Below are 55,294 nucleotides of genomic sequence, written 5' to 3'. Positions count from 1 at the left end.
CACGGCAAGATTTCCGCCTGGAGTCTCATCAAGCCCTATTGGGTTGGCGACGAATGGAAGACAGCGTGGGGGCTGCTCGTCACGATCATCGTGATCAACCTGACGATCGTCTGGATCAACGTGCGGATCAACGCGTGGAACACCACGTTCTACGATGCGCTGCAATCAAAGGACGTGCACGACTTCCCCCGCTTGCTGGGCACATTCACGGCGCTGGCGTTCGGCTACGTGATCCTCACCGTCTACGGCCTCTATCTGCGTCAGATGCTTGGTTTTCGCTGGCGCCAGTGGCTGACGTCGCGCTATCTGCACGACTGGCTCGGCAAGCGCAATTTCTACCGCATCGAGCGCGACCGCCTCGCGGACAACCCGGACCAGCGGATCGCCGACGACTTGCAAGCGCTCGCGTCGACGACGCTGTCGCTGTCGCTCGGCCTGCTGTCGACGGTGGTCACGCTGATCACGTTCATCACGGTGCTGAAGACGATCGCGGGCGCGGCCACGTTCTCGTTCAACGGTCACGTGATCACGATCCCGAACTACATGGTGTGGGCGGCGCTGATCTACGCAATCGCCGGCTCTTACGTGATACACCGGTTCGGCTACCCACTCGTGTCGATCAACTACCAGCAGCAACGCGTCGAGGCGGATTTCCGCTTCGGCCTGATCCGCATCCGCGAGAACACCGAGCAGATCGCGTTCTACAACGGCGAGCCGACCGAAACCGAGCATGCGCAAAACCTCTTTCAGCGGATTCGCGACAACTGGTGGCGCGTGATGCAGTACACGAAGCGTCTGACGTTCGTGTCGAGTGTCTATGGGCAGATCGCGCTGATCTTTCCGATCGCGGTCGCGGCGCCCCGCTATTTCGCCGGCGCATTCTCGTTCGGCGTGGTGATGCGCATCATCGACGCATTCGGCAACGTCAGCGATTCGTTCTCGTGGTTCATCGGCAATTACGGCACGCTCGTCGAATGGCGGGCAACCGTCAACCGTCTGAGCGAGTTCAAGCGGGTGATGGATGCGTCGCATCTGAAGGAATCGCTGTCCCCCGCCACCGAGCACGGCGGCATCAATCTGCATTATGTCGACGCGAACGCGTTGACGACAGCGCACCTCAAGCTCGCGCTGCCGGACGGCACGCCGCTCGCGTCGATCGGCAGCGTGACGATCGAGCCCGGCTCGCGCTGGCTCGTGCGCGGGCCGTCCGGCTCCGGCAAAAGCACGCTGATGCGCGCACTCGCGGGCCTCTGGCCATTCGGCGACGGCGCGATCGACGCGCCCGTCGGCGCGCGGATGATGTTCGTGCCGCAGCAGAGCTATCTGCCGATCGGCACGCTGAAGGCGGCGCTCGCCTACCCGTCGGCCGCCGATGCGTTCAGCGACGACGCGTGCCGCGACGCGCTCGCCACATGCGGCCTCGCCGGCTACGCGGCGCGCCTCGAAGAAACCGGCCACTGGACGCGCATGTTGTCGCCGGGCGAGCAGCAGCGTCTCGCGGGCGCGCGGGTGCTGTTGCACCAGCCGGACTATCTGTTCCTCGACGAAGCCACGAGCGCGCTCGACGACGACAACGAAGAACGCCTATACCGGCTTTTCAACGAACGGCTGCCAAACACGGCAATCGTCAGCATCGCGCATCGCAAGTCGCTCGCGGTATTTCATCGGCAAACGCTCGATATACGCCGCGACGATACGCGCGCGGCAGCTTGAAAAACCGTCGCGGCGCGACGCATCATCGATGCGTTGCCGCGGCGACGCGATGTGTCGGCGTGACGAAGCAGCGCAGCCGGCCGCCATCGTCAGCGCGCGGAGCCGGAGCCGAGCGGCCCGCCGGCCCGCTGCGCGCCGTGCGCATGCGCGTTGACACCGCGTCCGGCCGCGGATTCGTCGGCGGGCATCCCGCCTCGGGGCAATGGCCCATGCTCGCCCCACACGTCGTTGGGCAACACGTGTTCGAGCGCGGGAATCGTCTTGCGCGTGAAAACCGGCTCGGCCACGCCCGCCGCACGCTGCCGCTGATAATCGCGCCACGCGGCAAGCGCGTGCTTGCCGAGCGCGAGAATCGCGAGCAGGTTGATCAGCGCCATGATGCCCATGCTGGTATCGGCCATCGCCCACACCAGCGGCAGCTCGCCGACGCTGCCGAACATCACCATTGCGAGCACCGCGACGCGAAACACCACCAGTACGCCGCGCCGCTGCGCGACGAATTCGACGTTACCTTCCGCATACGCGTAATTGCCGATCACCGACGAGAACGCGAGAAAAAAGATCGCCACCGCCATATAAATGCCGCCCCAATCGCCGACGTGGCTCGAGATCGCACGCTGCGTGAGCGCCGCGCCTTCCATCGACGAACCCGGCACATACTGCCCGGACAGCAGGATCACGAACGCGGTCGCGCTGCAAATCACGATCGTATCGACGAATACGCCGAGCATCTGGATCAGCCCCTGCGTAACCGGATGCCGCGTGCTCGCGGTTGCCGCCGCATTCGGCGCGCTGCCCATCCCCGCTTCGTTCGAAAACAGGCCGCGCTTCACCCCGATCGCGACCGCCTGGCTCACCGCATAGCCCGCGAGGCCGCCCGTCGCCTGCTCGAAACCGAATGCGCTTTTCACGATCAGCGCGATCATCTGCGGCACGAGCGCAACGTGCGTGGCGACCGCATAGACGGCGAGCGCAAGGTAGCCGATCGCCATGACGGGCACGATCACCTGCGCGACGTGCGCAATCCGGCGGATGCCGCCGAAGATGATCGGCGCCGTCAGCGCAACGAGACCGAGACCGACCGCCGCGCGGCTGAAGCCGAACGACGTATGGAACGCGTCGGCGATCGCGTTCGCCTGCACCGCGTTGAACACGAAGCCAAAAGCAAGCACCAGCGACAGCGAAAACAGCACGCCCAGGCCGCGCGAGCGCAGCCCAATCTGGATGTAGTACGCCGGGCCGCCGCGATAGGTGCCGTCATGGTGAGACACCTTGAAGATTTGCGCGAGCGTGGCTTCGACGAACGCCGACGACATCCCGATCAGCGCAGTCACCCACATCCAGAAAATCGCGCCGGGGCCGCCGAGCGTTATCGCCACCGCCACGCCCGCGATATTGCCGGTGCCCACACGGCTCGCCAGCCCGGTGGCAAACGCCTGAAACGACGAAATGCTGCCCGGCTCGCCCTTACTGCCGACCACGCGCATGCTGAGCAGCAGCGCGCGTAACTGAATCATCCTGAAGCGCAGCGTGAACCACGCGCCTGCGCCGAGCAGCAACGCGATCAGCACGTAGCTCCAGAGAATGCCGTTGATCCCGTTGATCAACGTGCCCGCCATACCGTCCATCGTCGGCCTCCTTGTTGGGGTCAAACCATTGCTTACCCGACCGGAAGCCGGCCGAAGCGCGTCATGATATGACAAGTCGGCCTGGATATTACGAAATAGAAATATTTGAATGGAAAACGAAAGAAATCGCCGTGACGCGCGCCGGCGGACAATGCGCGCGGCCGCCATCTGCCGGCGCACGCCACGGCGGGCGCAAAAAAACCGGGCGTCCCCGCAAGGACGCCCGGCTCTCACGCGAACACGATGCCGCCGCCTCGATCAACGCGGCAGTTCCGAATGCCCCATCAAATATGCGTCGACCGACCGCGCGCACTGACGGCCTTCGCGGATTGCCCACACCACGAGCGACTGACCCCGGCGCATATCGCCCGCGGCAAACACCTTGTCGACCGACGTGTAATACGCGCGATCGCCTTCGGTGCCCGCACGCGCGTTGCCGCGCGCATCCTTCGCGACGCCAAACGCGTCCAGCACGGGCGCGGCCGGTTGCGTGAAGCCCATCGCGAGCAGCACCAAATCGGCCTTGATCTCGAATTCGGAGCCCGGCACTTCCTGCATCTTGCCGTCCTTCCATTCGACGCGCGCCGCGATCAGCTTCTCGACCTTGCCGTTCTTGCCTTCGAAACGCTTCGTCGCGACCGCCCAATCGCGTTCGCAGCCCTCCTTGTGCGACGACGACGTGCGCAGCTTGACCGGCCAATACGGCCACACGAGCGGCTTGTTCTCCAGCTCGGGCGGCTGCGGCAGCAACTCGAACTGCGTGACGCGCTTCGCGCCGTGCCGGTTCGACGTGCCGACGCAGTCGGAACCCGTATCGCCGCCGCCGATCACGACGACGTGCTTGCCCTTCGCGGTGAGCTGGTCGACAACCTTGTCGCCCGCGTTGACCTTGTTCTGTTGCGGCAGGAACTCCATCGCGAAATGGATACCCGCAAGCTCGCGCCCCGGCGCCGGCAGATCGCGCGGCGTCTCCGAGCCACCCGCGATCACGACCGCGTCGAACTCGTCCTTCAGCGTATCGGGCGACACGGTTTGCTGCGCCGCGTTGCCAATCGTCTCGGGCAACGGCTCGCGGCCGATGAACACGCCGGTACGGAACGTCACGCCTTCTGCTTCCATCTGGCGCATCCGGCGGTCGATCAGCCACTTTTCGAGCTTGAAGTCGGGGATGCCGTAGCGCAACAGGCCGCCGATCCGGTCGTTCTTCTCGAACACCGTCACGTCGTGGCCCGCGCGCGCGAGTTGCTGCGCGGCCGCCAAGCCCGCGGGACCGGAGCCGACGATCGCAACCTTCTTGCCCGTCTTGTGCGTGGCGGGCTGCGGCTGAACCCAGCCCTGTGCCCATGCCTTGTCGATGATCGCGTGTTCGATCGACTTGATGCCGACCGGATCGTTGTTGATGCCGAGCGTGCACGCCGCCTCGCACGGCGCGGGGCAGATGCGGCCCGTGAACTCGGGAAAGTTGTTCGTCGAGTGCAGCACATCGATCGCGTGCCGCCAGTCCTGCCGGTAAACGAGATCGTTGAAGTCCGGAATGATGTTGTTGACCGGACAGCCGTTATTGCAGAACGGAATCCCGCAATCCATGCAGCGCGCGCCCTGGATCTTCGCATCGTCATCGGCGAGCGCGGCGACGAATTCCTTGTAATGCTTGACGCGCGTGAGCGGCGCTTCATACGCCTCGTGACGGCGTTCGTACTCCAGAAAACCGGTGATCTTGCCCATGGGGTTCTCTTCTGAATCGATTGTGATCGGTAACGGCGACCGCACCCGCCGCTCAGGCAGGCCCGTTCGCCAAGTCGTCGAGCCGCCCGGCGCCCGGCCGGGCCGCACCGGGCCGCGTCAGGCGGCGAGCACCTCGCCCGCCTTCTTCTTTGCGCCGATTTCGCCGAGCGCGCGCTTGTATTCGTGCGGGAACACTTTCACGAATTGGCGGCGCGCGGCGTCCCAGTTCTCCAGCATCGATTTCGCGCGCGGCGAACCGGTGAACTGGAAGTGACGCTCGACCAACCCCTTGAGCAACGCTTCGTCCGCCACGCCCGCATGCCAGAGCGCGGGATCGACGGTGCGCTCCTGCTCGGCCTGCGGCAGCACCGGATCGAGCGCGACCATCGCCTTGTTGCATTTGGTCGCGAACGTGCCGTCCGGGTCGTACACATACGCGACGCCGCCCGACATGCCGGCCGCGAAGTTGCGCCCCGTCTCGCCGAGCACGACGACCGTGCCGCCCGTCATGTATTCGCAGCCGTGATCGCCCGTACCCTCGACCACCGCCGTCGCGCCCGAGTTGCGCACGCAGAAGCGCTCGCCCGCGACGCCGCGAAAGAACGCCTCGCCTTCGAGCGCGCCGTACATCACCGTATTGCCGCAGATGATGTTTTCCTCGGACTTGCCGCGAAAATCGTTGGTCGGGCGGATGATGATCCGGCCGCCCGACAACCCCTTGCCGACGTAGTCGTTGCCGTCGCCGACAAGATCGAGCGTCACGCCCCGGGCGAGGAACGCACCGAAGCTCTGGCCGGCCGTGCCCTTCAGCTGGATATGCACCGCGTCGTCGGCAAGGCCGTCGTGGCCGTGCCGCTTCGCGATCACGCCCGAGAGCATCGCGCCGACCGTGCGGTTCACGTTGCGCACCGGCTGGATGAACGACACGTGCTCGCCCTTCTCGATCGCGGCCTTCGCCTTTTCGATCAGCGTGTGATCGAGCGCGCGCTCGAGGCCGTGATCCTGCGTGTCGACGTGGCGGCGCGCAACGCCTTCACAGCCTTCGGGCTGGTGGAACACGCGCGAGAAGTCGAGCCCCTTCGCCTTCCAGTGCTCGACGCCCTTGCGCATGTCGAGCAGATCCGCGCGGCCGATCAGATCGTCGAACTTCGCGATGCCGAGTTGCGCCATCAGCTCGCGCGCTTCCTCGGCGACGAAGAAGAAATAGTTGACGACGTGCTCGGGCTGGCCCGAGAACTTCGCGCGCAACACCGGATCTTGCGTTGCGACGCCGACCGGGCACGTGTTCAGGTGGCACTTGCGCATCATGATGCAGCCCTCGACGACGAGCGGCGCCGTCGCGAAGCCGAACTCGTCCGCGCCGAGCAGCGCGCCGATCACGATATCGCGGCCGGTCTTCATCTGGCCGTCGGCCTGCACGCGGATGCGCCCGCGCAGCCGGTTCAGCACGAGCGTCTGCTGCGTCTCGGCGAGGCCGAGTTCCCACGGCGTGCCCGCGTGCTTGACCGACGACAGCGGCGACGCGCCCGTGCCGCCGTCATGGCCGGCGATCACCACATGATCGGCCTTCGCCTTCGCGACGCCCGCCGCGACCGTGCCCACGCCGACCTCCGACACGAGCTTCACCGAAATGCTCGCCGCCGGGTTGACGTTCTTCAGGTCGTGGATCAGTTGCGCGAGATCCTCGATCGAATAGATGTCGTGGTGCGGCGGCGGCGAGATGAGGCCCACGCCCGGCACCGAGTAACGCAGCTTGCCGATGTACTCGGACACCTTGTGGCCCGGCAACTGGCCGCCCTCGCCCGGCTTCGCGCCCTGCGCCATCTTGATCTGGATCTGGTCCGCCGACGCGAGATACTCGGCCGTCACGCCGAAGCGGCCCGACGCGACCTGCTTGATCTTCGAGCGCAGCGAATCGCCTTCCTTGAGCGCGATGTCGCGCACGATCTCGTCGCCGATCACCGATTTCAGCGTGTCGCCGGCCTTGATCGGAATGCCGCGCAGCTCGTTGCGGTAACGGTTTTCGTCCTCGCCGCCCTCGCCGGTGTTCGACTTGCCGCCGATCCGGTTCATCGCGATCGCAAGCGTCGTGTGCGCTTCGGTGCTGATCGAGCCGAGCGACATCGCGCCCGTCGCGAAGCGCTTGACGATCTCCTTGGCCGGTTCGACCTCGTCGATCGGGATCGCCTTCGCCGGATCGACCTTGAATTCGAACAGACCGCGCAGCGTCATGTGGCGCTTGGTCTGATCGTTGATCAGATTCGCGTATTCCTTATATGTTTGATACGAATTGCTGCGCGTCGAGTGTTGGAGCTTGGCGATCGTGTCGGGCGTCCACATGTGGTCTTCGCCGCGCACGCGGAACGCATATTCGCCGCCCGCGTCGAGCATGTCGGCCAGCAGCGGGTTTTCGCCGAACGCGTCGCGATGCAGGCGGATCGCCTCCTCGGCCACTTCGAACAAGCCAATGCCGCCGACCTTCGACGCCGTGCCCTTGAAGTACTTCTCGACCAGATCGCTCGACAGGCCGAGCGCCTCGAAAATCTGCGCGCCGGTGTACGACATGTACGTGGAGATGCCCATCTTCGACATCACCTTCTGCAGCCCCTTGCCGATCGCCTTCGTGAAGTTGTAGATCGCCTTGTCCGGCGACAGGTCGCCCGGCAGCCCGTCGGCCATCTGCGCGAGCGTCTCCATCGCGAGATACGGATGCACGGCTTCCGCGCCATAGCCCGCGAGCAGCGCGAAATGGTGCGTCTCGCGCGCGGAGCCTGTCTCGACCACCAGCCCGGTGCTCGTGCGCAGCCCCTGCCGGACGAGATGCGTGTGGATCGCCGAGGTCGCGAGCAGCGCGGGAATCGCGACGTGCTCGGCGTCCAGCTTGCGATCGGACACGATCAGGATGTTGTAGCCCGACTTCACCGCGTCGACGGCCTCCGCGCACAGCGACGCGAGCCGCGCCTCGATCCCTTCCTTGCCCCACGCGACCGGATAGCAGATGTTCAGCTCGTAGGCGCTGAACTTTCCGCCCGTGTACCGCTCGATCGAGCGGATCTTCGCGATGTCCTTGAAGTCGAGCACCGGCTGCGACACTTCGAGACGCATCGGCGGGTTGATGTTGTTCGTGTCGAGCAGATTCGGCTTCGGCCCGATGAACGACACGAGCGACATCACCATGTTCTCGCGGATCGGATCGATCGGCGGGTTCGTCACCTGCGCGAACAGCTGCTTGAAATAGTGATAGAGCGTCTTGTTCTTGTTCGACATCACCGCGAGCGGCGAATCGTTGCCCATCGAGCCGACCGCCTCCTCGCCCTGCTGCGCCATCGGCGCCATCAGGAACTTGACGTCCTCCTGCGTGTAGCCGAACGCCTGCTGGCGATCGAGCAGCGCCGCCGCCGCGCCGCGCTCGGCCGCGACGTCGTCGTCCTGCGGCTCGATCTCGTCGAGCTTGATGCGCACCGCATCGATCCAGCTCTTGTACGGCTTGGCGTTCGCGAGGTTGTCTTTCAGTTCCTTGTCGTCGATGATCCGGCCGTGCTCCATGTCGATCAGGAACATCTTGCCCGGCTGCAAGCGCCACTTCTTGACGATCTTCGATTCGGGAATCGGCAGCACGCCCGCTTCCGACGCCATGATCACGAAATCGTCGTCGGTAATGATGTAGCGCGCCGGGCGCAGCCCGTTGCGATCGAGCGTCGCGCCGATCTGGCGGCCGTCGGTGAACGCGATCGCGGCCGGGCCGTCCCACGGCTCCATCATCGCCGCGTGGTATTCGTAAAACGCGCGGCGGTTGTCGTCCATCAGCGTGTGCTGCTCCCACGCTTCCGGAATCATCATCATCACCGCATGCGCAAGCGGATAACCCGCCATCACGAGCAGTTCGAGGCAGTTGTCAAACGACGCGGTGTCCGACTGGCCCGGATAGATCAGCGGCCAGAGCTTCGGCAGATCGTCGCCGAGCACGTGGCTCGCGATCGCGCCGGTGCGCGCGTTCAGCCAATTCACGTTGCCCTTGACCGTGTTGATCTCGCCGTTATGCGCGATCAGCCGGTACGGGTGAGCGAGTTCCCACGCGGGGAACGTGTTCGTCGAGAAACGCTGGTGCACGAGCGCGAGCGCCGACACGACGCGCTCGTCCTGCAAATCGCGGTAGTAGACGCCGACCTGGTCGGCGAGCAGCAGCCCCTTATAGACGATCGTGCGCGCCGACATCGACGGCACGAAGTATTCCTTGCCGTGCTTGAGCTTGAGCGCCTGGATTCGGTGGCTCGCGGTCTTGCGGATCACGTAGAGCTTGCGCTCGAGCGCGTCCGTGACCATCACGTCCTTGCCGCGGCCGATGAAGATCTGGCGGATCACGGGCTCGGTCGCTTTCACCGCGGGCGAGATCGGCATCGAATGATCGACCGGCACGTCGCGCCAGCCGAGCACCACCTGGCCTTCCGCCTTCACCGTGCGCTCGAGCTCCTGCTCGCACGCGAGCCGCGACGCGTTCTCCTTCGGCAGAAAGATCATCCCGACACCGTATTCGCCGGTGGGCGGCAGCGTCACGCCCTGCCGCGCCATCTCCGCGCGATAAAACGCATCCGGAATCTGGATCAGGATGCCCGCGCCGTCGCCCATCAGCGGATCGGCGCCGACCGCGCCGCGGTGATCGAGATTCTCGAGAATCTTGAGCCCCTGCTCGATGATTTCGTGGCTCTTCTTGCCCTTGATATGCGCGACAAAGCCGACGCCGCACGCGTCGTGCTCGTTTTGCGGATCGTAGAGACCTTGCGCGGCAGAAAGCGCGCTCGTCGGCTCTTGATGGTCGTTCATGGGGACACCGTTCGAAAGGGGCCTCGCGGCCGTTTAACCGTTTTGCTTGATCGCCCGTCGTCCCCCTTCGTGTGGATCGCGACGTGGCCGGCCGGGGCAGGAGCGGGTGTGTCCGGGACCGCCGGAATTCGGAATATACGCGACGAATCAATGGAATAGCAAATAAATTCCGATTATTTGACCCCAATTATCATCTTGGTGCGCGATCATTCTTTTTTATTGGGGATGCATCAAGATGGGGCAAAAATTTGAGCGGCATTCTCGCCTGCCGCTCATCGACCACCCGCCGGCTACGGTTACTGGACGGGCGGCGTATTCTCCCGCACCTTGCGAGGCCGTCCGCGCGGCAGCGGCGACACGCGCCGGTTCGCGGTGCGCGCCGCCCATTCGCGATAGGTCTCGCCGCCAAGCACCCAGCCCTTGAGGGTCGCCTGCTGGAGCTGATCGGCCTGCCGCTCGTCGAGCGGCTGCTCGCACAACTCTTTGTACGCGCGCTGACGCTCGAACGGCGTGTTGCCGAGCGCCCAGTAGAGCGGATGGTCGGTGATCAGGCTGTCGACGGTCAGCCCGATGTGATGCCGGTAGCTGGACCAGCGGTACGCGTCGGCGCTCGTCACGAGCTGCGCGCGTACCGGGCTCAGCTCGACAACGCGGCTCGCCAGCAGAAAATAGCGCTCGCCCTCGATCACCGTCGCGCGATAGCGCCCTTCCCAGAGCGTGCCGCGCCGCGAATAGCGCCGGTTGAAGTGTGCGACGTAGCGCCGGCCGACCGCCTGCATCGCCTTCGGCAGGCTGGACTCGTCGCTGGGCGTGACGAGCAGCTGGACCTGACGCGGCAACAGCACATAGGCATGCACCGCCAGGTGATGATCGCGCGCCGCCGCCTTCAGACAATCGATAAATAGTTCGTAATCCTGGTCGTCGACGAACGCCGGTTGCTGATCGAGGCCGCGCAATATCACGTGCTGCGGCTGATCGGGAACGTAAAGTCGTGCTAGCCGTGCCATGCTGAATGTCCGTTTGATCGCGTTAGGAAATACCCGAAGGCTCACATTGGTGCATCCGCGTAAACGCCCGCCGCGGCGCGGGAATGCGCACGATCGTGCGAATTTTAGGGAGAAACTTCTAACTTACAACTCTGTTCTGTTTGAAACGTCGTAGTCATAATGAGGTCGCCTTTTAATCGGAGGGGACTACAGATGAAACAAAAAATGGCCATTACGGGAGCAGTTGCGCTGGTTTTTGCAGCCGCGGCCACCACCGCGCATGCGCAATCGGCCGGCAGCTTTTACGTCACAACAGGCTGGATCCATCTTGCCCCTCAAGACAGCAGCGATCCACTCAAGGTCATGAGCGTCGGCGGCACGCCTGTCAACCTGACTGAACCCAACACCGGCGCCGGCGTCGACAACGCGGACACACTCGGCCTGGCCACCGGCTACTTCTGGACCGATCACATCGTCACTGAATTTGTCGCCGGGATTCCGCCAAGGTTCAATTTGAGCGGCAAAGGCCTGTCCGAACAGTTTGGTGTGCTCGGCCATGTATACCAATGGAGCCCTGCGCTCCTTCTCAAGTATTACTTCAATGACGCGAACGCGAAGTTCCGTCCGTATGTCGGCGTCGGCGCCACGTATGTATGGTTCACCGGCGCGAAGATCACCAACAGCGCGTTCGAGCGGGGGGTGCTCGGCGGCCCGACCAGCGTGACGACCACCAACCAGTGGGCACCCGTCCTCAACGTCGGCTTCTCCTACAACTTCACCAAGCATTGGTTCGGCGGACTGTCGCTGTCGTACATCCCGGTTAGCGTGAAGGCGACCCTGACGACCCAACGCCCGACGCAGATCGGCACGCTCACGCAAACGTCGCAAGCAAAGATCAAACTGAATCCGATCGTCACCTACCTGCAACTCGGCTACCGCTTCTAAGCGTAGTCGAATATTTGGGGAATGGTTAATTCCGCTGCAATTTGTAGCGGAATTTTTCCACCGTGACCGGGGGCTATCTCCTCTCGCTCCGGTGGTTCGCTACCGGAGCATTTTGTTCGCCTCGCGCGGGTCAATCGCCTATTTCATTCATCAGCCTACGAAGCTGGCCAGACCGGCAAGACCAGGGCGGATCAGCTCGATTCGGTCCGTGCAGATGAGATCCACGCCCCATTCGGCCAGTTCGCGCGCCCGCTCAAGATCATTGACCGTATACGCGAGCAGGCGCAGCCCCGCCGCTTTCACGTCACGCACGATCTCCCGCGTCAATTGCACGTGATGCGCGTGCAATGACACGCAAGCCAATCGGCGCGTCTCGGCGCGCCAATCGGCAGGAATCGCGTCGTACAACATGCCGCGCGGCAGATCGGGAGCCGCGGCGCGCGCCGCATCGAGCGCATCGGCCGAAAACGACGACAGCAGCGGCGGCACAGCCGCGCCGCGCCAGTACTCAGCCGCTTCGCGCGCGACAACGCGTCCCGTCTCGACGTCGCGCCCCGCGCAAGGCTTGATCTCGATGTTCACGGCCAGGCTCAGCTCGACGCAGCGCGCGGCCGCCTCGGCGAGCGTCGGCATCCGCTCGCCCGTGAAACGGGCATCGAACCACGCTCCCGCGTCGAGCGCGGCCAGCGCGGCGTAGCGCAGGTCCGCCGCCCGCCCCGTGCCGTTCGACGTGCGGTCGACCGTGTCGTCGTGCAGCAGGAACGCCACGCCGTCGGCGCAGAGCTTGGCATCGAATTCGACCATCGTATGGCCATGGCGCGCGCCCGTGTCGAGCGCGGCCAACGTATTCTCCGGCGCAAGCGCGCCGCCGCCGCGATGCGCGAGCACGCGCGGATAAGGCCAGGATTGCAGGATCGTCATCGGACAGGCCCCGTTGGAAATGCTCAGCCGGCCCGCTTGCCGGTTGCCGGATCGAAGAAATGCAGATGCTGCGCAGGCAGCGCGACGGGCAGCGTCTCACCGCGCGCCGCCCGCGCCGTATGCGGCAAGCGTACCGCAACGTCGTGCGCACCCCAGCGGCCGTGCGCCAAATTGTCGGCGCCGAGCAGCTCGCAAGAATCGACGCTCAGCGCCGCGTGCGCGACGCCTTCCGACACCGCCATATGCTCGGGCCGCACGCCGAGGATCCATTCGCGCCCCGGCGCGATCGCCAAACCGGCGCCCGCTGTGCCTGTGCCTGTGCCTGTGCCTGTGCCTGTGCCTGTGCCGGCTGCCGCCGGGCCGCCGGCCACGATCGGCAGGCTCGGGCCGCCGCCCGCGACGTCGAACCTCGTGCCGTCCTCCGACAGCCGCCCGCTCAACAGATTCATCGCCGGCGAGCCGATGAAACTCGCGACGAATGTGGTCGCCGGCTTGTCGTAGACCTCGATGGGCGCGCCGATTTGCTCCGCATGGCCGCGATTCATCACGATCACGCGCTGCGCGAGCGTCATCGCCTCGATCTGATCGTGCGTCACGTAGACGCTCGTCGTCGCGAGCCGTGCGTGCAGCCGCTGGATTTCAAGACGCATCTGCACGCGCAGCTTCGCGTCGAGATTCGACAGCGGCTCGTCGAACAGAAACACCGCCGGCTCGCGAACCATCGCCCGCCCCATCGCGACGCGCTGCCGCTGCCCGCCCGACAGCTCGCGCGGGCGCCTCGTCAGCAGCGGCTCAAGTTCGAGGATCCGCGCGGCGGCCAACACGCGCGCGTCGATCTGCGCGCGCGCGACGCCGCGTATCTTCAGCCCGTAGCCCATGTTCTGCGCAACCGTCATGTGCGGATATAGCGCGTAATTCTGAAACACCATCGCGATATCGCGATCCTTCGGCTCGAGCGCGTTCACCACGCGGCCGCCGATCGCGATTTCGCCGTCCGACACCGTCTCCAGTCCCGCGATCATCCGCAGCAGCGTCGATTTCCCGCAGCCGGACGGCCCGACGAGCACGACGAATTCACCGTCGCAGATCTCCACGTCGATGCCGTGCAGCACGTACTGCGCGCCGTCGTAAGTTTTCCTGACGCCCTTCAAGCTCAGCGCGGCCATGCGTTCCCACCCTCCAGGTTGCGTGTCACTTTTCCGAATCGACGAGCCCGCGCACGAACCAGCGCTGCATCGCGAGCACGACGGCGAGCGGCGGCAGCATCGCCACGAGCGTCGCGGCCATCACGAGATGCCATTCGGTAGCGGCGTCGCCGCTCGCAATCATCGATTTGATGCCGACGACGGCCGTCGCGAGCGACGCGTCGGTCGTGATCAGGATCGGCCATAGATACCGATTCCAACCGTAGATGAACGTGATCACGAAAAGCGCCGCGATGCTCGTTCTCGACAACGGCAGCACGACGTCCCAGAAAAACCGCAGCGGTCCCGCGCCGTCGATCCGGGCGGCATCGACAAGCTCGTCGGGCAGCGTCAGGAAGAACTGGCGGAACAGGAACGTCGCGGTTGCCGACGCGATCAGCGGCAGCGTGAGCCCCGCGTAGCTGTTCGTCAAATGCAGCGTCGACACGACCTGCACGGTCGGAAAGATGCGCACCTCGACAGGCAGCATCAGTGTGGCGAAGATCAGCCAGAACGCCGCATTGCGCAACGGGAAGCGGAAATAGACGATCGCGTAGGCGGACAGGATCGACACCGCGATCTTGCCCGCCGCGATCGCGAGCGCCATCGCCACGCTGTTGGCGAGCGCGACGCCGAACGGCGTCGTCATCGCGCCGCTGCCGTGGTGCCAAACAACCGCGACGTTCTCGACGAGATGCGTGCTCGGCACCAGCGACAGCGGCACTGTGAACACCTCGCGCGCGCTCATCGTCGCGGCGCAAAAGCCGACGTACACGGGAAACACGATCACCGCGACGCCCGCGAGCAGCACCGCATGGCATAACAGGTCGAAGCCCTTGCGATTCTCGATCATGCGTATTGCACCCTGCGCTCGACAAAACGGAACTGGACCACCGTCAGCACGACGACGATCGCCATCAGCACGACCGACTGCGCGCCCGAGCTGCCGATATCGAGCCCCTGAAACCCTTCCGCGTAGATCTTGTAGATCAGCGTCTTCGTGCTTTGCGCGGGACCGCCCGCGGTGGCGGCATCGATCACCGGGAACGTGTCGAAGAACGCGTAGACGAGATTGACGACGAGCAGAAAGAAGCTCGTCGGCGACAACAGCGGCAGCGCGATATCGAAGAAACGCCGCACCGGGCCCGCGCCGTCGATCGCCGCCGCCTCGATCAGCGAACGCGGAATCGCTTGCAGGCCCGCATAGAAGAACAGAAAGTTGTAGCTCAACTGCTTCCACACCGACGCAATCACGACGAGCAGCATCGCCTGGCCGCCGTTCAACGCATGATTCCAGACGATGCCGCCCCGCGCGAGCGCGTAGGTGAGCACGCCAATGCTCGGATTGAACAGGAACGCCCACAATACGGCGGCGATCGTCGGCGCGACGGCATATGGCCAGATCAGCAGCGTGCGATACGCGCGCGCGCCGCGCACCACCCGGTCGACGCACGCGGCGAGCACGAGCGCCACGGCAAGCCCGGCCACGGTCACGCAGGCGCTGAACATGAGCGTCGTCTTGAACGACTCGACATAGAGCGGATCGGCAAAGAGGCGCGCAAAATTGCCCAAGCCGACGAATTCGCTCGACGTGCCGAACGCATCCTGCATTTGCGTCGATTGCCAGAGCGCAACGCCTGCCGGCCAGACGAAAAAGATCGCGGTGATCGCGAGCTGCGGCGCGACAAGCAGATACGGCAGCACGCTCGCGCCGAAACGAGAACGGGAAGTCATCGGATCGATATCGAATGCAGAGGAGAAGAAAACGGCCGCGCGCCGGCGGTTCTGCCGTCGCTGCCGCTGCGCGCACGGAGCGCGGCAGTGGCCGTGAACGCGGGGGGTGTCATCGCGGCTGCAACGGGGGCGGGCTTAGCGGCCGTCATCATCGCAGCAGCGGCGAAGCGCACCGCCCGCACGCGCCGGCGGCAGCACGGTTCGCGCGCCGCACATCACCGCGGCTGGCCACTCAGCTAGCCGATTTCTCGAAGCGGCGCAGCAGTTCGTCGCCGCGCGCCACGGCCGAATCGAGCGCGGCTTTCGGCGTCTTTTTCTGCGCCCACACCTGCTCAAGCTCTTCGTCGACGATCGTGCGGATCTGCGGCATGTTGCCAAGCCGCAATCCCTTCGTATACGGCAACGGCGGCTTGTTCATCATCTGCTTGATCGCGGTGTCCGAGCCCGGATGCTTCGCGTAGAAGCCCTGCTCGCGCGTGAGATCGTAGGCGGCCGCCGTCACCGGCAGATAGCCCGTATCCTGGTGCCACTTCGCCGCGACGGCCGGCGAGCGCAGGTACGACAGGAATTTCGCAACGCCCTTGTACGTGTTCGCGTCCTTGCCCGCCAGCACCCACAGGCTCGCGCCACCGATGATCGCATTCTGCGGCGCGCCTTTCACGCTCGCGTCATACGGCATCATTCCAGTGCCGAAATCGAACTTCGCGTATTTGCGGATCGTCGCGAGCGCGCCCGACGATGTGGTCATGATCGCGCAGTCGCCGCTGTAGAACTTCGCGCTTGCCTCGTCCTTGCGGCCGACATACGTGAACGTGCCTTCCTTCGCCATGTCCTGCAGGAACTGAATGTGCGCGACCTGTTGCGGCTGGTTGAACGAAAGCGCGGCGTCCGCGCCGTCGAAGCCGTTATTGCGCGTCGCGAACGGCAGCCCGTGCCACGCGCTGTAATTCTCGAGCTGGATCCAGCCCTGCCAGCCCGTCGTATAGCCGCACGCGTAGCCCGCTTTCTTCAGCTTTTGCGCGTCGGCTTTCACGTCGGCCCAGGTTTTCGGCGGCTGATTCGGATCGAGCCCCGCTTTCTTGAACGCATCCTTGTTGTAATACAGCACGGGCGTCGAACTGTTGAAAGGCATCGAGACGAGATGCCCCGTCCTCGCATCGCTGTAATAGCTCGCGATCGTCGGCACGAAAGCCTGTTCGTCGAGCGGCACGCCCGCGCGCGCGAACACGTCGGAGACCGGCAGCACGGCCTTTTTTGCCTGCATCATCGTCGCGGTGCCGACTTCGTACACTTGGAGGATCGCCGGCGCGTCGCCGCTGCGGTACGCGGCGATGCCCGCCGCGAGCGCCTGATCGTAAGCGCCCTTGTAGACCGGCACGATCTTGTAATCGCCTTGCGACGCGTTGAACTGCGCCGCGATCTCGTTCACGCGCTCGCCGAGCGCTGCCTCCATCGCATGCCAGAACTGAATCTCGGTTGCCGCGCACGCGGCGTGCTGCGCGCCGAGCCATAGCGCACCGGCGCACGCGAGCGAACGAACCAGCGTCTTGTTCTTGTATTTCATCGACTTCTCTCCTTGACTCCCCCACGAGGGCAAAATCGCGCCGCGCGGCCCGGCGTGCGTTGCCCCGGCACCGGACGCGGCGAATCCGGCAGTCTAGTTTTCGTCTATGACAAACAGGCGTTGATGCTCTTTGACCGCGAAGCGATCGGTCATGCCGGCGATGTAGTGCGCGACGAGACGCGGCTGCCGCGCAGTGTCGGACGTCTGATAATCAGGCGGCAACAGACGCGGATCGCCGATGAATGCGTTGAAAAGCGCGGTGATGATCCGCTGCGCCTTGCTCGCCATGCGCATCACGCGATAGTGGCGGTACAGGTTCTTGAACAGAAAGCGCTTGAGCGCGGCGGCCTGCGCAGCGATGCGCTCGCTGTGCGCAACGATGGGCGGCGCCGTGCGCACGTCGTCGAGCGAGGTGGGCGCATGGCGCGCGAGATTGCGCATCGTTTCGTCGATCAGATCGACGATCAGCGTATTGATGATCCGGCGCACCGTCTCGTGAACGAGGCGCCGGCCTTCGAGATGCGGATACTCGGCAAGCGCCGCCGCGTAATGGCTCTGCCATAGCTCAAGCTCGGCGAGCTGCGCGATCGTGATGAGGCCGGAGCGCAGGCCGTCGTCGACGTCGTGATTGTTGTATGCGATCTCGTCCGCAATGTTCGCGAGTTGCGCCTCGAGCGACGGTTGACGGCCTTGCAGGAACCGCTCGCCAAGTTCGCCGAGCTTGCGCGCGTTGTCGCGCGAGCAATGCTTCAAAATGCCTTCGCGCGTCTCGAAGCACAAATTGAGTCCGTTGAACGCGCCGTAGTGCTCTTCGAGTTCGTCGACGACGGCAAGGCTCTGCAAATTGTGCTCGAATCCGCCGTAATCGCGCATGCACGCGTTGAGCGCGTCCTGCCCCGCATGGCCGAACGGGGTATGGCCGAGATCGTGCGCGAGCGAGATCGCTTCGACAAGATCCTCGTTCAGGCGCAGGTTGCGCGCGACCGAACGGGCAATCTGCGCGACTTCGAGACTATGCGTGAGCCGCGTGCGGAACAGATCGCCTTCGTGGTTCACAAAGACTTGCGTCTTGTATTCGAGACGCCTGAACGCGGTGGAATGGACGATGCGGTCGCGATCGCGCTGGAATTCGGTGCGCGCGGCAGGTGGAGGCTCGGGATGGCGCCGGCCGCGCGATTGCGACGCGTGCGCCGCATAAGGCGCAAGGTGCGCTTCGAGCGCGGCGGTCGTCGGCGCGGCGACGGGCACGCAGCCGGCCTCGCCTATGCGCGCGTGCCGCGCATCGTGGGAATCGCCACGTGCTTGGCTCGGGATGCTGCCGGATGTTTCGCTCACCGTATCGTGTCCTCCACGTCAATGGCGCCGGCTCGGCCCGCGCCGCGTTACCGGGTGCTGGCCGCGAGCGTCGCGGCAACGGCATCGTCCGGCGCAGCAGTGACGATCGCTTCGCCCAGGCGCGTAAGCAAAACGAACTTGATCGCGCCGGCTTGCGCCTTCTTGTCGACGCGCATCAGCTCGACGTAGCGTTCGTCGCCCAGATGGGGGGCCCGAGTCGGCAAATGTGCGGCCTCGACGAGCCTCGCAAGCCGCACCCGCGACGCGTCGTCGAGATGGCCTGCGCGCACCGACAGATCGGCCGCCATCACCATCCCGCAGCCAACCGCCTCGCCGTGCAGCCACTCGCCATAGCCGAGGCCCGCCTCGATCGCATGCCCGAACGTATGGCCGAAATTGAGGATCGCGCGCAGGCCGCCCTCGCGCTCGTCGGCCGCGACCACGCTCGCCTTGATCTCGCACGAGCGTTTGACCGCGTGTGCGAGCGCTTGCGGATCGCGCCGATTCAGCGCGGCGATGTTCGCCTCGATCCAGTCGAAAAACTCCGCGTCGGCGATCGCGCCCGTCTTGATGACCTCGGCGATGCCCGCCGCAAGCTCGCGCTCGGGCAGGCTGCCGAGCGCGCCGATGTCGGAGATGACCGCTTGCGGCTGATAAAACGCGCCGATCATGTTCTTGCCGAGCGGATGATTGATGCCCGTCTTGCCGCCGACCGATGAATCGACCTGCGCCAGCAGCGTTGTCGGCACCTGGATGAAAGGCACGCCGCGCATATAGCACGCGGCGGCAAAGCCCGTCATGTCGCCGATCACGCCGCCGCCCAAGGCGATCAGCGTCGTCTTGCGGTCCGCCCGCTCACTGAGCAAACCGTCGAAGATCAAATTCAGCGTTTCCCAGTTTTTGTACGCTTCGCCATCCGGCAATACGACACTCGACACGCGCTTGCCGAGCGGCGCGAGCGCCGCGCGTAACGTATCGCCATAAAGCGGATCGACGGTCGTGTTCGTGACGATCGTGACGGACGAACCCGCGAGGTACGGTGCATAAAGCTCGGTGCGGCCGATGAGGCCGGTGCCGATATGAATCGGATAGGCGCGCTCGCCCAGGTCGACATTGACGGTAATCATATGAAGTCTGCTGACAAATGAAACGTGCATGGATGAGCGCGACGCGGGCAGCGCGACGCTCCCTCCAGGGAATTTCCGTTGGGCGACGCTGGGAAAACCGCTCCGCTAAAGAAAGTCCGCTTCGAGGACGCCTCGAGCGGCATTCGCTGCACAGCACGCAACGCCAGGCATTCACACACACGCTTCATCTGTCGACAGACCCGAGCATCGGCTTCGCGACGACACCCGCCATTTCGAGCTGCATCAGCACCATATTGACGAGCCCGTTGACGGACGGCCTGCCGGTTTCGATAACGAAATGCGCGCATTCGCGATAAAGCGGATCGCGCGCTTGGAAAAGCGCCTCGAGCTTAGCCTTCGGATCGTCCGTTTGCAGTAGCGGGCGGTTTTTGTCTTTGCGCGTGCGCAGCCACAGATCGTGCGGATTTGCGCGCAAATAGACCACGAGACCACGCGAATGCAGCAGCGCGCGGTTTTCGGCACGCAGGATCGCGCCGCCGCCCGTCGCGATCACGACATTCTCGCGCTGCGTAAGCTCGGCGATCATTTGCGCCTCGCGATCGCGAAAACCAGCCTCGCCCTCGAGTTCGAAGATAACCGGAATGCGTGCGCCGGTGCGCGCCTCGATTTCGTGGTCCGAATCGAAGAAGGGCCTGTCGAGCCGGCGCGCGACCGCCCGGCCCACGGTGGTTTTGCCCGCCCCCATGAGCCCGACGAAAAATACGTTGACGTTTGAGTCCCGCGCTTGCAACGGCTTCCTCTGCTTCAATGAATAGTCTGGCGCAGCTTACTGGCAAAGCGCCTGCGTTGTCGAGCCTGGCTGCGCGCGACGCGCGGGCGCATCAGGGCCCGATCACGACGGTCGGCGTAATGTAGACGACGAGTTCGCTGCGCTGCGCGCGCAACGCCCGATGCCGGAACAGCGCCCCCAACACCGGTATTTTGCCCAAGAGCGGCACGCGAGTCACATCGTCACGGTCATCGCTCGCGTAAATCCCGCCGATCGACACGGTTCCGCCGTTTTCGACCTCGACTCGCGTCTGCACATGCTTCGTATTGATCGCCGGGCCTGACGCGGTGTCCTCCCCGACGCTGTCCTTCGCGATGTCGAGATCCAGGATCACCCGCCCGTCCGGCGTGATCTGCGGCTCAACCTCAAGCTTGAGCGTCGCGCGCCGGAACTGGACGCCGGATACGCCTTGCCCGACCTTCGCCTGATAGGGGAGTTCGGCGCCCTGCTCGACGACGGCCCGGGTCCGATCGGCCGTCACGACACGCGGGCTCGATACGATCTGGCCCCGCCCCTCGGATTCAAGCGCGCTCAACTCGACGTCGAGCAGGCGGCTCGCCCGTGCGGCAAAGAGCGTAAGGCCGGCGCTCGCCGCGGCGAAACCGCCGACGGGCCGCGCCGTCAAGTCGGTCAACGTGCCGCCGTCGCGGTTGCCGACGATACCTGTCGCCCGATCGCTGGCGTCGGTCGCCCGCAATGCGAGACGCGCTCCCAGATTGCGCGAAAACCCCCGGTCGCCTTCGACGATCCGCGCTTCGATCAGCACCTGCCTCGACGGCGCGTCTAGCTTGCCGACCAGCTCGGCGAGTTGCGCGACACGCACCGGCAAATCGGTGATGAACAGCAGATTCGTTCGCGGATCGGCCAGCAGCGAGCCACGCCTGGACAACACGCGCTGTCCGCCCGAGCCCGTGAGCAGGCGCTGCAGGTCGGCCGCGCGCGCGTAGCGCAGCACGAAACTGCGGCTTTCGAGCGGCTCCAGTTCGGCGGCGCGCGCGTGCGCGTCAAAACGCAAGCGCTCCCGTTCGGCAAGTTCCGCAATGGGCGCGACCCAGATCACCTGCCCGCGCCGGGCCATCGCGAGGCCGTGCGCATCCAGCAGCGCATCGAATGCGCTGCGCCAGCGCACGTTCGCAAGACGCAGCGATACAGTGCCCCGCACCCGTTCGCTGACGATGATATTCAGACCGGTAAAGCGCGCGAATGCATCGAAAACGGCCGCGAGACTCGCTTGCTGCAGGTTGAGCGAGATCGGGCGGTCATCGCCGGGTGCGGGTGTGAGTGCGGTTGCGGCGGCCTCGCCCGGCACCGGCCGGTCGAGCGGCGTTTCGGTCATGTGCAACACCGGTGCGAGCGGTATCGGCGGCCCTTCGAGCATTGCGCCCGCGGCCTGGACGGGGCTTGGTTGCGCCACGCTGGATGAAGCGCCGCTCGCTGGTGAACTTTCGCTCGCTAAGTACTCAGCCGATGCGTCGGCTGCCTGCGCGCCGCTGCCCGACGCTCCCGCCGCACCGCCGTACTGCTCGCCGGCACTTTCCCCGTTGACGCCTGCCTCGCCCACGCCGCCAATGCCTCCGCCATCGCCCCCGCCATGCGCCGTGCCGCTATCGTCGCGCATGCTCTGAAACGAAGCTCCTCGCACCGCGCTTGCGGTCTGCCACGCGAATTTCCCCGGCAGCGGCGCGTACCCTGGCACGCCAACCGGGGCAGTCAAATGCGTGCCCGTTGAAAAGTCGGCGGGCAACGGCGGAATCGGAGGCAAAGGCGACGCGGCGGCCGAGCCTGCCGTCGCGATCGCAACCGTGATCGTGATCGCACCGCTCAACCATAAGCGAACATGCACGCACATCACTTCGCCCCTCCGCCAATGCGCATCGCCCGCTGCCCGCCATCGTGCGTCACAAGCGTCACGCCGCCTGCGTCGATCCTGGCGAGACGATCGCCGCCAACCGCTTGCCCGGCCGCGACCGACCACGCTGCGCTGCCGCGCTCGAACAACGCAAGGCCACTGCGCCGATCGCTCAGCACACCGACGAGCCGCGCGCCGCCCTCGGCCTCGCCGGCTGCGAACATAGGCATCACGGCAAACGGATCGACCCTTGGCGCATCCGGCGCATTCGCCCACAGCCGCCCCACCCGGCCCGGCAGCCCGGGCCACACGTCCAGCCGCGTTTCGAGCACGGTTGTCTCGCCATCGCGCTTCGCGCTGGATGTAACCGGCACAACGAGCGGCGACAGCAACGCAAGCCCGGCAAAAAAATGCAGAAACGCAGAGAAATCCCCCTCCGCGCTCAGCGCAAGTGTGTACGCGCCTCCGTCACGCCGGCTGCCGACGGATTCGCCGCCCAGCCGGTCAAGCTGACGCACGCGTAAGCCGCTCGTTTGCGCATGGGCGGCAAGCCGTAGCGCGAAATCCACTGCTGTTTCGCGTCGATCCGGCGCGTCAGCATTGGCCGCCGCCGGTGACGCTGCTGCAGATTGCCCGGAAGCGGCCGCGAGAAGCCGCCGAGCGCGCGCAACATGTGACGCCGCCGCATCAAGCGCGCTCTTGCTGCGCGCAACGCCGCCCCAGTCCGCGTCGCGCCCGACATGCACGCCGCACGCAAATACGCCGCATGCGAGCGCAGCGCCCGCCGCGATACGCCATCCGGCGCTGGAAACGCCGCGCAACCGGCTGGCCTGCGCCGTTCTCCGCCACAACATCCAGACTGCCGAGCGTTCGGTTGCGAGGCTCATGCGCCCTCCCGCCCGTCGTGACGAACGCTCGCGGCGGCGGCGCCGATGCGTCCGCCCGGCGGGAGCGGCCAGTGGATCCGCACCGAAAACGCCAGCGAGCGGCCGGCGTGCAGCCCGCCCCTCTGAGCGTCACGCGCCGCCTGCAAGTCCGCCACTTCGATTGTCCAGCCGCGTTGCGCGCGCTCAAGTTCGTGCAGCCATCGCATGGCGGCCGCGTGATCGAGCGCGTTCGCCTCGAGCCGCGCGTCATATCCGTCGCTGCGAATCGATGTCAGGCGTACGCTGTCGTAATGCAACCGCTGCAACGCCTCGAACAGATTCACCGTCCGCGTCCGGGAGGCAGCGCGCTCGGCCGCGCGAGCGATGCGATCGCGCTCGGCATCGCGCAAACCCGCGAGACGCTGCGCCTCCTTCAATTGAGGCGCCCATGCGGCCAACCGGCGCTCCATCAACACACGCTGCGCTTCGAAATGCTCCCGCTCGACCGCGCGACCGGCACACCATAGCGCCACGCCCGCCATCCCAATGCACACGGCGGCGGCCATCTCGCCGAACACGCGCCGCCGGAGCCGCCGGGCAGCGCGAGCCCGATATGGCAGCAGGTTGAAGCCGCCAAGCCGGGCGCGCTGTTTCCGTGGCTCGAGCGCAGGCGCGAAGCCGCTCGCAACCCGCGGCGTCATTCGAATACCCCACGCAGCGCCAGCCCAAACGCCACCGCAAAGCCCGGCGACCGGGCGAACACATCGTCGACCGAGCCGAGCGGCGCGCAGGCCGCGCATTCGAACGGCAAAGCAATGCAGCCAAGCAAATCACCGACGTCCGCTAGCGAAACCCGCGCACCGCCGAACGATTCGAGATCGCCGGCGACGAATGCGCAATGCGGCGCGCCCGCCTGCGCAAGCGCGCGCAACGCATCGGCGGGATGCGCATGCTCGGGGGCCGGATAGCGGGCCTGCGCGGCAATGGCGTCACCGCAAATGAGCCAGCCATGCATGCCGCCATCGCCGATCCAGACGGCAAGATACGGCTCGCCGCCATCGATTTCGCGTGCGGCGGCATGACGAACGGCCCGCAGCGCGGCAGGCGGCTCGCCGTCGATTGCAACAAGTTCGACGCCGGCCGATGCAGCCGCGTCGATGCGCACGTCGAGATGCGCGTGCGCCGCTGCCGCGAACGCGACTTCGCCCGGCGCCGCTGTATCGCCGATGTCCCAGTCGACCGCAAGCGCGTCGCGCGCCAGCCCCGTGAGCCGCTCGGCCGCCGCACGCACGGCGGGCTCGACGCCCGCCCGCGCCGCGCCGCGCGGCCACGAAAGCGTCGCGACCGAAAACGCGCCTTCCGGTAACGCCATCACGCCCGGGATGGGCCTTCGCCGCCAACCGGCCGGCCGCATCAACACGGCACCGCCCAGCACCGCCGACAGCGCCGCCGACACCGCCTGCCAGCCGCCATCGTCGGGCGTGTCGAACGCGCCGGCGGGCAACGGCCGCGCGTCAAGCGCCTCGATCCGCAGCGCGCCGCCGCGCCCCCGCCGGCTCAGCACCGCGACGCGCACCGCGCGCCGGTTCACGTCGATTCCCGCCGCCATCCGGCGACCGACCGCCCACCACGAACGTCCCTGCATCGCTTGCCCTCCATGGACGCGCTCCGGCCGGAGCACGATATGGAGCCATTTTGCAAAGCCGCCGGTGCGGCCGGGAGTCGGCCGAATGGCTAACGAGCGCCTCCCGGATGCGCGGCCGCCCGTCAAGCGCGCTACAGTGAATCGTCAGCGCCGCGCCCCGGCCGTGCGCCGGATTCCGGTCAGCCAGCGTCCGGAGGGCGCCCAAACCGGGCGGCTATAATCGCGGGACCGTATTTTTGGTGTGCCTATGCAATCCACGAATCCTACGCCTCAGCCTTCGTCGCCCGAGTCCCGCCGACGCCCGTTGTGGCTGAAGCTGCTCGTCGGCGTCGCCGGCCTGGGCGTGGCGCTCGCCGTTTGCGCCGGGCTCGTGCTCCTCTACGCGCTCGTCGTCGTCTCGCCCAACATCCCGTCGCTCGATGCGCTGACCGACTACCGCCCGAAGGTGCCGCTGCGCATCTATACGGCCGATCACGTGCTGATAGGCGAGTTCGGCGAGGAGCGGCGTGACATCGTCCATCTGCAAGACGTGCCCGATTCGCTGAAAAAAGCCGTGCTGGCGATCGAGGATGCGCGCTTTTACGAGCACGGCGGCGTCGATCTGACCGGCATCATCCGCGCGAGCGTCGTGGCGCTGACCAACGGCCATGCGTCGCAAGGCGCGAGCACGATCACGATGCAGGTCGCGCGCAACTTCTTCCTGTCGAGCGAAAAAACGTACACGCGCAAGATCTACGAGATGCTGCTCGCGTACAAGATCGAGCACGCGCTCACGAAGGATCAGATTCTCGAGGTCTATATGAATCAGATCTATCTGGGCCAGCGCGCATATGGTTTCGCCGCCGCCGCGCACGCTTATTTCGACACGGATCTGAAGGACATCACGCTCGCGCAGGCCGCCATGCTCGCGGGGCTGCCGAAGGCGCCGTCGGCGTACAACCCGGTTGCCAACCCCAAGCGCGCGAAAGTGCGTCAGCAGTACATCCTTCAGCGGATGCTCGAACTCAATTTCATCACGCAGGCGCAGTATGACGAGGCGATCGCCGAACCGCTCGTCATCAAGAGCCCGAGCCGCGTCTACAGCGTGCACGCGGAATACGTCGCAGAAATGGTGCGGCAAATGATGTACGCGCAATACAAGGACGAAGCGTATACGCGCGGGCTGAGCGTGACGACGACGATCGATTCCGCCGATCAGACGCTCGCCTATCACGCGCTGCGCAACGGCATCCTCGCATACGACCGGCGTCGCGGCTATCGTGGGCCGGAGGGCTTCACCGAGCTGCCCGCGAACGCCGACGACCGCGAACAAGCGATCGACGACGCCCTCGCCAGCCATCCGGACAACGGCGAGCTGCTCGCGGCCGTCGTCACCGACGCGAGCCCGCGCCAGATTCGCGTCGTGCTCGCGAACGGCAGCGACGCGACGCTCGACGGCGACAACCTGCGCTTCGCCGCCAGTTCGCTGTCGTCGAACACGCCGCAGAACAAGCGGATTCGTCCCGGCGCGATCGTGCGCGTCATCAAAAACGACGACGGCTCATGGGCAATCGCGCAACTGCCGCAAGTGGAAGGCGCGTTCGTTTCGATCGTCCCGCAGAACGGCGCGATCCGCGCGCTGATCGGCGGCTTCGATTTCAACAAAAACAAGTTCAACCACGTGACGCAGGCGTGGCGGCAGCCCGGTTCGGCGTTCAAGCCGTTTATTTATTCGGCGTCGCTCGACAAGGGCCTTGGGCCGGCGACGATCATCAACGACGGTCCGCTTTACTTCAGTGCCGCCGAAACGGGCGGCCAGCCATGGGAGCCGAAGAACTACGGCGGCGGCTTCGACGGCCCGATGACGATGCGCACCGCGCTGCAGCGCTCGCGCAATCTGGTGTCGATCCGGATCCTCCACCATATCGGCCCGAAATACGCGCAGCAATACATCACCCGTTTCGGCTTCGACGCGGACCGCCACCCGGCCTATTTGCCGATGGCGCTCGGCGCGGGCCTCGTCACGCCGCTGCAGATGGCGGGGGCCTATTCCGTGTTCGCCAACGGCGGCTACCGGATCAATCCGTTCCTGATCGCCGAAATCACCGATCCGAACGGCAATGCCGTCGCACGTGCGCAGCCGCTCGTCGCCGAGCAGAACGCGCCGCTCGCGATCGATCAGCGCAACGCCTACGTGATGAACAGCCTGCTGCAAAGCGTCGCGCAGCGCGGCACCGGCGCACGCACGAACGTGTTGAAACGCACCGATCTCGGCGGCAAGACCGGTACGACGAACGATTCGCGCGACGCCTGGTTTTGCGGCTATCAGCACACCCTCGCGGCGGTCGCATGGATCGGCTACGACAATCCGCGCAGCCTCGGCGACAAGGAAACCGGCGGCGGACTCGCGCTGCCTGTCTGGATCGACTACATGGGCCCCGCGCTCAAGAACGTGCCGCAATACAAAATGCCGATGCCCGATGGCGTCAAAACGCTGGGCAGCGAACTGTATTTCGATCAGTTCACGCCGGGCCACGGGTTCGTGTCGGCCGTCGGCGTAAACCTGTCGGCCGCGGCATCGTCCGACGATTCGGAAGACACAGTCCCGTCGCACGTCAACGAACAAGAAAAGCAGGACATCATGAACTTGTTCCGCGGCGGCAACTGACGCCGCGGCCGCTAACACGCCGCGCCATCGAGGCCCGGCGGCAGCAAACGACAAAGCGGCCCTAGGGCCGCTTTGTCGTTTGGAAAACGCGAGACCGGCGCACCGGCCCTGCGCGCATCACATGTGAAACGTCACCGGCGTGCCAGCCTGCTGGGTTGCATAACCGGTCAATGCATCGAAGAACTCCTGCCCGGTGCGGGTATCGCGCCACCGGCCGTCGACGAACCGGTAGTGGAAGCCGCCCGCCTTCGCGGCGATCCACACCTCCTGCATAGGCGGCTGCAGGTTGATGATGATCTTCGAACCGTTTTCGAATGTCAGCGTCAGCACGCTGCCGTTGCGCTCGAGGTCGATGTCGGCGTCGCCTTCGTTGACTTCGTCGACCGAACGCTCAACGGCCGCCAGCACGGCCTCGGCGCGGGTCAGGTATTCAGTGTCGGGCATGCTAAACTCTGTTGATTCAATTGTTTAGGGACGGTCATGCGAATTGCTTGGCAAATGCGCGCTTTGCCGATCAGCGCGATTGTAGCGGCTTTGATGCTAGCAGGCTGCGGTCAGCGTGGCCCGTTGTACTTACCGGTCGTGCCGCCGCTACCACCCAAGCCGATCGAGCGCGCGCAGCCCCCCGCAGATACCGCCGATGCGGCTTCGTCCAGCGATGGCAGCGCAGCCGACTCGCCGCTCTCGCTGTCGCCCGAACTGTCGGTGCAGCGGGCGTCGAAAGCCATGTCCGCGTCCGGTGCGTCTTCCGCTCAATAACCGAACTCGCATGAATCAACCCGCATTCGATTATGTCGACGGCACGCTCCATGTGGAGCGCGTGCCTGCCGACGCGCTCGCCGAGCGCTTCGGCACCCCGCTGTTCGTCTATTCGCGCGCCGCGCTCACTGCCGCATATGAAGCTTATGCTCAAGCCTGCGCGGGCCGCCGCGCGACGATTCACTTCGCAGTGAAATCGAACGGCAATCTCGGCGTGCTCAACTTGTTTGCGCGCCTGGGCGCGGGCTTCGACATCGTGTCGGGCGGCGAACTCGCCCGCGTGCTCGCGGCGGGCGGCCAGGCGCGGAACACCGTGTTCTCCGGCGTCGGCAAGAGCGCGGACGAGATGCGCGTTGCACTCGATGCGGGCGTGAAGTGCTTCAACGTCGAATCGATTCCCGAACTCGACCGGTTGAACGCCGTCGCGGCGTCGCTCGGCAAGCGTGCGCCCGTGTCGCTGCGCGTGAATCCGGACGTCGATCCGAAAACACATCCCTACATCTCGACCGGCCTGAAGGCGAACAAGTTCGGCATCGCGTTCGACGACGCGCGCGCCGCATACCGCGCGGCGGCCGCGCTGCCGAACCTCGACGTGATCGGCATCGATTGCCACATCGGCTCGCAGATCACCGAGTTGAGCCCGTATCTCGACGCGCTCGACAAACTGCTCGATCTCGTCGAGCAAATCGAGGTGGACGGCATGACGATTCGCCATGTCGATGTCGGCGGCGGGCTCGGCATCGTGTACGACGCGGAAACGCCACCCGATATCGGCAGCTATGTGCGCGCGGTGCTCGATCGCATCGACGCGCGCGGGCACGGTCATCGCGAAGTGTGGTTCGAGCCGGGCCGCTCGTTGACGGGCAACGCGGGTGTGCTGCTCACGCGGGTCGAATTTCTAAAGCAGGGCGAGGAAAAGAACTTTTCGATCGTCGATGCCGCGATGAACGATCTCGCGCGCCCGACGATGTACGACGCGTATCATGCGATCGATCCGGTGAAGCCGCGCGCCAACGTCGCACCCGAGGTCTACGACGTCGTGGGCCCCGTCTGCGAAAGCGGTGATTGGCTCGGCCGCGAGCGCACGCTGGCGCTTGAGCCGGGCGATCTGCTCGCGATCCGCTCGACGGGCGCCTACGGATTCACGATGAGCTCCAACTACAACGCGCGGCCACGCGCGGCCGAGGTGATCGTCGACGGCGCCAACGCGCATCTCGTGCGACCCCGCGAAACGATCGAGAGCCTGTTCGAGCACGAGACGATCCTGCCGGAGCGTTGAGCGGCGAAGTGCGCGAAGGCTGCTTGCGCGCGCATCCGAAATTCATCGTTCGCAGGCCAAAGACGATGTCCGTTCACCGGACATCGCCTTTTTGTTTGACCATCGGGCAATCCGGCCAGCGCCCGCAACGCGCGCGGCGCGGCTGGGCCTATGCGCGCCGCCAGCGCTCCCGCGCCCAGAGCGCCACACGCCAGCCCAGCAGCGCGACGACGATCGCGCCATACAGCTTCGGCAGCGCGAGATCGTGCTTGCCCGCCTTCATCCACCAGAAATGCAGGATGCCGAACGATGCGACCAGATAAATCGCGCGGTGCAGCGTCTGCCAGTGCCTGCCGAGCCGCCGCGCGGCCGCGCGCGGCGACGTCGCGGCAAGCGGGATCAACAACACGAACGCGGCGAACCCGACGGTGATGAACGGGCGCTTCACGATATCCTTCGCAATCTCCATCAGGTCGAACCATTTGTCGAACCAGATGTATGTCGTGAAATGCAGCGCCGCGTAAAAAAACGCGTAAAGCCCGAGCATGCGCCGCAGCCGCAGCAGCGCGTTGATGCCCGTTAGCCGCCGCAGCGGCGTGACGGCGAGCGTGATGCACAGAAACACGAGTGTCCAGAGCCCTGTCGAGCGCGTGATGAATTCGATCGGATTCGCGCCGAGCTGGCCTGTCGCGCCGAAAATCACGATCCGCGCGAGCGGATACAACGAAGCGGCAAATACCGCGACCTTCACGGGCGCGAGCCATTCCGGCGCGCCGTTCGTGCGGCCTGCGCCGCGGCGCGCCGCGTTGCCGCTGGAATCCGCGCTTGCGTTCGTCTTCGCGAATGCCGTCGGTTGCATGGGATTCTCCATTCGCCAAGACTCAGAAATAACGCTTCAGATCCATGCCGCGATACATCGACGCGACCCATTCGCCATAACCGTTGTACATCAGCGTCTTGCGCTTCGGCGTGAAAAAGCCGTCGTCGCCGATGCGCCGCTCGGTCGCCTGGCTCCAGCGCGGATGATCGACATTCGGATTGACGTTCGAATAGAAGCCGTATTCGTTCGATGCGTATGTATTCCAGCTCGTCGGCGGCTGACGCTCGACGAAACGGATCTTCACGATCGACTTCGCGCTCTTGAAGCCGTACTTCCACGGCACGATCAGCCGCACCGGCGCACCGTTCTGGTTCGGCAGCACCTGGCCGTAGACGCCCATCGTCAGCAACGTCAGCGGGTTCATCGCCTCGTCCATGCGCAGCCCTTCCGAATACGGCCAGTCGAGGATCGGCGCGGACAGTCCGGGCATTTGCGACGGATCGGCGAGCGTGATGAACTGCACGAATTTCGCGTTGCCGGTCGGCTCAACGCGCTTGATGAGTTCGGCAAGCGGAAAGCCGATCCACGGCATCACCATCGACCAGCCCTCGACGCATCGATGCCGGTACACACGCTCCTCGAGCGGCGCGAGCTTCAGCAACTCGTCAATGTCGTACACCTTCGGCCGCTTGATCTCGCCTTCGACCGACACGCGCCACGGATGTGGCCGGAGTGTGCCGACGTTGCGCGCCGGATCGCTCTTATCGGTGCCGAATTCGTAGAAATTGTTGTAGGTCGTGATGTCCTTGAACGGCGTGACCTTGTCAGGCACGACGAACTTCGGATTGGTCTGCGCGGCAAGCTTGCGCGCCTTCGCGTCGGGCGACGCGTATTCGGCGAACGTCAGCCCGGGCGCGCCACCGGCAAGTCCGCCCGCCACAACGGCGCCCGCCGCTCGTAAGATCCGGCGCCGATTCGCGAAAACCGCTTGCGGCGTGATTTCGCTGCGTGGAATGTCGTCGCCGGCGAGCGCCGCACGCAGCGTGTTTCTGATCATCATGTTGATGCTCCGTTCTGTCCGGCGACGCGCTCTTCGCTCGCCAAAACGTTGGACCCGATTTCGCACCGCCTGTTCGCCGTCATCGCGCCAAACCACGGGTGCAAGAAAAAACCGCCGAGCAGTGAATGCGTCGGCGGTTGTTAGTCGTGCGAGCGGCGCGGATCTTACAGCTTGCCGTAACTATGCAAGCCGGACAGGAACATATTGACGCCGAGGAACGCGAACGTCGTCACGAGCAGGCCCGTCAGCGCCCACCACGCGGCAACCGCGCCGCGCAGCCCTTTCATCAGGCGCATGTGCAGCCACGCCGCATAGTTCAGCCAGACGATCAGCGCCCAGGTTTCCTTCGGATCCCAGCTCCAGTAACCGCCCCATGCCTCGGCCGCCCACAGCGCGCCGAGAATCGTGGCGATCGTGAAGAACGCGAAGCCGACCGCGATCGATTTGTACATCACGTCGTCGAGCACGTCGAGCGCGGGCAGCCGATCGGCCAGCACGCCGCGCTCCTTGAGCAGATACGCAACGGCGACCATCGCGGACAACGCAAAGCTGCCATAGCCGATGAAATTCGCGGGCACGTGGATCTTCATCCACCAGCTTTGCAACGCAGGCACGAGCGGCTGGATCTGCTGCGCGTCACGCGCGATCGAGTACCACATCAGGAAGCCGACCGCCGCGCTGATCACGAGCAGCACGAACGCGCCCATCGCGCGCGTGCCGTAGTGCCCTTCGTAGTACAGATAAAGCAGCGCGGTGATCAAGCTGAACAGCACGAACACTTCATACAAGTTCGATACCGGGATATGGCCGATATCGGCGCCGATCAGATACGACTCGTACCAGCGCACCATCAGGCCGGTAAAGCCCATCAGCACGGCTGCCCATGTGAGTTTCTGGCCAATCGCGCCGCCCGAGCCCGAGCGTGACAGCATGCCGATCCAGTAGAACACGGTCGCGAGCACGAACAGCGCGCTCATCCATAGAATCGCGGACTGGCTGGACAGGAAATATTTGAGCAGGAACGCCGAATCGGCGCGCGATAAGTCGCCCTGGTAGATCTGCAACGACAGCAGCGACAGCGCCGCGATCGCCGCCATCAAGAGCCGCGCGGGTTTCCAGCGCCAGCCGAGCGCGATGAGCGCGGGCACGGTGCCGATCAGCACGGCCTTGTCGTAATAGTTCATCTGCGCGCGGTAATGCGTGAGCGCGAAGCCCGCGCCGACGACGAGCGCCAACGCGAACAGCCAGTCGATAGCCGACAAGCGCCGCAGGAACGGCCGCTCGTCAAAGACCGGCGTGTCGGCCGGAGTTTCGGCGAGAGCGCGCGGCGCGCGCGATGACGATACTTGAGTCAGATCCATGATGTCAGCGAGTCGAATCGTTGGCGCCGGCGCGATCGGGCGCGGCGGCCGGTTTGGCGCGCAGCGCGGCGGCGGCCGCGTCGCGTGTTTGCACGAATTCTTTTTCGAAGTCGAAAGTCTTGCGCGCGGTGGACATCGCCATCAGCACGCTCGCGCCTCCATCCGCATCCTTGATCCAGAACCAGAGACGCCGCTCGCGCACGTAGAACATCGCGAAGATACCGGCAACGAGCAACAGGCTGCCAACGTATACCAGATTCTTGCCGGGTGCGCGCGTGAGCTGGAACACCGATGCCTGCACCTGCTTGAACGAATCGAGTTGCAAATAGACGGGCGCACCGTACAGAAAACTGTCCGACAACGCGTTGATCGCATTCTGCACGAAGCGCAACGTGCGCTGCGCCTGCTGCGTGGCCGGCTCGTTCGCGCGCTCGCGGGCAATTTGCCAAACCTCCCACATCGAGCCTTCAAGCATCCGCAGCAGCAAGCCGGCAGCCTTTTCCTTCTCGTCTTTCGGCACCGAGCGGTCGATGAACGTCGCGACCGCCTGGAATCCGCCGAGCGGATTGCCGTCCGCGCCGCGGCCAATGCTGCCGTCCGCTCCAGCGAATAGGGTCAAAACACGTAGCGCGCTGTCCTCGAGGCGTCCGCGCAACGACGCGTCGCCATTGGCGAGCGAATGCTGCGCGAAGCGGCGCGCCGCATCGGTGCGCACCGACGGGTCCTGGAGCGCTGCACGCAGCCGCATCCATTCGCCGACCGAATCGCGGCTGTCGGCCGGAATCCGCAGATAGCGGAAAGGATCGTTCGGGCTCGCCCGCACGCCAGCGAGGAACACGCGATCACCGCCGATTTCGACCGGCAGCATGTAGTTATTGAATTCGCGCGCCTGGCCGTCCTTGCCGCGCACCTTGTACTGAACAGACGGCCCGACGTTGTGCAGTTCGAGCGGCTTCGACGACTTCGCGCCCGAACCGAGCCGTTCGTCAAGGAGTTCCTTGACGGATTGGCGCGTCGCGACGCCGCGCGCATCGGTCTTGCCGCTCGCGTCCGACACGTTCTCGACGTTGATCGCGCGAAAATCCGAAAATTCGACCGTATCGCCGCCGGAGCCGGGCAACGGCGTCGCATTGCCGATCGTGCCCTTGAACGGAAACGTCGAGGCGCTCGCGCCTTCCATCGGATAGGCGGTCATCTCCATCAGCGAGCCGCCGTCCTGGAAGCTCGACTGGTAGATCGACACGCCCTTGTACTCGAACGGCTTATTCACCTCGACGCGCGCGGGAATCCGCTTGCCCGTCTCGCGATCGACGACGACGATGTCGCTCGCGAAGAGTTTCGGCATCCCGGTCGAATAATAGTCGACGATGAACTTCTCGAGCTGGATCGAAAACGGCAAATCCTGAATCAGCGAGCCGGTCGGCTGATTCAGGATCGCGGTCGATACGTACTGCCCCTCGGGCACCCACGCATAGCCGCGAAACGTCGGATTCGACTCGGACAGCCGATGCTCGGCGCCGATCTCGCTAATCGTCGCACTCGTATTGACGGGGCTCTTGCCGAGCAGCCACATTTGAAATTTGATCGGCAGGTTGCTGTCGAGCAGCCCGCCGATGCAGATCACGACGATCGCAAGGTGCGCGGCGATGTAGCCGAACTTCGTCAGCGCGCCGCGCTTTGCGCAGATCAGCGTCGCGCCGCTGGTCTCGCGAACGACATGCTTGTAGCCCGCCTTCGCGACGAGCGCCGCGAGCGCGGCCGCCGCCGCCGCGCGCGTGCCGCCCGCCGCAAACTCCGCCTTGTGGTGGAAGGCGCGCAGGCTGCCCTCGCGGACCTTGTCTTTCCAGCTCTTCGCGTCGGCGAGCATCTTCGGCGCATTGCGGATCACGCACAGAGAAATCGATGCGACGAGGAAGATCAGGATCAGCATGAACCACCACGCGCTGTAGACCGTGTAGAGGCTCAGCCCGCGGAAGATGTCGGCCCAGAACGGGCCGAACTGATTGACGTAGTTCGGATACGGATCGTCCTGCGTGAGGACCGTGCCGATGATGCTCGCGATTGCGAGAATCACGAGCAATGCGATCGCAAAGCGCATCGAGCTGAGCAGCTCGATCGCGCGCTTCGCGGCGGACGGTCCCGCTGCCGATTGCATCCCCGATGTGGTAACGCTCATTCAAACTCCAACTCACAACAAAAAAGGGCAAGGCGGCCGTTCGACGGCGCCCCACCCTTTTCTTGTTCTTGCGGCCGCCCCGCGGGCAACCGCCTCGTTCATCCGGCGTGCCAGCCGAACCCGGCTCAGTGCAAGCCGGCGATGTAATCGGCCACAGCCTTGAGCTCGCCATCCGTGAGCTTCAGCGCGATTTGATGCATCGGCTCGTTGCTGCGCGTGCCCTGTTGGAACGCGCTCAACTGCGCAATCGTGTATTCCGCCCACTGCCCCGACAGCCGCGGATACTGGATCGGTATGCCCTGACCAGCCGGACCATGACAGCTCGCACACGCGGGCACGCCCTTCTCCGCGATGCCACCGCGATAGATCTTCTGCCCCAGCGCGACCGTCGCCGCATTGCGCGCCGCGCCCGGCTTCGGCTGCTGCGCGCCGTAATACGCGGCAACGTTGCGTGCGTCCTGGTCGTTCAGCGCGGCCGCGAAACCGGCCATCACGGAGTTGACGCGCGCCGGCCCCTTCGCGCCCGGCTGCGTCTTGAAATCGGCCAATTGCTTGACCAGATACTCGGGATGCTGGCCGGCCAGCTTCGGAAATGAGCCCGTTGCGCTGTTGCCGTCCGCACCGTGGCACGCCGCGCATACCTGTGCCGCGATCGCCTTGCCCCGGTCAAGATCCGGCTTTGCCGCATCCGCCGCTTTTGCCTCCGCCATAAAACCAACGAGCGCTGCTACTGAAAACTGAAGCACTGCCGAAAACTTGCTCAGTCGATTCATTCGCACACCTTGTCTCTTGTGGGAATTGTGATGTTCTGCAGAAAACGACGGCGCCCAGTCTACCGTAGAAAGCGCGCGATGCGGCTTTTCGCTGGCTGCGGCAAAGGCACCGTATTGTACAATACCCCGATGAAAGTCCCGACGCCCATCCGGGCTAACCTCGGGGCTCCCGCCTTCACCGCGCCGCTTGGCGCCGCCCGTTGCCGTCCTTCTCATGGCCTTCTTGCTCCATCAAGCCCGCTTCTTCACGACCGTCAACCATCTGCGCGATCTGCCGCCGACCGCGCAGCCGGAAGTCGCCTTCGCGGGCCGCTCCAATGCCGGCAAATCGACGGCGATCAATGTACTTTGCAATCAGAAGCGGCTCGCTTTCGCGTCGAAGACGCCCGGACGCACGCAGCACATCAACTATTTCTCGGTCGGTCCGCAGGCCGCGCCCGTCGCCAACCTCGTCGATCTGCCGGGCTATGGCTACGCGGAAGTGCCGGGAGCCGCGAAGGCGCACTGGGAACAGCTCCTGTCGACGTATCTGCAAACCCGCTCGCAGCTTTGCGGGATGATTCTGATGATGGATTCGCGCCGGCCGCTCACCGAACTCGATCAACGGATGATCGAATGGTTCGCGCCGACCGGTAAGCCGATTCACACGTTGCTGACGAAATGCGACAAATTGACGCGGCAGGAAAGCATCAATGCGCTGCGTGCGACGCAAAAGAGCCTCGACGCGTACCGCGACGCCGGATACGCGGGCAAGCTGAGCGTGCAGCTCTTCTCGGCGCTCAAGCGCACCGGCCTCGACGACGCGCACGCACTGATCGAAAGCTGGGTGCGACCCGCAGACGCGGACGCAAATCGCGCCGATGAAGCAAAATAACCGCTACGCGATGCATTCCGCTCACGTCCCGACCTCGGCGGACAGCCTGCGCAATTCGTGCGGCGCATAAAAAAACCCGCCGTTCAACGGCGGGTTAAACAGCCTAATCGAATAACGACAGGCACCCGCTCAGGGAGGAGAAGCGGGGAGCATTGCGCGATAAGCACTTTGCCCGATCGCTATCATATACCAATGTCTCAAAAATTGACCGGAGGAAACCGAAAGCTTCCTCGGTTCCACATCGCCCCATTCCGTCTGATCCAGCCATGAGCATTCATCCTTTGCACCGCCCGCGCCGCATGCGCCGTGACGAATTCTCGCGCCGCCTGATGCGCGAAAACCTCGTCACCACGAACGATCTGATCTATCCCGTGTTCGTCGTCGAAGGCACGAACGCGCGCCAGCCGGTGCCGTCGATGCCGGGTGTCGAGCGCGTATCAGTGGATCTGCTGATGGGCGTCGCCGAGCAGTGCGTCGAGCTTGGCGTGCCCGTGCTGTCGCTATTTCCGGCCATCGAGCCGTCGTTGAAGACGCCCGATGGCCGCGAAGCGACCAATCCGGAAGGCTTGATTCCACGCGCCGTGCGCGAGTTGAAACGCCGCTTTCCCGAGCTTGGCGTGCTGACCGACGTCGCACTCGATCCATACACGAGCCACGGCCAGGACGGCGTGCTCGACGAGTCCGGCTACGTGCTCAACGACGAAACGCTCGAGATCCTCATCGAGCAGGCGCGCGCGCAAGCACAGGCCGGCGTCGACATCGTCGCGCCGTCGGACATGATGGATGGCCGCATTGGCGCGATTCGCGAGATGCTCGAAAGCGACGGCCACATCCATACGCGAATCATGGCGTATTCGGCCAAGTACGCGTCCGCGTTCTACGGCCCGTTCCGCGACGCGGTCGGCTCTGCGTCGAATCTCGGCAAAAGCAACAAGATGACCTACCAGATGGATCCGGCCAATAGCGATGAAGCGCTGCGCGAAGTGCGGCTCGACATCGAAGAAGGCGCGGACATGGTGATGGTGAAGCCCGGCATGCCTTATCTCGATATCGTGCGTCGCGTGAAGGACGAGTTCCGGTTCCCGACCTACGTCTATCAAGTCAGCGGCGAATACGCGATGCTGAAAGCCGCGGCGCAGAACGGCTGGCTCGATCACGACAAGGTCGTGCTCGAATCGCTGCTCGCGTTCAAGCGAGCCGGCGCGGACGGCATCCTCACGTATTTCGCGCTCGACGCCGCGCGGCTGCTGCGCGCGCAGCGGTAACAGGCTCGAGCGTCTGCGCACTGCGCACCTAGCGGCGCGCTGGAATGCGAAAACGGCGACGCGTCGGCTCAACGAGCGTCGCCGTTTTTTATATTCGGCTCACCATCGATCGCGCGACAAACGCGCGCGCCTGCAACGGACGCAGCATCAGCCATGCTTGCGCCGCGCGACAGCTCATGGCGGCAATCGCAACGCCCGGCGCGCGCCGCGCTGGCACATCAAGCCGCCGGCGATGTCGGCGGCAACGACATGCGCTCCAGACTGCGCAAAAAACGCTCGGCAGACTGATAGCCGACCACCCGCCCGCGCTCCTGCCCGCTGCCGTCGAATACGATGATGCCCGGCGGCCCGAACAGTTCGAAGCGCTTGAGTAACGCCTGGTCATCCGCGTTGTTCGCCGTGACGTCCGCGCGCACGAGATGCATTTGCGCGAGCCGCGCCTGAACGCGCGGATCGGTGAACGTCAGATGCTCCATCTCCTTGCAGCTCACGCACCAATCCGCGTAAAAATCGAGCATCACGGGCTGCGCCGACGTTTTCAGGGCCTCGTCGAGTTCGGCGACCGAACGTACCGGCGCGAACGCCGGCCCTTCATGCCCGGTCGCGGCAGCCGCCGAGCCGATCGGCGCTCCGCGCGACGCGAGCACCGCGAGCGGGCGCAGCGGATCGGTCGAACCGGCCGCAAGGCCGACGATGAGCGTCGCGGCCCAAATCGCGAGCGCGGCGCCCAGCCCGCGCCCCAAACGCCGCCACACCGAAGATCCGCCCGCATGCGGCGTGAACAGGCCCAGCGCGGCCGCCGCAATCAGCAGCCACAACGCGGCAAGACCGAGGTGCGCCGCGCCATTGAGCACCGGCCAGACAATCCACAACGCCGCGGCAAGCAGCACGACGCCGAAGAACACTTTGACGCCGTCCATCCACGCGCCCGCGCGGGGCAGTAGCGTACCCGCGCCAACGCCGATCACGAGCAACGGCACGCCAAGGCCAAGCCCCATCGAGAAGAGCGCCGCGCCGCCAAGAAACGCGTTGCCGGTATGCGCGATGAACGCGAGCACCGCGAACAGCGGCGCGGTCATGCATGCGCCGACGACGAGCGCCGACAGCGCGCCCATCGTCGCAACCGCGATGAAGCGCCCGCCCGAGCGGCGGCCGGATGCTTGCGCGGCGCCGTCCTGCCAGCGCTGGGGCAACGCGATATCGATACCGCCGATCAGCAACAGCGCGAATGCGCTCAGCAGCAGCGCGAATGCGCCGAGCACCCACGGATTCTGCAGCCACGCGCCGAGACTTTGCCCGACGAGCGCCGCCGCAACGCCGAGCGCGGTATAGACGAGCGCCATGCCGATCACATAAGTCAGCGATAGTGAAAACGCGCGCGCGCGCGTCACCCGCACGCCTTCGCCAACGATGATCGCTGACAGGATCGGAATCATCGGGTACGAACACGGCAGCAGGCTCAACACCATCCCGGCGACGAAATAAAGCGCGACGATCGTCAGGAATCCATGTCCGTCGAGCAGCGAGCGCGTATAGTCGGCGCTCGTCACGCGCTCATACCAACTCCCGCCATCCGCGCTTGCGCCGGCGGAAGGCGATGCCGCCGCAGTCACGCCGGCGGCCGCGCCGCCTAGCGCCACGCCCTCGATCCGCGCGACATGCACGGCGGGCGGATAGCAGATGCCTTCGTCCGCGCATCCTTGCGACGTCACCGCAAGCTCGAACGGCCCCGACGCCTGCTTGACCGGCACGTGAATCGTCAGATCGCCGCGATAGGTTTCGACCTCCTTCTGGAATGTCTGGTCGAACTTCACGTGACCAGCCGGCATCCGCGCCTCACCGAGTGTCGCCGTGCCGCCTTTTACCTCGAACCCGAAACGCTCGCGATACAGGTAATAGCCGTCGGCAATCTTGAAATGCACGTCCACTTGCCCCGGCGCCTCGCTGGTGCTGAATTTGAATGCGGCCGCGGGATCCAGAAAATCATCGGCGGCGCGCGTCGCAAGCGGCGCGCCGAACAGCATGCCGAACAACGCCACGACGGCAAGCCACCCATGCATACGGGCGCGCAGAGTGTTAAGCGAAGAACGATTAAACATGAAATAACCGCTGAGTTTCGTTGGCAACCCACTCGCCATAAGACGCGGACGCCGTTGCCTGCCAAGACACGATCTCGGGAACATCATAAGGATGACGGGACTGAATGAAGCGCTCGAGTTCCAGCGCGCGCACGGCGCTCGTCTTGAACAACAACTGGATTTCGTCAGCCGTCTCAACCTTGCCTTGCCAATGGTAGCTCGAACGAATCGCGCCCAGTTCGGACACGCACGCAGCAAGCCGCGCCGCCAGCGCGCCGTCTGCAAGCGCGCGGGCGGCTTGCGCATCGGGCACCGTCGTCAACATCAGGACGATCACCATTGGCGCCTCCGTGACAGTGTTGAAAACTTCATATCGTATCGCACGCAGCGAAAGCGCGTGAATGCCGTCTCGCGCGGATCGGCGCGCAAAACCGGCGGCCCAAACAAAAAGGGCCAAGCCTTCGCTTGACCCTTGATGCGATGTTGCCGAAACGGCTTATTCAGCTTCCTGAACGTTTTCCGTTTCTTCGACTTCCGGACGATCGAGCAGTTCGACGAGCGCCATCGGGGCATTGTCGCCGACGCGGAAACCGAACTTCAGAATGCGCAGATAGCCGCCCGGACGGTTCGCGTAGCGCGGACCCAGCACGTCGAACAGCTTCGTGACGGAATCGCGATCGCGCAGGCGATTGAACGCGAGGCGGCGGTTCGCGAGCGACGGCTTCTTGCCGAGCGTGATCAGCGGCTCGACGACCTTACGGAGTTCCTTCGCCTTCGGCAGCGTGGTCTTGATGACTTCGTGCTCGATCAGCGAGTTGGACATGTTACGGAGCATAGCCAAGCGGTGGCTGCTCGTGCGGTTCAGTTTCCGCAAACCATGACGGTGACGCATTTCAGTTTCCTTGATTCAAAGTTTTGATCCAGCTCTTCTATCGCTTGGCGGCATTCCGCGCTGCACGGGCCGGTACGGAAAAAAGCAAGATGCGGATTTTAAAGGAAAATCCGCATCTTTGCCAGTTGCGGCAAGCGCCGCACCTACTTACTTGTCGAGACCCGCCGGCGGCCAGTTCTCAAGCTTCATGCCCAGCGTGAGACCACGCGAAGCCAGCACTTCCTTGATCTCGTTGAGCGACTTGCGACCGAGGTTCGGCGTCTTCAGCAGTTCGTTTTCAGTGCGCTGGATCAGATCGCCGATGTAATAGATATTCTCGGCCTTCAGGCAGTTCGCCGAACGCACGGTCAGCTCGAGATCGTCGACCGGCCGCAGCAGGATCGGATCGATCTGCGGCGCGCGCGACGGCGCTTCGGCAGCCGTTTCCGTGCCTTCCAGCGCAGCGAACACCGACAACTGATCGACGAGAATGCGCGCCGATTGACGGATCGCCTCTTCCGGCGTGATCACGCCGGACGTCTCGATGTTCATCACGAGCTTGTCGAGATCGGTACGCTGCTCGACCCGCGCGCTTTCGACGGCGTAGCTCACGCGACGAACCGGGGAGAACGACGCGTCAAGCACGATGCGGCCGATGATCTTCGCGGTTTCGTCGCCATAGCGGCGCACGTTACCTGGCACGTAGCCACGGCCCTTCTCGACCTTGATCTGCACGTCGAGCTTACCGCCCTTCGACAGATGCGCGATCACATGATTCGGGTTGATCACTTCGCAATCGTGCGCCAACTCGATGTCGCCGGCCGTCACGACGCCTTCGCCTTCCTTGCGCAGCGTCACCGTGACTTCGTCGCGGTTGTGCAGCTTGAACACCACGCCCTTCAGGTTCAGCAGCAGATTGACAACGTCCTCTTGCACACCATCGAGCGTCGAGTATTCGTGCACGACGCCAGCGATCGTCACTTCGGTCGGCGCATAGCCGATCATCGACGACAGCAGCACGCGGCGGAGCGCATTGCCCAAGGTGTGGCCGTAACCGCGCTCGAACGGCTCCATGACCACTTTCGCATGGTTCTCGCCCAGAGATTCCACGGCGATGATCTTGGGTTTCAACAAACTGGTTTGCATAGGTTTTCCTTTTCAATACCCTCGGCTCGTTACACCGATAAGGCTGACCGGTAACAACCTGAAAATGAACAGCCGAGGCCCTGCCTTGCGAAACGCAATCGGCAGGAAGCCTCGGCTCTCAAACGGATTAACGCGAATACAATTCGACGATCAGGCTTTCGTTAATGTCGCCGGCGATATCGGCGCGCTCCGGCACTTGCTTGAACGTGCCTTCGAACTTCTTCGCATCGACTGCGACCCAGCTCGGCAGGCCGCCTTGCTCGGCGAGCGACAGCGCTTCGACGATACGCGCCTGCTTTTTCGCTTTTTCACGGATCGCGATCACGTCGCCAACCTTCACTTGCTGCGACGGAACATTCGCGACGATGCCGTTGACCGTGATCGCCTTGTGGCTCACGAGCTGACGCGCTTCAGCGCGGGTCGAGCCGAAGCCCATCCGGTACACGACGTTGTCGAGACGCGATTCGAGCAATTGCAGCAGGGTTTCACCCGTGTTGCCCTTACGGCGGTCGGCTTCAGCGAAGTAACGGCGGAACTGACGCTCCAGCACGCCATAGATACGCTTGACCTTCTGCTTTTCGCGCAGCTGCGTGCCATAGTCCGACGTGCGCGCGCCGGACGTGCGGCCATGCTGGCCCGGCTTGCTGTCGAGCTTGCACTTGTCGGCAAGCGAGCGGCGAGCGCTCTTCAGAAACAGATCGGTGCCTTCACGGCGAGACAGCTTGGCTTTGGGGCCGATATAACGTGCCACTTTGCATTCCTCTATCTATCAGTCACGCGGATTTCCACCCGCGCTAGTTCGCTCCCTTTGGGGCGAACGGTGGGCTTAGTCAATCAGATGCGCAAACTGCGCATTAAAACAGCACAGCCCGTCGGCGCGATGCGGCGACAGGCAATGCGCGGACGCATCGGTTAGATGCGGCGACGCTTCGGCGGGCGGCAGCCGTTGTGCGGAATCGGGGTGACATCCGAAATCGCGGTGATCTTGATGCCGAGACCATGCAGCGCACGCACTGCCGACTCACGGCCCGGGCCGGGACCCTTGATCCGGACTTCGAGATTCTTCACGCCGTATTCCATCGCGACACGGCCAGCCGATTCGGCTGCAACCTGTGCTGCGAAAGGCGTCGACTTGCGCGAGCCCTTGAAACCCTGGCCGCCCGACGTCGCCCATGCCAGCGCATTGCCCTGGCGATCGGTGATCGTGATGATCGTGTTGTTAAACGACGCGTGAACGTGAACCACGCCCTCAGCAACGTTCTTCTTGACCTTCTTGCGAACGCGTTGCGCCGCGGAGTTGGAAGCCTTAGCCATTACGTTTTCCTGTCTCTATCAGTGCCGCTTACTTCTTCAGCGCTTGCGCTGCGCGACGCGGACCCTTGCGAGTACGAGCGTTCGTACGCGTACGCTGGCCGCGCATCGGCAGGCCCTTGCGGTGACGAACGCCGCGGTAGCAGCCAAGATCCATCAGGCGCTTGATGTTCATCGTCACTTCACGGCGCAGATCGCCTTCGACGACAAACTTGCCCACTTCTTCACGCAGCTTTTCGAGATCTGCGTCGGTCAGGTCCTTGACCTTCTTCGAGAATTCGACGCCAGCTGCCACGCAGATGCTGCGCGAGCGCGTGCGGCCGATACCAAAGATCGCCGTCAAGCCGATCTCGGTATGCTGGTGATTCGGGATGTTAACCCCTGCGATACGAGCCATTGTTTTTCCTCAAACAAAAAGCGCAAACAAACGCGCAGTCAGCCTTGGCGCTGCTTGTGACGCGGATCCGAGCTGCAGATCACGCGAACCACGCCTTTGCGCTTGATGATCTTGCAATTGCGGCAAATGCGCTTAACCGATGCCATCACTTTCATGATATTACCCTTTTTACAAATCACTTCGCCCGGAACACGATCCGCGCACGCGACAGATCGTAAGGCGTCAATTCAACCGTCACCTTGTCGCCAGGAAGGATACGGATGTAGTGCATCCGCATCTTTCCGGAGATATGCCCCAATACGACATGGCCGTTTTCCAGCTTCACCCGGAAGGTCGCATTCGGAAGGTTTTCGATCACCTCACCCTGCATCTGGATTACATCGTCTTTGGCCATAAGTCCTTTTTAACGCATTGGGATATTGCCGCCTTTGAAATTGGCTTTCTTGAGCAGCGATTCATACTGTTGCGACATAACGTACGACTGCACCTGCGCCATGAAGTCCATCGTGACGACGACAATGATCAGCAGCGACGTTCCACCAAAATAAAACGGCACGTTCCAGCGCAGCACCAGAAATTCCGGCAGCAGGCACACGAAGACGATGTAGATCGCACCGGCCAGCGTCAGACGCGTGAGAATCCGATCAATGTACCGCGCGGTCTGATCGCCCGGACGGATGCCTGGCACGAACGCCCCGCTCTTCTTCAGGTTGTCCGCAGTCTCCCTGCTGTTGAACACCAGCGCGGTGTAGAAGAAGCAGAAAAACACGATTGCCAGCGTGTACAGCAACACATACACCGGTTGCCCGGGCTTCAGCGCTTCTGCCACGTTGTGCAGCGTATCCGACAGCCAGCTCTTGCGCTCACCCGAGCTGAACCAGCTCAGGATCGTCGCCGGGAACAGGATGATCGACGACGCAAAGATCGGCGGAATCACACCCGACATGTTCAACTTCAACGGCAGATGCGACGACTGCCCACCGTAGATCTTGTTGCCGACCTGACGCTTCGCGTAGTTCACTAGAATCTTGCGCTGACCGCGTTCGATGAATACGACCAGGTAAGTCACCGCGGCAATCAGAACAACGATGATGATCGCCGAAATGATGCTCATCGAACCCGTGCGCACCAGTTCGAACAACCCACCCACGGCATTCGGGAACCCTGCTGCGATCCCGCCGAAGATGATGATCGAAATGCCGTTGCCCAGACCGCGCTCAGTGATCTGCTCACCGAGCCACATCAGGAACATCGTGCCCGTCACCAACGTAACGACCGTCGTCAGCCGGAACACCATGCCAGGCTCGGTTACGAGCCCCGGCTGGTTCTCCAGCGCGGCGGCAATGCCGAATGCCTGGAACGTCGCGAGCACCACGGTGAAATACCGCGTGTACTGCGTGATTTTCCGCTGCCCAGCCTGCCCTTCCTTCTTCAACGCTTCGAGCTGTGGCGATACGATCGCCATCAGCTGCATGATGATCGACGCCGAGATATACGGCATGATCCCCAGCGCGAAGATCGTGAAACGCGACAACGCGCCACCCGAGAACATGTTGAACATGCCCAGGATGCCGCCCGCCTGGCTCTGGAACAGCTTGGCCAGTTGATCCGGATCGATGCCCGGCACCGGAATATGCGCGCCGATGCGATAGACAATCAGCGCCAGCAGCAAGAACATTGCCCGCCGGCGCAGATCGCCGAACTTCGCCGTGCTTCGACCGGGTTTTGCGAGACTCGGGCTGTTAGCCAAGTATCTTCTCCGATGCAAATGCTAGTGACGGCACGCGTTGTGCGTCACTCGGCAAACGAACCGCCAGCTGCTTCGATCGCAGCGCGCGCGCCTTTCGTCGCACCGAGACCCTTGACGACGATCTTGCGCTTGATTTCGCCCGTCGCAATGATCTTCGCGCTCTTCGTCAGTTCGCCAACGAGGCCAGCCTGCTTCAGTGCCAGCAGATCGACTTCGTCGACCGGCAGCTTTTCCAGGTCCGCAAGGCGCACTTCACCGACGAATTCCTTCGTCAGCGACGTGAAGCCGCGCTTGGGCAGACGACGTTGCAGCGGCATCTGACCACCTTCGAAGCCGACCTTGTGGAAGCCGCCCGAACGCGATTTCTGACCCTTATGACCACGGCCGGCCGTCTTACCGAGGCCCGAACCGATGCCGCGGCCGACGCGACGCTTAGCGTGCTTCGCGCCTTCTGCCGGCTTCAGGTTATTCAATTCCATATCAACTCCTTGATCCGTAGTCGGCCGCTTAACCGATGACCTTCACGAGGTACGAGACCTTGTTGATCATCCCGCGCACCGCCGGCGTATCCTGCAGCTCGCTGACCGAGTTGAGACGGCGCAGACCGAGACCGCGCACGGTCGCACGGTGCGATTCGCGAGTCCCGATCAGGCTCTTGACGAGCTGAACCTTGACAGTTTTTTCAGACATGGTGACCACCTGGGCTTAGCCCAAAATTTCTTCGACGGACTTGCCGCGCTTCGCCGCGATGTCAGCCGGGGTCGACTGCTTGCGCAGGCCGTCCAGCGTCGCACGAACGAGGTTGTACGGATTCGTCGAGCCGTGGCTCTTCGCGACGACGTTTTGCACGCCCATCACGTCAAATACCGCGCGCATCGGGCCACCGGCGATCACGCCGGTACCGTCCTTCGCCGGAGCGAGGAGGACCGTCGACGCGCCGTGCTTGCCGTGCACTTCATGTTGCAGCGTGCCGTTCTTCAGCGGCACCTTGAACATGTTGCGGCGAGCCTGCTCCATCGCCTTCTGGACAGCGACCGGCACTTCCTTCGCCTTGCCCTTGCCCATGCCGACGCGGCCGTCACCATCGCCAACCACGGTCAGCGCAGCGAAGCCGAGAATCCGGCCACCCTTCACGACCTTGGTCACGCGATTGACCGAAATCATTTTTTCGCGAAGGCCGTCGTCGCGCTCGTCAGCCTGAACTTTCGCTTGCATCTTTGCCATGACGAATTCCTTCCTTAGAACTTGAGCCCAGCTTCGCGAGCTGCCTCAGCCAGCGCCTTCACGCGGCCGTGGTAGCGGAAGCCCGAGCGGTCGAAGGCGACGGATTCGATGCCGGCGGCCTTGGCCTTTTCGGCGATACGCTTGCCGATGAGCGTCGCGGCGGCGACGTTGCCACCCTTGCCCGACTTGTCCGCAAGCTCTGCGCGCACTTCAGCTTCCAGCGTCGACGCGCTTGCGAGCACCTTGGTGCCGCACGGCGAGAACACTTGAGCGTAGATGTGCGTATTCGTGCGATGCACGGCGAGACGCGCGACCTGCAACTCGGCGATCTTGATACGCGTCTGGCGAGCGCGGCGCAGGCGAGATTGAGTCTTATCCATGATTGCGCACCCTTACTTCTTCTTCGTTTCTTTGAGGATCACAACCTCGTCGGCATAGCGCACGCCCTTGCCCTTGTACGGCTCGGGCGGACGGTAGCCGCGAACTTCCGCAGCCACTTGGCCGACTTTCTGCTTGTCGATCCCCTTGATCACGATTTCGGTTTGCGTCGGGGTTTCAGCCTTCACGCCTTCCGGCATCTGGTGCACCACCGGATGCGAGAAACCCAGCGACAGGTTCAGCTTGTCGCCCTGCGCTTGCGCACGATAACCGACGCCGACGAGCGCCAGCTTGCGCTCGAAACCCTTCGTTACGCCGTGCACCATGTTCGCGATAATCGCGCGCATCGTGCCCGACATTGCATTCGCCTCGCGGCTTTCGTCGACCGGTTCGATCTTCAGAAAACCGCCGTCGACGACGACCTTAACCAGCTTGCTCAGGCGCTGCGAAATCGTGCCGAGCGGCCCCTTCACGGTGACGAGGTCGTCGCTGATTTTCACTTCCGCGCCGTTGAGCGCGATCGGGCTCTTACCTACTCGAGACATATTCCTCTCTCCTTTCGGTTAAGCGACGTAGCAGATGACTTCGCCGCCGACGCCCGTAGCACGTGCCTTGCGGTCGGTCATCACGCCCTTCGGCGTCGACACGATAGCCACGCCGAGGCCGTTCATGACCTGCGGAATCTCGTTGCGGCCGCGGTACACGCGCAGACCCGGCTTCGACACGCGCTCGAGGCGCTCGATCACCGGACGGCCCGCGTAATACTTCAGCGCGATGTTCAGTTCTGCCTTCGCGCCATCCGCCTTCACGGCGAAGTCGTCGATATAACCTTCGTCCTTCAGGACCTGCGCGATCGCAACCTTGACCTTCGACGAGGGCATCGACACCGAAACCTTCTCGACCATCTGCGCGTTGCGGATGCGAGTCAGCATATCGGCGATAGGATCACTCATGCTCATTTACGTTTCTCCTATTACCAGCTCGCCTTGGTCAGGCCAGGAATCTCGCCACGGAACGCGATTTCACGAATCTTGTTACGCGCGAGGCCGAATTTGCGGAACGTGCCACGCGGACGGCCCGTAATCGCGCAGCGATTGCGCTTGCGGGTCGGGTTTGCATTGCGCGGCAGTTGCTGCAGTTCCAGACGAGCGGCATAGCGCTCTTCCTCGGACTTGCTCGCGTCGTCGATGATCGCTTTCAGTGCCGCGCGCTTCGGCGCATACTTTTGCGCCAGACGAGCGCGCTTCTTTTCACGTTCGATCAGTGCCAGTTTAGCCACGGTAACCTCAGTTTCTGAACGGGAACTTGAAGCTGGCGAGCAGAGCCTTCGCTTCTTCGTCGGTCTTCGCGGTCGTCGTGATGCTGATGTTCAGCCCACGCAGCGCGTCGATCTTGTCGTAATCGATTTCGGGGAAAATGATCTGCTCTTTCACACCGATGTTGTAGTTGCCGCGGCCATCGAAAGCACGGCCCGACACGCCGCGAAAATCGCGCACGCGAGGCAGTGCGACCGTCACGAAACGGTCCAGGAATTCGTACATCGCGCGGCCGCGCAGCGTCACCATCGCGCCGATCGGATAGCCCTGGCGGATCTTGAAACCGGCGATTGCCTTACGAGCCTTCGTCACGACCGGCTTCTGGCCCGCGATCTTCGTCAGATCGCCAACGGCATTCTCGATGACCTTCTTGTCGGCAACCGCTTCGCCAAGACCCATGTTCAGGGTGATCTTGGTGATGCGCGGCACTTCCATGACCGACTTGTAGCCGAACTTCTCGATCAGGCCGGGAACAACCTTCTCTTTGTAAAACTCTTGAAAACGTGCCATTTTTCTACTCCGCAGCGTCAGGCGCTCAGCACGGCACCGGTCGTCTTCAGGAAACGGACCTTCTTGCCGTCCTCGACCTTGATGCCAACACGCGAAGCCTTGCCATTCGCGTCGACCAGTGCGACGTTCGAGATATGCAGCGGCATCGTCTTCGCTTCCACGCCGCCCGTCGTACCCTTCATCGGGTTCGGCTTCACATGCTTCTTGACGAGATTGACACCCTCGACCGTCACATGCTCGGCGCCGACTGCCAGCACGACGCCGCGTTTGCCCTTATCCTTGCCGGTGATGACGATAACTTCGTCACCCTTGCGAACCTTGTTCATCGCGACTCCTTACAGCACTTCCGGCGCCAGCGACACGATCTTCATGAATCGTTCGCTACGCAGCTCACGCGTGACGGGCCCGAAGATACGGGTGCCGATCGGCTCGAGCTTGTTATTCAAAAGCACAGCGGCGTTGCCGTCGAACTTGATCAGCGAGCCGTCTTGACGACGCACGCCCTTGGCGGTGCGGACCACCACGGCGTTGTAGATTTCGCCTTTCTTCACACGCCCGCGCGGCGTTGCCTCTTTGACGCTCACCTTGATGATGTCGCCAATGCTGGCATAACGACGCTTCGAGCCGCCGAGCACCTTGATGCACATGACTTCACGCGCACCCGTGTTGTCGGCCACTTCAAGCCGAGTTTCGGTCTGGATCATGGTTTGTCTTTCCCAACTTAATCCGGATGCACCACCATGGCGCATACGGTCAGTCTTGGTCCCGTCAGCCAATCGGCTGCTTGGGTTGGAACAGCAGCGACGGCAAACGAAACCCGCCATCGCAAATTCGGTGATTCTTTCGGAGCAGGCAGGACGCCAGTCCGCTTCCCCCACCAGTAACCTCGCCCGCGACGGGTCTCCCACAAGAGGGAAGACCGGGATTATAACAAATAATCCCGGTCACGCAAGCAAAAACTTTGCGATTTCAAGCACTTCTCGTCGAAGTGCCCGTTACGGCCTGTCCGCTTAGATCACGCGGGCTGCCTCGACAAGGCGCGCCACCGTCCAGGCTTTCGTCTTCGAAACAGGACGGGTTTCCTGGATTTCGACGAGATCACCTTCGTTATAGGTGTTCGCTTCATCATGCGCGTGGTACTTCTTCGAGCGCACGACATACTTGCCGTAGATCGGGTGCTTCACGCGGTGCTCGACCAGCACGGTGACGGTCTTGTCCATCTTGTTGCTGACGACCTTACCGACGAGCGTCCGCTTCAGCGAGGTTTTCACGCTATCGTTCATTTCTGGTTCGCCTTCTGAGTCAGGACGGTCCGCACACGTGCGATGTCGCGACGAACCTTCTTCAGCTGGCTCGTGTTCGTGAGCTGCTGGGTCGCGAGTTGCATGCGCAGGCCGAATTGCGCCTTCAGCAGGTCCGCCAGCTCTTTGTTGAGCGCGGCCTGGTCTTTCTGGAGAAGTTCGGAAGCCTTCATGTTTTCTCCTTAGGCGCCGAGCTGACGCACGATGAACGTCGTCTTCAGCGGCAGCTTCGCTGCAGCCAGACGGAACGCTTCGCGTGCCAGTTCTTCGGATACGCCGTCCATTTCATACAGCATCTTGCCCGGCTGAATCTCGGCGACGTAGTACTCCGGGTTACCCTTACCGTTACCCATCCGTACTTCGGCCGGCTTCTGCGAAATCGGCTTGTCCGGGAAAATGCGAATCCAGATGCGGCCGCCACGCTTGATGTGACGCGTCATCGCACGACGCGCCGCTTCAATTTGACGCGCGGTCAAACGGCCGCGACCGATCGCCTTCAGGCCGAATTCACCGAACGACACCGCGTTGCCGCGCGTCGCCTTGCCGGTGTTACGCCCCTTCTGCTCTTTGCGATACTTCCTGCGTTTCGGTTGCAGCATCGTTATTCTCCAGTCTTGCCGTCTTCCGGCTTGCCGGCGCCACGGCGCGGGCCGCCACGGCGGGCGCCCGGAGCGCCGCCTTCGCCGTCACGGCGCGGACGACGATCGCCCGGGCGCGCGTTGCGACGCGGACGCTTGTCTTCGGTCACTTCCTCGACCACCGGTGCATCGTTGCGGCCGAGCGTGTCGCCCTTGTACACCCATACCTTGACGCCGATGATCCCGTAAGTCGTCTTCGCTTCCGACGTCGCGTAATCGATATCGGCGCGCAGCGTATGCAGCGGCACGCGGCCTTCGCGATACCACTCGGTACGTGCGATTTCGATACCGTTCAGACGGCCGGCGCTCATGATCTTGATGCCCTGGGCACCCAGACGCATCGCGTTCTGCATCGCACGCTTCATCGCGCGACGGAACATGATCCGGCGCTCAAGCTGCTGCGTGATCGAATCGGCGATAAGCTGCGCATCGGTTTCCGGCTTGCGGATCTCTTCGATGTTGACGTGAACCGGCACGCCCATGCGGCGCTGCAGTTCCGTCTTCAACAGTTCGATATCCTCACCCTTCTTGCCGATGACGACGCCCGGACGCGAACTGAAAATCGTGATGCGCGCGTTCTTCGCCGGACGCTCGATGACGACACGGCCGACCGAAGCGTTCTTCAGCTTCTTTTTCAGGTATTCACGAACACCGATGTCTTCCTGCAACATCGCCGCGAAATTGTTGTTGTTCGCGTACCAACGCGACGCCCAATTGCGGCTGACGGCCAAACGGAAGCCAGTCGGATGAATTTTCTGTCCCATCGTATGACCCCTTAATTCCCGACCGTCACAGTGATGTGACAGGATTGCTTCTCAATGCGGTTGCCGCGGCCTTTCGCGCGCGCGGTGAATCGCTTGAGCGATGCAGCCTTGTCGACGTAGATGCTCTTGATCTTGAGCTCGTCGATATCGGCGCCTTCGTTGTGCTCCGCATTCGCGATCGCCGACAGCACGACCTTCTTCACGATGCCTGCCGCCTTCTTCGGCGAGAACGTCAGAACGTTCAGCGCCTTGTCGACCGGCAAACCGCGGATCTGGTCAGCCACAAGGCGCGTTTTCTGCGCCGAGATGCGGGCACCGCGATGAATTGCTTTCACTTCCATCTTGATTGCCCCTTATTTCTTGGCCTTCTTGTCGGCCGCGTGACCCTTGAACGTACGGGTCAGTGCGAACTCGCCAAGCTTGTGGCCGACCATGTTTTCCGAGATGTACACCGGAACGTGTTGACGGCCGTTGTGAACGGCGATCGTCAGGCCGATGAAATCCGGGAGGATCGTCGAGCGACGCGACCAGGTCTTGATCGGCTTCTTGTCGCGCGAAGCTGCAGCCGCCTCAACTTTCTTCAGCAAATGGGCGTCGCAGAACGGACCTTTTTTAACAGAACGTGCCATTGCCTACTCCTTAACGCTTGTGACGGCGCTGGACGATCATCGTCGTCGTGCGCTTGTTGCGACGCGTACGGAAGCCCTTCGTCGGCGTGCCCCACGGGCTCACCGGGTCGCGGCCCGCAGCAGTCCGGCCTTCACCACCACCGTGCGGGTGGTCGATCGGGTTCATGGCCACGCCACGCACCGTCGGGCGGATACCGCGCCAGCGGTTCGCACCGGCCTTGCCGATTTGACGCAGGCTGTGCTCTTCGTTACCGACTTCACCGATCGTTGCACGGCACTCGATGTGTACGCGGCGGATTTCGCCCGAACGCAGACGAACCTGCGCGTACACGCCTTCGCGTGCAAGCAGCATTGCCGACGTGCCGGCCGAACGCGCCATTTGCGCGCCCTTGCCCGGCAGCATTTCGATGCAGTGAATCGTCGTACCGACCGGAATGTTGCGGATCGGCAGCGTGTTACCTACACGGATCGGCGCTTCCGAGCCCGACAGGAGCTGCTGACCCACCGTCACGCCCTTCGGCGCGATGATGTAGCGGCGCTCGCCGTCTGCGTACAGCACCAGCGCGATATTCGCGCTGCGGTTCGGGTCGTACTCGAGACGCTCGACCTTCGCCGGAATGCCATCCTTCGTGCGACGGAAATCGATCACCCGGTAGTGGTGCTTGTGACCACCGCCCTGGTGACGCGTCGTGATGCGGCCATTGTTGTTGCGGCCAGCCTTGGAGCTCTGCGTGTCGAGCAGCGCCGCATGCGGCTTGCCCTTGTGCAGATCCTTGTTGACCACCTTGACCATCGCGCGGCGACCCGGCGATGTCGGCTTGACTTTGACGATTGCCATGATTACTTGGCCTCCGCTTCAAAGTTGATTTCCTGGCCGGGCTTCAGGCACACGTATGCCTTCTTCACGTCCTTGCGGCGGCCCATCGAACGGCCGAAGCGCTTTTGCTTGCCCTTCTGAACCAGCACGTTGACGGAATCAACTTCAACCTTGAACAGCAGCTCGACAGCCGCCTTCACTTCCTGCTTCGTGGCATCCGGCGCGACTTCGAACACGACTTGCTCGTTCTTGTCGGCAACCAGCGTCGCCTTTTCGGAAATCACCGGTGCGAGCAGGACCTGCATCAAACGATGATCGTTCTTGCGAATCTCGCTCATGACAGCAACTCCTCGATCTGGGCGACCGCAGCCTTCGTGACCAACACTTTCTTGAAGTAGATCAGCGACAGCGGGTCAGCGTAGCGCGGCTCGACAACCGCCACGTTCGGCAGGTTGCGCGACGCGAGGTACAGGTTTTCGTCGACCGTGTCGGTAATGATCAGCACGGAATCGAGACCCATGGCCTTGAATTTGTCAGCCAGCAGCTTGGTCTTCGGCGCCTCGAGAACGATATCCTCGACGACCGACAGACGACCTTCGCGGGCCAGCTGCGAGAAGATCGAGCAGAGGCCTGCGCGATGCATCTTCTTGTTGACCTTGTGCGAGAAGTTTTCTTCCGGCGAGTTCGGGAAGATACGGCCGCCGCCACGCCACAGCGGGCTCGACGACATACCGGCACGAGCGCGGCCCGTACCCTTCTGGCGCCACGGCTTCTTGGTCGTGTGCTTGACCTGCTCGCGGTCCTTCTGCGCGCGGTTACCCTGGCGAGCGTTCGCCTGGTAAGCGACGACGATCTGGTGGATCAGCGCTTCGTTGTAGTCACGGCCGAACACGACGTCCGACGCATTGACCGCCGCACCTTCCTGACCATTCGCATTCAGGAGCTTGAGTTCCATTATTTCGCCCCCTTCGTCTTGACGGCCGGCGTCACGAACACCTTGCCGCCCTTCGCGCCCGGCACCGCACCCTTGACGAGCAGCAGCTTGCGCTCTGCATCGATACGAGCGATTTCGAGGTTCTGCACCGTCACCGTCTCGTCACCCATGTGGCCCGTCATGCGCTTGCCCGGGAACACGCGGCCCGGATCCTGCGCCATACCGATCGAGCCCGGAACGTTGTGCGAACGCGAGTTACCGTGCGACGCACGGCCGGAACCGAAGTTGTAGCGCTTGATCGTGCCCGCGTAGCCCTTACCGATCGACACGCCTTGCACGTCGACCTTCTGACCCACTTCAAAGAGATCGGGACCAATCACGGCGCCGTTCGACAACTCGGCAGCCTTGTCGGCTTCGATGCGGAATTCCTTGAGGATTTCACCGGCTTGGACACCGGCTTTGGCGAGATGACCTGCCAACGGCTTCGTCACACGCGACGCACGGCGCGTGCCGAATGCAACCTGTACGGCCGTGTAGCCGTCGGTTTCAACAGTCTTGATCTGCGTCACGCGGTTGTCCGACACGTCGAGCACGGTGACGGGAATCGAATCCCCTTCAGCCGTGAAGATACGGGTCATGCCAACCTTGCGACCTACGAGTCCAAGGCTCATCGTTTTCTCCATTCCCGACTGCGATTGGTCGGGGCTAATTTACAAAACGCCGGGCTTGCGACGGAATCACCCGCACCGGCTTTTTACGCAAATACGCGAAAAGCCTTGCATTATAGCGAGGCCTTTCGTTTTCCGCAAGCAATCAAAGACTTAGCGCGACCCACGGGGGCAGATCACGCCGACAGCCTTGTGGCGAGCCGTTACACGCGCCTTATTGCAGCTTGATTTCCACGTCGACGCCTGCCGGCAGGTCGAGCTTCATCAGCGCGTCAACCGTCTTGTCGGTCGGATCGACGATGTCCATCAGGCGCTGGTGGGTGCGAATTTCGAGCTGATCACGCGACGTCTTGTTCACGTGCGGCGAGCGGAGGATATCGAAGCGCTGAATACGCGTCGGCAGGGGCACGGGGCCACGAACGATCGCGCCGGTCCGCTTCGCCGTATCGACGATCTCGGCTGCCGATTGATCGATCAGGCGATAGTCGAAAGCCTTCAGACGAATGCGGATTTTTTGCTGCTGCATGGCGATTCCTTCAAAAGAGCGAGGCGATATTGCATCGCCGGATCAAAAAAGAACGTGGGGCCGGGCATCCGCGGAGAGCAGGCGCCCGGCCCCGGGCGCTGAATATTACTACAAACTACGCAAGACCGCCGAACTTACTCGATGATCTTGGCGACGACGCCTGCGCCGACGGTACGGCCGCCTTCACGGATAGCGAAGCGCAGACCTTCT

Annotated in this window: 60 protein-coding genes and 1 pseudogene (1 of these 61 cut by a window edge); 7 read left to right on the top strand and 54 right to left on the bottom strand. The window is 63.6% G+C overall.

The features are described 5' to 3' along the window. On the top strand, nucleotides 1-1,713 hold the 3' portion of the coding sequence (locus WS68_RS11685; RefSeq protein ID WP_059570960.1) for an ABC transporter ATP-binding protein/permease. It extends 57 nt beyond the left edge of the window; only the last 1,713 of its 1,770 coding nucleotides appear in the window; its start codon lies beyond the left edge, outside the window; its stop codon occupies nucleotides 1,711-1,713. A gap of 89 nt (nucleotides 1,714-1,802) precedes the next feature. Here WS68_RS11685 and WS68_RS11680 read toward each other — a convergent pair whose 3' ends face one another. From WS68_RS11680 to WS68_RS11665, 4 genes are all read right to left on the bottom strand, one after another. Then, nucleotides 1,803-3,341, bottom strand: coding sequence for an alanine/glycine:cation symporter family protein (locus WS68_RS11680; RefSeq protein WP_059570959.1), 1,539 nt, complete (start codon nucleotides 3,339-3,341; stop codon nucleotides 1,803-1,805). A 258-nt stretch (nucleotides 3,342-3,599) separates the two neighbouring features. Next, nucleotides 3,600-5,066 carry a glutamate synthase subunit beta gene (locus WS68_RS11675; protein ID WP_059570958.1) on the bottom strand — a complete coding sequence of 489 codons (1,467 nt, stop codon included), beginning with the start codon at nucleotides 5,064-5,066 and terminating at the stop codon, nucleotides 3,600-3,602. A gap of 117 nt (nucleotides 5,067-5,183) precedes the next feature. After that, on the bottom strand, nucleotides 5,184-9,887 hold the full coding sequence (locus WS68_RS11670; RefSeq protein WP_059570957.1) for a glutamate synthase-related protein: 4,704 nt from the start codon (nucleotides 9,885-9,887) through the stop codon (nucleotides 5,184-5,186). 296 nt (nucleotides 9,888-10,183) lie between these two features. Then, nucleotides 10,184-10,894 carry a transposase gene (locus WS68_RS11665; protein ID WP_059512409.1) on the bottom strand — a complete coding sequence of 237 codons (711 nt, stop codon included), beginning with the start codon at nucleotides 10,892-10,894 and terminating at the stop codon, nucleotides 10,184-10,186. Between the two features lie 192 nt (nucleotides 10,895-11,086). On the opposite strand from WS68_RS11665, the gene WS68_RS11660 reads away from it, so the two are divergent. Next, the gene (locus WS68_RS11660; protein ID WP_059570956.1) at nucleotides 11,087-11,818 is read left to right on the top strand and encodes an OmpW/AlkL family protein; all 732 of its coding nucleotides are present in this window, start codon (nucleotides 11,087-11,089) and stop codon (nucleotides 11,816-11,818) included. A 150-nt stretch (nucleotides 11,819-11,968) separates the two neighbouring features. Here WS68_RS11660 and ugpQ read toward each other — a convergent pair whose 3' ends face one another. From ugpQ to WS68_RS11600, 12 genes are all read right to left on the bottom strand, one after another. Next, nucleotides 11,969-12,739, bottom strand: a complete 771-nt coding sequence (ugpQ, locus tag WS68_RS11655; RefSeq protein ID WP_059570955.1) for a glycerophosphodiester phosphodiesterase — start codon at nucleotides 12,737-12,739, stop codon at nucleotides 11,969-11,971. A gap of 23 nt (nucleotides 12,740-12,762) precedes the next feature. Continuing rightward, entirely contained in the window at nucleotides 12,763-13,905 is a 1,143-nt protein-coding gene (locus WS68_RS11650; protein WP_059570954.1) for a sn-glycerol-3-phosphate import ATP-binding protein UgpC, read from the bottom strand. Nucleotides 13,906-13,930: 25 nt separating this feature from the next. Next, nucleotides 13,931-14,776: a sn-glycerol-3-phosphate ABC transporter permease UgpE gene (gene ugpE, locus WS68_RS11645; RefSeq protein ID WP_059570953.1), complete on the bottom strand. Its 846-nt coding sequence runs from the start codon at nucleotides 14,774-14,776 to the stop codon at nucleotides 13,931-13,933. After that, a complete protein-coding gene (ugpA, locus tag WS68_RS11640) occupies nucleotides 14,773-15,657 on the bottom strand; it encodes a sn-glycerol-3-phosphate ABC transporter permease UgpA (protein ID WP_059570952.1) in 885 nt (294 codons plus the stop codon). Before ugpA ends, ugpE begins: the two co-directional genes overlap by 4 nt. A 232-nt stretch (nucleotides 15,658-15,889) precedes the next feature. After that, on the bottom strand, nucleotides 15,890-17,221 hold the full coding sequence (ugpB, locus tag WS68_RS11635) for a sn-glycerol-3-phosphate ABC transporter substrate-binding protein UgpB (RefSeq protein ID WP_059570951.1): 1,332 nt from the start codon (nucleotides 17,219-17,221) through the stop codon (nucleotides 15,890-15,892). Nucleotides 17,222-17,314: 93 nt separating this feature from the next. Further along, entirely contained in the window at nucleotides 17,315-18,535 is a 1,221-nt protein-coding gene (locus tag WS68_RS11630; protein ID WP_442857162.1) for a deoxyguanosinetriphosphate triphosphohydrolase, read from the bottom strand. A 68-nt stretch (nucleotides 18,536-18,603) separates the two neighbouring features. Continuing rightward, nucleotides 18,604-19,683, bottom strand: a complete 1,080-nt coding sequence (aroB, locus tag WS68_RS11625) for a 3-dehydroquinate synthase (RefSeq protein ID WP_059570950.1) — start codon at nucleotides 19,681-19,683, stop codon at nucleotides 18,604-18,606. A 184-nt stretch (nucleotides 19,684-19,867) separates the two neighbouring features. Beyond that, the gene (locus tag WS68_RS11620; RefSeq protein WP_059570949.1) at nucleotides 19,868-20,434 is read right to left on the bottom strand and encodes a shikimate kinase; all 567 of its coding nucleotides are present in this window, start codon (nucleotides 20,432-20,434) and stop codon (nucleotides 19,868-19,870) included. 91 nt (nucleotides 20,435-20,525) lie between these two features. Further along, nucleotides 20,526-22,322, bottom strand: a complete 1,797-nt coding sequence (locus WS68_RS11615) for a type IV pilus secretin PilQ (protein ID WP_059570948.1) — start codon at nucleotides 22,320-22,322, stop codon at nucleotides 20,526-20,528. Beyond that, the gene (locus WS68_RS11610; RefSeq protein ID WP_059570996.1) at nucleotides 22,322-23,176 is read right to left on the bottom strand and encodes a hypothetical protein; all 855 of its coding nucleotides are present in this window, start codon (nucleotides 23,174-23,176) and stop codon (nucleotides 22,322-22,324) included. Before WS68_RS11610 ends, WS68_RS11615 begins: the two co-directional genes overlap by 1 nt. Nucleotides 23,177-23,205: 29 nt before the next feature. Then, entirely contained in the window at nucleotides 23,206-23,889 is a 684-nt protein-coding gene (locus WS68_RS11605; protein WP_059570947.1) for a hypothetical protein, read from the bottom strand. Further along, nucleotides 23,886-24,833: a hypothetical protein gene (locus WS68_RS11600; RefSeq protein ID WP_059570946.1), complete on the bottom strand. Its 948-nt coding sequence runs from the start codon at nucleotides 24,831-24,833 to the stop codon at nucleotides 23,886-23,888. The genes WS68_RS11605 and WS68_RS11600 overlap by 4 nt, the downstream gene beginning before the upstream one ends. A 247-nt stretch (nucleotides 24,834-25,080) precedes the next feature. On the opposite strand from WS68_RS11600, the gene WS68_RS11595 reads away from it, so the two are divergent. After that, on the top strand, nucleotides 25,081-27,480 hold the full coding sequence (locus WS68_RS11595; RefSeq protein ID WP_059570945.1) for a penicillin-binding protein 1A: 2,400 nt from the start codon (nucleotides 25,081-25,083) through the stop codon (nucleotides 27,478-27,480). Between the two features lie 117 nt (nucleotides 27,481-27,597). Here WS68_RS11595 and cyaY read toward each other — a convergent pair whose 3' ends face one another. Next, nucleotides 27,598-27,924 carry an iron donor protein CyaY gene (cyaY, locus tag WS68_RS11590; protein WP_059512421.1) on the bottom strand — a complete coding sequence of 109 codons (327 nt, stop codon included), beginning with the start codon at nucleotides 27,922-27,924 and terminating at the stop codon, nucleotides 27,598-27,600. Nucleotides 27,925-27,960: 36 nt separating this feature from the next. Between cyaY and lptM the strand changes: the two genes are divergently transcribed. Both lptM and lysA read left to right on the top strand, forming a co-directional pair. After that, complete coding sequence (gene lptM, locus WS68_RS26070; RefSeq protein ID WP_082709968.1) at nucleotides 27,961-28,239, top strand: LPS translocon maturation chaperone LptM; 279 nt, start codon at nucleotides 27,961-27,963, stop codon at nucleotides 28,237-28,239. A gap of 10 nt (nucleotides 28,240-28,249) precedes the next feature. Next, complete coding sequence (lysA, locus tag WS68_RS11585) at nucleotides 28,250-29,518, top strand: diaminopimelate decarboxylase (RefSeq protein ID WP_059570944.1); 1,269 nt, start codon at nucleotides 28,250-28,252, stop codon at nucleotides 29,516-29,518. Between the two features lie 148 nt (nucleotides 29,519-29,666). On the opposite strand, the gene msrQ is transcribed toward lysA, so the two are convergent. The 5 genes from msrQ to WS68_RS11560 all read right to left on the bottom strand — a co-directional run bounded on the left by msrQ (nucleotide 29,667) and on the right by WS68_RS11560 (nucleotide 35,687). Continuing rightward, on the bottom strand, nucleotides 29,667-30,368 hold the full coding sequence (gene msrQ, locus WS68_RS11580) for a protein-methionine-sulfoxide reductase heme-binding subunit MsrQ (protein WP_059570943.1): 702 nt from the start codon (nucleotides 30,366-30,368) through the stop codon (nucleotides 29,667-29,669). 10 nt (nucleotides 30,369-30,378) lie between these two features. Continuing rightward, nucleotides 30,379-31,377 (bottom strand): protein-methionine-sulfoxide reductase catalytic subunit MsrP, encoded by a 999-nt coding sequence (gene msrP, locus WS68_RS11575; protein WP_059570942.1) that lies wholly within the window; start codon nucleotides 31,375-31,377, stop codon nucleotides 30,379-30,381. Nucleotides 31,378-31,541: 164 nt separating this feature from the next. After that, nucleotides 31,542-32,738: a c-type cytochrome biogenesis protein CcsB gene (gene ccsB / locus WS68_RS11570; RefSeq protein WP_059570941.1), complete on the bottom strand. Its 1,197-nt coding sequence runs from the start codon at nucleotides 32,736-32,738 to the stop codon at nucleotides 31,542-31,544. A 4-nt stretch (nucleotides 32,739-32,742) separates the two neighbouring features. After that, nucleotides 32,743-34,914 (bottom strand): cytochrome c biogenesis protein ResB, encoded by a 2,172-nt coding sequence (locus WS68_RS11565; RefSeq protein WP_059570940.1) that lies wholly within the window; start codon nucleotides 34,912-34,914, stop codon nucleotides 32,743-32,745. A gap of 125 nt (nucleotides 34,915-35,039) precedes the next feature. Continuing rightward, a complete protein-coding gene (locus WS68_RS11560; RefSeq protein ID WP_059570939.1) occupies nucleotides 35,040-35,687 on the bottom strand; it encodes a c-type cytochrome in 648 nt (215 codons plus the stop codon). Nucleotides 35,688-35,901: 214 nt separating this feature from the next. On the opposite strand from WS68_RS11560, the gene yihA reads away from it, so the two are divergent. Together yihA and hemB are read left to right on the top strand one after the other, a co-directional pair. Then, complete coding sequence (gene yihA, locus WS68_RS11555; protein WP_059512429.1) at nucleotides 35,902-36,561, top strand: ribosome biogenesis GTP-binding protein YihA/YsxC; 660 nt, start codon at nucleotides 35,902-35,904, stop codon at nucleotides 36,559-36,561. 266 nt (nucleotides 36,562-36,827) lie between these two features. Beyond that, complete coding sequence (gene hemB, locus WS68_RS11550) at nucleotides 36,828-37,826, top strand: porphobilinogen synthase (RefSeq protein WP_059570938.1); 999 nt, start codon at nucleotides 36,828-36,830, stop codon at nucleotides 37,824-37,826. Between the two features lie 218 nt (nucleotides 37,827-38,044). Here hemB and dsbD read toward each other — a convergent pair whose 3' ends face one another. The 32 genes and pseudogenes from dsbD to WS68_RS26065 form a co-directional block, all read right to left on the bottom strand. Continuing rightward, the gene (gene dsbD / locus WS68_RS11545) at nucleotides 38,045-39,925 is read right to left on the bottom strand and encodes a protein-disulfide reductase DsbD (protein WP_059570937.1); all 1,881 of its coding nucleotides are present in this window, start codon (nucleotides 39,923-39,925) and stop codon (nucleotides 38,045-38,047) included. After that, nucleotides 39,918-40,244, bottom strand: coding sequence for a divalent-cation tolerance protein CutA (gene cutA / locus WS68_RS11540; RefSeq protein WP_059570936.1), 327 nt, complete (start codon nucleotides 40,242-40,244; stop codon nucleotides 39,918-39,920). Before cutA ends, dsbD begins: the two co-directional genes overlap by 8 nt. Before the next feature lie 156 nt (nucleotides 40,245-40,400). Continuing rightward, nucleotides 40,401-40,796: a 50S ribosomal protein L17 gene (rplQ, locus tag WS68_RS11535; RefSeq protein WP_059512433.1), complete on the bottom strand. Its 396-nt coding sequence runs from the start codon at nucleotides 40,794-40,796 to the stop codon at nucleotides 40,401-40,403. Nucleotides 40,797-40,943: 147 nt separating this feature from the next. Next, the gene (locus WS68_RS11530; protein ID WP_059512434.1) at nucleotides 40,944-41,921 is read right to left on the bottom strand and encodes a DNA-directed RNA polymerase subunit alpha; all 978 of its coding nucleotides are present in this window, start codon (nucleotides 41,919-41,921) and stop codon (nucleotides 40,944-40,946) included. A gap of 127 nt (nucleotides 41,922-42,048) precedes the next feature. Beyond that, nucleotides 42,049-42,672: a 30S ribosomal protein S4 gene (gene rpsD / locus WS68_RS11525; RefSeq protein WP_059512435.1), complete on the bottom strand. Its 624-nt coding sequence runs from the start codon at nucleotides 42,670-42,672 to the stop codon at nucleotides 42,049-42,051. Between the two features lie 161 nt (nucleotides 42,673-42,833). Continuing rightward, the gene (gene rpsK / locus WS68_RS11520; protein WP_010106947.1) at nucleotides 42,834-43,235 is read right to left on the bottom strand and encodes a 30S ribosomal protein S11; all 402 of its coding nucleotides are present in this window, start codon (nucleotides 43,233-43,235) and stop codon (nucleotides 42,834-42,836) included. Nucleotides 43,236-43,263: 28 nt separating this feature from the next. Continuing rightward, entirely contained in the window at nucleotides 43,264-43,629 is a 366-nt protein-coding gene (gene rpsM / locus WS68_RS11515) for a 30S ribosomal protein S13 (protein WP_059512436.1), read from the bottom strand. 38 nt (nucleotides 43,630-43,667) lie between these two features. After that, the gene (rpmJ, locus tag WS68_RS11510; protein ID WP_004199844.1) at nucleotides 43,668-43,784 is read right to left on the bottom strand and encodes a 50S ribosomal protein L36; all 117 of its coding nucleotides are present in this window, start codon (nucleotides 43,782-43,784) and stop codon (nucleotides 43,668-43,670) included. Nucleotides 43,785-43,804: 20 nt separating this feature from the next. Beyond that, nucleotides 43,805-44,023 (bottom strand): translation initiation factor IF-1, encoded by a 219-nt coding sequence (infA, locus tag WS68_RS11505; protein WP_004521905.1) that lies wholly within the window; start codon nucleotides 44,021-44,023, stop codon nucleotides 43,805-43,807. 9 nt (nucleotides 44,024-44,032) lie between these two features. After that, a complete protein-coding gene (secY, locus tag WS68_RS11500; protein WP_059570935.1) occupies nucleotides 44,033-45,379 on the bottom strand; it encodes a preprotein translocase subunit SecY in 1,347 nt (448 codons plus the stop codon). 44 nt (nucleotides 45,380-45,423) lie between these two features. Continuing rightward, the gene (rplO, locus tag WS68_RS11495; RefSeq protein ID WP_059570934.1) at nucleotides 45,424-45,858 is read right to left on the bottom strand and encodes a 50S ribosomal protein L15; all 435 of its coding nucleotides are present in this window, start codon (nucleotides 45,856-45,858) and stop codon (nucleotides 45,424-45,426) included. 28 nt (nucleotides 45,859-45,886) lie between these two features. Beyond that, a complete protein-coding gene (rpmD, locus tag WS68_RS11490) occupies nucleotides 45,887-46,069 on the bottom strand; it encodes a 50S ribosomal protein L30 (RefSeq protein ID WP_004202755.1) in 183 nt (60 codons plus the stop codon). 15 nt (nucleotides 46,070-46,084) lie between these two features. After that, nucleotides 46,085-46,603, bottom strand: a complete 519-nt coding sequence (rpsE, locus tag WS68_RS11485; protein WP_004197945.1) for a 30S ribosomal protein S5 — start codon at nucleotides 46,601-46,603, stop codon at nucleotides 46,085-46,087. A 14-nt stretch (nucleotides 46,604-46,617) separates the two neighbouring features. Continuing rightward, nucleotides 46,618-46,983, bottom strand: a complete 366-nt coding sequence (gene rplR, locus WS68_RS11480; RefSeq protein WP_006400645.1) for a 50S ribosomal protein L18 — start codon at nucleotides 46,981-46,983, stop codon at nucleotides 46,618-46,620. A 12-nt stretch (nucleotides 46,984-46,995) separates the two neighbouring features. After that, a complete protein-coding gene (gene rplF / locus WS68_RS11475) occupies nucleotides 46,996-47,526 on the bottom strand; it encodes a 50S ribosomal protein L6 (RefSeq protein ID WP_059570933.1) in 531 nt (176 codons plus the stop codon). 18 nt (nucleotides 47,527-47,544) lie between these two features. Beyond that, complete coding sequence (gene rpsH / locus WS68_RS11470) at nucleotides 47,545-47,940, bottom strand: 30S ribosomal protein S8 (protein WP_004185153.1); 396 nt, start codon at nucleotides 47,938-47,940, stop codon at nucleotides 47,545-47,547. 14 nt (nucleotides 47,941-47,954) lie between these two features. Beyond that, nucleotides 47,955-48,260 (bottom strand): 30S ribosomal protein S14, encoded by a 306-nt coding sequence (gene rpsN, locus WS68_RS11465; RefSeq protein WP_059512439.1) that lies wholly within the window; start codon nucleotides 48,258-48,260, stop codon nucleotides 47,955-47,957. Between the two features lie 7 nt (nucleotides 48,261-48,267). Beyond that, nucleotides 48,268-48,807, bottom strand: a complete 540-nt coding sequence (gene rplE, locus WS68_RS11460; protein ID WP_059512440.1) for a 50S ribosomal protein L5 — start codon at nucleotides 48,805-48,807, stop codon at nucleotides 48,268-48,270. Between the two features lie 17 nt (nucleotides 48,808-48,824). Then, on the bottom strand, nucleotides 48,825-49,133 hold the full coding sequence (gene rplX, locus WS68_RS11455; protein ID WP_059570932.1) for a 50S ribosomal protein L24: 309 nt from the start codon (nucleotides 49,131-49,133) through the stop codon (nucleotides 48,825-48,827). A 9-nt stretch (nucleotides 49,134-49,142) separates the two neighbouring features. After that, nucleotides 49,143-49,511 carry a 50S ribosomal protein L14 gene (rplN, locus tag WS68_RS11450; protein ID WP_038714987.1) on the bottom strand — a complete coding sequence of 123 codons (369 nt, stop codon included), beginning with the start codon at nucleotides 49,509-49,511 and terminating at the stop codon, nucleotides 49,143-49,145. A gap of 306 nt (nucleotides 49,512-49,817) precedes the next feature. Next, nucleotides 49,818-50,090, bottom strand: a complete 273-nt coding sequence (gene rpsQ, locus WS68_RS11445) for a 30S ribosomal protein S17 (protein WP_059512442.1) — start codon at nucleotides 50,088-50,090, stop codon at nucleotides 49,818-49,820. Continuing rightward, nucleotides 50,087-50,281, bottom strand: coding sequence for a 50S ribosomal protein L29 (gene rpmC / locus WS68_RS11440; RefSeq protein ID WP_059512443.1), 195 nt, complete (start codon nucleotides 50,279-50,281; stop codon nucleotides 50,087-50,089). Before rpmC ends, rpsQ begins: the two co-directional genes overlap by 4 nt. A 9-nt stretch (nucleotides 50,282-50,290) precedes the next feature. Further along, nucleotides 50,291-50,707 carry a 50S ribosomal protein L16 gene (rplP, locus tag WS68_RS11435; protein WP_040143049.1) on the bottom strand — a complete coding sequence of 139 codons (417 nt, stop codon included), beginning with the start codon at nucleotides 50,705-50,707 and terminating at the stop codon, nucleotides 50,291-50,293. Nucleotides 50,708-50,709: 2 nt separating this feature from the next. Continuing rightward, nucleotides 50,710-51,510, bottom strand: a complete 801-nt coding sequence (gene rpsC, locus WS68_RS11430) for a 30S ribosomal protein S3 (protein ID WP_004185240.1) — start codon at nucleotides 51,508-51,510, stop codon at nucleotides 50,710-50,712. Between the two features lie 11 nt (nucleotides 51,511-51,521). Further along, a complete protein-coding gene (gene rplV / locus WS68_RS11425; protein ID WP_004199272.1) occupies nucleotides 51,522-51,851 on the bottom strand; it encodes a 50S ribosomal protein L22 in 330 nt (109 codons plus the stop codon). Between the two features lie 12 nt (nucleotides 51,852-51,863). Continuing rightward, nucleotides 51,864-52,139 (bottom strand): 30S ribosomal protein S19, encoded by a 276-nt coding sequence (rpsS, locus tag WS68_RS11420; protein WP_004199273.1) that lies wholly within the window; start codon nucleotides 52,137-52,139, stop codon nucleotides 51,864-51,866. 10 nt (nucleotides 52,140-52,149) lie between these two features. Further along, complete coding sequence (gene rplB / locus WS68_RS11415; protein WP_059512444.1) at nucleotides 52,150-52,977, bottom strand: 50S ribosomal protein L2; 828 nt, start codon at nucleotides 52,975-52,977, stop codon at nucleotides 52,150-52,152. A gap of 2 nt (nucleotides 52,978-52,979) precedes the next feature. Beyond that, the gene (gene rplW / locus WS68_RS11410) at nucleotides 52,980-53,294 is read right to left on the bottom strand and encodes a 50S ribosomal protein L23 (protein WP_004199275.1); all 315 of its coding nucleotides are present in this window, start codon (nucleotides 53,292-53,294) and stop codon (nucleotides 52,980-52,982) included. Then, complete coding sequence (rplD, locus tag WS68_RS11405; RefSeq protein WP_059512445.1) at nucleotides 53,291-53,911, bottom strand: 50S ribosomal protein L4; 621 nt, start codon at nucleotides 53,909-53,911, stop codon at nucleotides 53,291-53,293. Before rplD ends, rplW begins: the two co-directional genes overlap by 4 nt. Continuing rightward, nucleotides 53,911-54,561, bottom strand: coding sequence for a 50S ribosomal protein L3 (gene rplC, locus WS68_RS11400; RefSeq protein WP_059570995.1), 651 nt, complete (start codon nucleotides 54,559-54,561; stop codon nucleotides 53,911-53,913). The genes rplD and rplC overlap by 1 nt, the downstream gene beginning before the upstream one ends. Before the next feature lie 211 nt (nucleotides 54,562-54,772). Beyond that, the gene (rpsJ, locus tag WS68_RS11395; protein WP_004199280.1) at nucleotides 54,773-55,084 is read right to left on the bottom strand and encodes a 30S ribosomal protein S10; all 312 of its coding nucleotides are present in this window, start codon (nucleotides 55,082-55,084) and stop codon (nucleotides 54,773-54,775) included. Between the two features lie 134 nt (nucleotides 55,085-55,218). Continuing rightward, nucleotides 55,219-55,294: pseudogene (locus WS68_RS26065) on the bottom strand (elongation factor Tu); the annotation flags it as partial.

This window comes from Burkholderia sp. TSV86 (assembly GCF_001522865.1).
Taxonomy (GTDB): Bacteria; Pseudomonadota; Gammaproteobacteria; order Burkholderiales; family Burkholderiaceae; genus Burkholderia.
Note: the sequence above shows the minus strand (reverse complement) of the source record. Positions and strands in the feature narration are given on the sequence as shown.

Coding starts and splice junctions, on each gene's coding strand:
- WS68_RS11680 (WP_059570959.1), bottom strand. CDS start 3,341: ATGGACGGTATGGCGGGCACGTTGATCAACGGGATCAACGGCATTCTC.
- WS68_RS11675 (WP_059570958.1), bottom strand. CDS start 5,066: ATGGGCAAGATCACCGGTTTTCTGGAGTACGAACGCCGTCACGAGGCG.
- WS68_RS11670 (WP_059570957.1), bottom strand. CDS start 9,887: ATGAACGACCATCAAGAGCCGACGAGCGCGCTTTCTGCCGCGCAAGGT.
- WS68_RS11665 (WP_059512409.1), bottom strand. CDS start 10,894: ATGGCACGGCTAGCACGACTTTACGTTCCCGATCAGCCGCAGCACGTG.
- WS68_RS11660 (WP_059570956.1), top strand. CDS start 11,087: ATGAAACAAAAAATGGCCATTACGGGAGCAGTTGCGCTGGTTTTTGCA.
- ugpQ (WP_059570955.1), bottom strand. CDS start 12,739: ATGACGATCCTGCAATCCTGGCCTTATCCGCGCGTGCTCGCGCATCGC.
- WS68_RS11650 (WP_059570954.1), bottom strand. CDS start 13,905: ATGGCCGCGCTGAGCTTGAAGGGCGTCAGGAAAACTTACGACGGCGCG.
- ugpE (WP_059570953.1), bottom strand. CDS start 14,776: ATGATCGAGAATCGCAAGGGCTTCGACCTGTTATGCCATGCGGTGCTG.
- ugpA (WP_059570952.1), bottom strand. CDS start 15,657: ATGACTTCCCGTTCTCGTTTCGGCGCGAGCGTGCTGCCGTATCTGCTT.
- ugpB (WP_059570951.1), bottom strand. CDS start 17,221: ATGAAATACAAGAACAAGACGCTGGTTCGTTCGCTCGCGTGCGCCGGT.
- aroB (WP_059570950.1), bottom strand. CDS start 19,683: ATGATTACCGTCAATGTCGACCTGGGCGAGCGCGCCTATCCGATTCAT.
- WS68_RS11615 (WP_059570948.1), bottom strand. CDS start 22,322: ATGTGCGTGCATGTTCGCTTATGGTTGAGCGGTGCGATCACGATCACG.
- WS68_RS11610 (WP_059570996.1), bottom strand. CDS start 23,176: ATGTTGTGGCGGAGAACGGCGCAGGCCAGCCGGTTGCGCGGCGTTTCC.
- WS68_RS11605 (WP_059570947.1), bottom strand. CDS start 23,889: ATGACGCCGCGGGTTGCGAGCGGCTTCGCGCCTGCGCTCGAGCCACGG.
- WS68_RS11600 (WP_059570946.1), bottom strand. CDS start 24,833: ATGCAGGGACGTTCGTGGTGGGCGGTCGGTCGCCGGATGGCGGCGGGA.
- WS68_RS11595 (WP_059570945.1), top strand. CDS start 25,081: ATGCAATCCACGAATCCTACGCCTCAGCCTTCGTCGCCCGAGTCCCGC.
- cyaY (WP_059512421.1), bottom strand. CDS start 27,924: ATGCCCGACACTGAATACCTGACCCGCGCCGAGGCCGTGCTGGCGGCC.
- lptM (WP_082709968.1), top strand. CDS start 27,961: ATGCGAATTGCTTGGCAAATGCGCGCTTTGCCGATCAGCGCGATTGTA.
- lysA (WP_059570944.1), top strand. CDS start 28,250: ATGAATCAACCCGCATTCGATTATGTCGACGGCACGCTCCATGTGGAG.
- msrQ (WP_059570943.1), bottom strand. CDS start 30,368: ATGGAGAATCCCATGCAACCGACGGCATTCGCGAAGACGAACGCAAGC.
- msrP (WP_059570942.1), bottom strand. CDS start 31,377: ATGATGATCAGAAACACGCTGCGTGCGGCGCTCGCCGGCGACGACATT.
- ccsB (WP_059570941.1), bottom strand. CDS start 32,738: ATGGATCTGACTCAAGTATCGTCATCGCGCGCGCCGCGCGCTCTCGCC.
- WS68_RS11565 (WP_059570940.1), bottom strand. CDS start 34,914: ATGAGCGTTACCACATCGGGGATGCAATCGGCAGCGGGACCGTCCGCC.
- WS68_RS11560 (WP_059570939.1), bottom strand. CDS start 35,687: ATGAATCGACTGAGCAAGTTTTCGGCAGTGCTTCAGTTTTCAGTAGCA.
- yihA (WP_059512429.1), top strand. CDS start 35,902: ATGGCCTTCTTGCTCCATCAAGCCCGCTTCTTCACGACCGTCAACCAT.
- hemB (WP_059570938.1), top strand. CDS start 36,828: ATGAGCATTCATCCTTTGCACCGCCCGCGCCGCATGCGCCGTGACGAA.
- dsbD (WP_059570937.1), bottom strand. CDS start 39,925: ATGTTTAATCGTTCTTCGCTTAACACTCTGCGCGCCCGTATGCATGGG.
- cutA (WP_059570936.1), bottom strand. CDS start 40,244: ATGGTGATCGTCCTGATGTTGACGACGGTGCCCGATGCGCAAGCCGCC.
- rplQ (WP_059512433.1), bottom strand. CDS start 40,796: ATGCGTCACCGTCATGGTTTGCGGAAACTGAACCGCACGAGCAGCCAC.
- WS68_RS11530 (WP_059512434.1), bottom strand. CDS start 41,921: ATGCAAACCAGTTTGTTGAAACCCAAGATCATCGCCGTGGAATCTCTG.
- rpsK (WP_010106947.1), bottom strand. CDS start 43,235: ATGGCTAAGGCTTCCAACTCCGCGGCGCAACGCGTTCGCAAGAAGGTC.
- rpsM (WP_059512436.1), bottom strand. CDS start 43,629: ATGGCTCGTATCGCAGGGGTTAACATCCCGAATCACCAGCATACCGAG.
- rpmJ (WP_004199844.1), bottom strand. CDS start 43,784: ATGAAAGTGATGGCATCGGTTAAGCGCATTTGCCGCAATTGCAAGATC.
- infA (WP_004521905.1), bottom strand. CDS start 44,023: ATGGCCAAAGACGATGTAATCCAGATGCAGGGTGAGGTGATCGAAAAC.
- rplO (WP_059570934.1), bottom strand. CDS start 45,858: ATGGAATTGAATAACCTGAAGCCGGCAGAAGGCGCGAAGCACGCTAAG.
- rpmD (WP_004202755.1), bottom strand. CDS start 46,069: ATGTCTGAAAAAACTGTCAAGGTTCAGCTCGTCAAGAGCCTGATCGGG.
- rpsE (WP_004197945.1), bottom strand. CDS start 46,603: ATGGCAAAGATGCAAGCGAAAGTTCAGGCTGACGAGCGCGACGACGGC.
- rplR (WP_006400645.1), bottom strand. CDS start 46,983: ATGGATAAGACTCAATCTCGCCTGCGCCGCGCTCGCCAGACGCGTATC.
- rplF (WP_059570933.1), bottom strand. CDS start 47,526: ATGTCTCGAGTAGGTAAGAGCCCGATCGCGCTCAACGGCGCGGAAGTG.
- rpsH (WP_004185153.1), bottom strand. CDS start 47,940: ATGAGCATGAGTGATCCTATCGCCGATATGCTGACTCGCATCCGCAAC.
- rplE (WP_059512440.1), bottom strand. CDS start 48,807: ATGGCACGTTTTCAAGAGTTTTACAAAGAGAAGGTTGTTCCCGGCCTG.
- rplX (WP_059570932.1), bottom strand. CDS start 49,133: ATGAACAAGGTTCGCAAGGGTGACGAAGTTATCGTCATCACCGGCAAG.
- rplN (WP_038714987.1), bottom strand. CDS start 49,511: ATGATCCAGACCGAAACTCGGCTTGAAGTGGCCGACAACACGGGTGCG.
- rpsQ (WP_059512442.1), bottom strand. CDS start 50,090: ATGAACGATAGCGTGAAAACCTCGCTGAAGCGGACGCTCGTCGGTAAG.
- rpmC (WP_059512443.1), bottom strand. CDS start 50,281: ATGAAGGCTTCCGAACTTCTCCAGAAAGACCAGGCCGCGCTCAACAAA.
- rplP (WP_040143049.1), bottom strand. CDS start 50,707: ATGCTGCAACCGAAACGCAGGAAGTATCGCAAAGAGCAGAAGGGGCGT.
- rpsC (WP_004185240.1), bottom strand. CDS start 51,510: ATGGGACAGAAAATTCATCCGACTGGCTTCCGTTTGGCCGTCAGCCGC.
- rplV (WP_004199272.1), bottom strand. CDS start 51,851: ATGGAAGTGAAAGCAATTCATCGCGGTGCCCGCATCTCGGCGCAGAAA.
- rpsS (WP_004199273.1), bottom strand. CDS start 52,139: ATGGCACGTTCTGTTAAAAAAGGTCCGTTCTGCGACGCCCATTTGCTG.
- rplB (WP_059512444.1), bottom strand. CDS start 52,977: ATGGCAATCGTCAAAGTCAAGCCGACATCGCCGGGTCGCCGCGCGATG.
- rplW (WP_004199275.1), bottom strand. CDS start 53,294: ATGAGCGAGATTCGCAAGAACGATCATCGTTTGATGCAGGTCCTGCTC.
- rplD (WP_059512445.1), bottom strand. CDS start 53,911: ATGGAACTCAAGCTCCTGAATGCGAATGGTCAGGAAGGTGCGGCGGTC.
- rplC (WP_059570995.1), bottom strand. CDS start 54,561: ATGAGCCTTGGACTCGTAGGTCGCAAGGTTGGCATGACCCGTATCTTC.
- rpsJ (WP_004199280.1), bottom strand. CDS start 55,084: ATGCAGCAGCAAAAAATCCGCATTCGTCTGAAGGCTTTCGACTATCGC.